The organism is Pseudomonas sp. 10S5 (genome assembly GCF_035019745.1).
Lineage (GTDB): Bacteria > Pseudomonadota > Gammaproteobacteria > Pseudomonadales > Pseudomonadaceae > Aquipseudomonas.
Genome location: NZ_JASJVL010000020.1, coordinates 1 through 57,671 on the forward strand (window position 1 = coordinate 1; position 57,671 = coordinate 57,671).

The 57,671-nt window shown below is 55.5% G+C and carries 50 protein-coding genes and 1 pseudogene (1 of these 51 running past the window's edge); 28 read left to right on the forward strand and 23 right to left on the reverse strand.

The features are described 5' to 3' along the window. Window positions 1-479: 479 nt before the first annotated feature. From QN378_RS19320 to QN378_RS19340, 5 genes are all read right to left on the reverse strand, one after another. A complete protein-coding gene (locus QN378_RS19320) occupies window positions 480-2,369 on the reverse strand; it encodes an acyltransferase family protein (RefSeq protein WP_323551021.1) in 1,890 nt (629 codons plus the stop codon). A gap of 45 nt (window positions 2,370-2,414) precedes the next feature. Next, a complete protein-coding gene (locus QN378_RS19325; protein ID WP_323551019.1) occupies window positions 2,415-3,716 on the reverse strand; it encodes a hypothetical protein in 1,302 nt (433 codons plus the stop codon). Window positions 3,717-3,728: 12 nt separating this feature from the next. Continuing rightward, window positions 3,729-5,039 (reverse strand): hypothetical protein, encoded by a 1,311-nt coding sequence (locus QN378_RS19330; protein ID WP_322206061.1) that lies wholly within the window; start codon window positions 5,037-5,039, stop codon window positions 3,729-3,731. A 398-nt stretch (window positions 5,040-5,437) separates the two neighbouring features. Continuing rightward, window positions 5,438-7,057, reverse strand: coding sequence for a glucan biosynthesis protein D (locus QN378_RS19335; protein ID WP_322206973.1), 1,620 nt, complete (start codon window positions 7,055-7,057; stop codon window positions 5,438-5,440). Between the two features lie 274 nt (window positions 7,058-7,331). Next, on the reverse strand, window positions 7,332-7,721 hold the full coding sequence (locus QN378_RS19340) for a hypothetical protein (RefSeq protein WP_323551018.1): 390 nt from the start codon (window positions 7,719-7,721) through the stop codon (window positions 7,332-7,334). 289 nt (window positions 7,722-8,010) lie between these two features. On the opposite strand from QN378_RS19340, the gene QN378_RS19345 reads away from it, so the two are divergent. From QN378_RS19345 to cfaB, 6 genes are all read left to right on the forward strand, one after another. Further along, complete coding sequence (locus QN378_RS19345) at window positions 8,011-9,144, forward strand: acyltransferase (RefSeq protein ID WP_323567418.1); 1,134 nt, start codon at window positions 8,011-8,013, stop codon at window positions 9,142-9,144. A gap of 150 nt (window positions 9,145-9,294) precedes the next feature. Then, entirely contained in the window at window positions 9,295-11,292 is a 1,998-nt protein-coding gene (locus tag QN378_RS19350) for a protease modulator HflK (RefSeq protein ID WP_322206064.1), read from the forward strand. Next, window positions 11,289-12,320 (forward strand): protease modulator HflC, encoded by a 1,032-nt coding sequence (locus QN378_RS19355; RefSeq protein ID WP_322206065.1) that lies wholly within the window; start codon window positions 11,289-11,291, stop codon window positions 12,318-12,320. The genes QN378_RS19350 and QN378_RS19355 overlap by 4 nt, the downstream gene beginning before the upstream one ends. Beyond that, window positions 12,317-13,375 (forward strand): protease modulator HflK, encoded by a 1,059-nt coding sequence (locus QN378_RS19360; protein WP_322206066.1) that lies wholly within the window; start codon window positions 12,317-12,319, stop codon window positions 13,373-13,375. Before QN378_RS19355 ends, QN378_RS19360 begins: the two co-directional genes overlap by 4 nt. Next, a complete protein-coding gene (locus QN378_RS19365) occupies window positions 13,372-15,312 on the forward strand; it encodes a heavy metal translocating P-type ATPase (RefSeq protein ID WP_322206067.1) in 1,941 nt (646 codons plus the stop codon). Before QN378_RS19360 ends, QN378_RS19365 begins: the two co-directional genes overlap by 4 nt. Before the next feature lie 173 nt (window positions 15,313-15,485). Then, window positions 15,486-16,670 carry a C17 cyclopropane fatty acid synthase CfaB gene (cfaB, locus tag QN378_RS19370; RefSeq protein ID WP_322206068.1) on the forward strand — a complete coding sequence of 395 codons (1,185 nt, stop codon included), beginning with the start codon at window positions 15,486-15,488 and terminating at the stop codon, window positions 16,668-16,670. Window positions 16,671-16,713: 43 nt separating this feature from the next. On the opposite strand, the gene cls is transcribed toward cfaB, so the two are convergent. Next, window positions 16,714-18,153, reverse strand: coding sequence for a cardiolipin synthase (gene cls, locus QN378_RS19375; protein WP_322206069.1), 1,440 nt, complete (start codon window positions 18,151-18,153; stop codon window positions 16,714-16,716). A gap of 158 nt (window positions 18,154-18,311) precedes the next feature. Between cls and QN378_RS19380 the strand changes: the two genes are divergently transcribed. Further along, window positions 18,312-18,833 carry a DUF3617 domain-containing protein gene (locus QN378_RS19380; RefSeq protein WP_322206070.1) on the forward strand — a complete coding sequence of 174 codons (522 nt, stop codon included), beginning with the start codon at window positions 18,312-18,314 and terminating at the stop codon, window positions 18,831-18,833. Window positions 18,834-19,004: 171 nt separating this feature from the next. Here the strand turns inward: QN378_RS19380 and folE2 are convergent, their stop codons facing one another. Then, entirely contained in the window at window positions 19,005-19,901 is an 897-nt protein-coding gene (gene folE2, locus QN378_RS19385) for a GTP cyclohydrolase FolE2 (RefSeq protein WP_323548762.1), read from the reverse strand. 102 nt (window positions 19,902-20,003) lie between these two features. On the opposite strand from folE2, the gene QN378_RS19390 reads away from it, so the two are divergent. Continuing rightward, complete coding sequence (locus tag QN378_RS19390) at window positions 20,004-21,233, forward strand: N-acetylmuramoyl-L-alanine amidase (protein ID WP_322206072.1); 1,230 nt, start codon at window positions 20,004-20,006, stop codon at window positions 21,231-21,233. Window positions 21,234-21,242: 9 nt separating this feature from the next. Here QN378_RS19390 and QN378_RS19395 read toward each other — a convergent pair whose 3' ends face one another. Next, complete coding sequence (locus QN378_RS19395) at window positions 21,243-21,632, reverse strand: glutamine synthetase (RefSeq protein ID WP_322206073.1); 390 nt, start codon at window positions 21,630-21,632, stop codon at window positions 21,243-21,245. Window positions 21,633-21,735: 103 nt separating this feature from the next. On the opposite strand from QN378_RS19395, the gene zigA reads away from it, so the two are divergent. After that, window positions 21,736-22,944, forward strand: a complete 1,209-nt coding sequence (gene zigA / locus QN378_RS19400) for a zinc metallochaperone GTPase ZigA (protein WP_322206074.1) — start codon at window positions 21,736-21,738, stop codon at window positions 22,942-22,944. A 19-nt stretch (window positions 22,945-22,963) separates the two neighbouring features. Here the strand turns inward: zigA and QN378_RS19405 are convergent, their stop codons facing one another. Next, window positions 22,964-23,317 carry an NADH:ubiquinone oxidoreductase gene (locus tag QN378_RS19405; protein WP_322206075.1) on the reverse strand — a complete coding sequence of 118 codons (354 nt, stop codon included), beginning with the start codon at window positions 23,315-23,317 and terminating at the stop codon, window positions 22,964-22,966. Window positions 23,318-23,356: 39 nt separating this feature from the next. On the opposite strand from QN378_RS19405, the gene QN378_RS19410 reads away from it, so the two are divergent. After that, window positions 23,357-24,319, forward strand: coding sequence for a CobW-like GTP-binding protein (locus QN378_RS19410; RefSeq protein WP_322206076.1), 963 nt, complete (start codon window positions 23,357-23,359; stop codon window positions 24,317-24,319). A 5-nt stretch (window positions 24,320-24,324) separates the two neighbouring features. Here the strand turns inward: QN378_RS19410 and QN378_RS19415 are convergent, their stop codons facing one another. The 5 genes from QN378_RS19415 to uvrD all read right to left on the reverse strand — a co-directional run bounded on the left by QN378_RS19415 (window position 24,325) and on the right by uvrD (window position 29,281). After that, window positions 24,325-24,717 carry a DUF3301 domain-containing protein gene (locus QN378_RS19415; protein WP_322206077.1) on the reverse strand — a complete coding sequence of 131 codons (393 nt, stop codon included), beginning with the start codon at window positions 24,715-24,717 and terminating at the stop codon, window positions 24,325-24,327. A 105-nt stretch (window positions 24,718-24,822) separates the two neighbouring features. Continuing rightward, window positions 24,823-25,308, reverse strand: a complete 486-nt coding sequence (locus QN378_RS19420) for an acyl-CoA thioesterase (RefSeq protein ID WP_322206078.1) — start codon at window positions 25,306-25,308, stop codon at window positions 24,823-24,825. Window positions 25,309-25,502: 194 nt separating this feature from the next. Continuing rightward, window positions 25,503-25,910 carry an SMI1/KNR4 family protein gene (locus QN378_RS19425; protein ID WP_322206079.1) on the reverse strand — a complete coding sequence of 136 codons (408 nt, stop codon included), beginning with the start codon at window positions 25,908-25,910 and terminating at the stop codon, window positions 25,503-25,505. Window positions 25,911-26,069: 159 nt separating this feature from the next. After that, on the reverse strand, window positions 26,070-26,921 hold the full coding sequence (locus tag QN378_RS19430) for a Tim44 domain-containing protein (protein ID WP_322206080.1): 852 nt from the start codon (window positions 26,919-26,921) through the stop codon (window positions 26,070-26,072). A gap of 176 nt (window positions 26,922-27,097) precedes the next feature. Continuing rightward, on the reverse strand, window positions 27,098-29,281 hold the full coding sequence (gene uvrD, locus QN378_RS19435) for a DNA helicase II (protein WP_322206081.1): 2,184 nt from the start codon (window positions 29,279-29,281) through the stop codon (window positions 27,098-27,100). A gap of 247 nt (window positions 29,282-29,528) precedes the next feature. Here uvrD and QN378_RS19440 point away from each other — a divergent pair. The 4 genes and pseudogenes from QN378_RS19440 (at window position 29,529) to QN378_RS23675 (ending at window position 33,883) form a co-directional block, all read left to right on the forward strand. Beyond that, a pseudogene (locus QN378_RS19440) lies at window positions 29,529-32,052 on the forward strand (putative bifunctional diguanylate cyclase/phosphodiesterase). Window positions 32,053-32,158: 106 nt separating this feature from the next. Then, window positions 32,159-32,461, forward strand: a complete 303-nt coding sequence (locus QN378_RS19445; protein ID WP_322206083.1) for a DUF2845 domain-containing protein — start codon at window positions 32,159-32,161, stop codon at window positions 32,459-32,461. Window positions 32,462-32,627: 166 nt separating this feature from the next. Continuing rightward, window positions 32,628-33,494 (forward strand): transcriptional regulator HexR, encoded by an 867-nt coding sequence (gene hexR / locus QN378_RS19450; protein ID WP_323548765.1) that lies wholly within the window; start codon window positions 32,628-32,630, stop codon window positions 33,492-33,494. 143 nt (window positions 33,495-33,637) lie between these two features. Beyond that, complete coding sequence (locus QN378_RS23675) at window positions 33,638-33,883, forward strand: PA3496 family putative envelope integrity protein (RefSeq protein ID WP_369124715.1); 246 nt, start codon at window positions 33,638-33,640, stop codon at window positions 33,881-33,883. Here QN378_RS23675 and QN378_RS19460 read toward each other — a convergent pair. Then, on the reverse strand, window positions 33,822-34,787 hold the full coding sequence (locus QN378_RS19460) for a LysR family transcriptional regulator (RefSeq protein ID WP_322206085.1): 966 nt from the start codon (window positions 34,785-34,787) through the stop codon (window positions 33,822-33,824). The genes QN378_RS23675 and QN378_RS19460 overlap by 62 nt on opposite strands. A 206-nt stretch (window positions 34,788-34,993) precedes the next feature. Between QN378_RS19460 and QN378_RS19465 the strand changes: the two genes are divergently transcribed. Together QN378_RS19465 and oadA are read left to right on the forward strand one after the other, a co-directional pair. Then, window positions 34,994-36,409 (forward strand): acetyl-CoA carboxylase biotin carboxylase subunit, encoded by a 1,416-nt coding sequence (locus QN378_RS19465; RefSeq protein WP_297837925.1) that lies wholly within the window; start codon window positions 34,994-34,996, stop codon window positions 36,407-36,409. Between the two features lie 102 nt (window positions 36,410-36,511). Next, complete coding sequence (gene oadA, locus QN378_RS19470; protein WP_322206086.1) at window positions 36,512-38,320, forward strand: sodium-extruding oxaloacetate decarboxylase subunit alpha; 1,809 nt, start codon at window positions 36,512-36,514, stop codon at window positions 38,318-38,320. Window positions 38,321-38,491: 171 nt separating this feature from the next. On the opposite strand, the gene QN378_RS19475 is transcribed toward oadA, so the two are convergent. Genes QN378_RS19475 through QN378_RS19485 form a run of 3 tightly spaced genes read right to left on the reverse strand, consistent with a single transcriptional unit; the run spans window position 38,492 to window position 40,261 of the window. Then, complete coding sequence (locus QN378_RS19475; RefSeq protein ID WP_322206087.1) at window positions 38,492-39,166, reverse strand: GNAT family protein; 675 nt, start codon at window positions 39,164-39,166, stop codon at window positions 38,492-38,494. 15 nt (window positions 39,167-39,181) lie between these two features. Further along, complete coding sequence (locus tag QN378_RS19480) at window positions 39,182-39,628, reverse strand: GNAT family N-acetyltransferase (protein WP_322206088.1); 447 nt, start codon at window positions 39,626-39,628, stop codon at window positions 39,182-39,184. Between the two features lie 9 nt (window positions 39,629-39,637). Continuing rightward, on the reverse strand, window positions 39,638-40,261 hold the full coding sequence (locus QN378_RS19485) for an FMN-binding negative transcriptional regulator (RefSeq protein ID WP_322206089.1): 624 nt from the start codon (window positions 40,259-40,261) through the stop codon (window positions 39,638-39,640). Window positions 40,262-40,349: 88 nt separating this feature from the next. Between QN378_RS19485 and QN378_RS19490 the strand changes: the two genes are divergently transcribed. Together QN378_RS19490 and QN378_RS19495 are read left to right on the forward strand one after the other, a co-directional pair. Beyond that, entirely contained in the window at window positions 40,350-41,876 is a 1,527-nt protein-coding gene (locus QN378_RS19490) for a PLP-dependent aminotransferase family protein (protein ID WP_322206090.1), read from the forward strand. Between the two features lie 44 nt (window positions 41,877-41,920). Continuing rightward, entirely contained in the window at window positions 41,921-43,132 is a 1,212-nt protein-coding gene (locus QN378_RS19495; protein WP_323548768.1) for a YeeE/YedE family protein, read from the forward strand. Window positions 43,133-43,236: 104 nt separating this feature from the next. Here QN378_RS19495 and tkt read toward each other — a convergent pair whose 3' ends face one another. After that, the gene (gene tkt / locus QN378_RS19500) at window positions 43,237-45,321 is read right to left on the reverse strand and encodes a transketolase (RefSeq protein WP_322206092.1); all 2,085 of its coding nucleotides are present in this window, start codon (window positions 45,319-45,321) and stop codon (window positions 43,237-43,239) included. Between tkt and QN378_RS19505 the strand changes: the two genes are divergently transcribed. Together QN378_RS19505 and QN378_RS19510 are read left to right on the forward strand one after the other, a co-directional pair. Further along, the gene (locus QN378_RS19505; protein ID WP_322207008.1) at window positions 45,260-45,397 is read left to right on the forward strand and encodes a hypothetical protein; all 138 of its coding nucleotides are present in this window, start codon (window positions 45,260-45,262) and stop codon (window positions 45,395-45,397) included. The two genes, tkt and QN378_RS19505, sit on opposite strands and share 62 nt — an antisense overlap. 92 nt (window positions 45,398-45,489) lie before the next feature. Further along, window positions 45,490-46,377: a bestrophin family protein gene (locus QN378_RS19510; protein WP_322206093.1), complete on the forward strand. Its 888-nt coding sequence runs from the start codon at window positions 45,490-45,492 to the stop codon at window positions 46,375-46,377. 65 nt (window positions 46,378-46,442) lie between these two features. Here QN378_RS19510 and QN378_RS19515 read toward each other — a convergent pair whose 3' ends face one another. Continuing rightward, the gene (locus QN378_RS19515) at window positions 46,443-47,450 is read right to left on the reverse strand and encodes an asparaginase (protein ID WP_322206094.1); all 1,008 of its coding nucleotides are present in this window, start codon (window positions 47,448-47,450) and stop codon (window positions 46,443-46,445) included. A gap of 236 nt (window positions 47,451-47,686) precedes the next feature. Continuing rightward, window positions 47,687-49,111 (reverse strand): aspartate ammonia-lyase, encoded by a 1,425-nt coding sequence (aspA, locus tag QN378_RS19520; protein ID WP_322206095.1) that lies wholly within the window; start codon window positions 49,109-49,111, stop codon window positions 47,687-47,689. 184 nt (window positions 49,112-49,295) lie between these two features. On the opposite strand from aspA, the gene QN378_RS19525 reads away from it, so the two are divergent. The 6 genes from QN378_RS19525 (at window position 49,296) to QN378_RS19550 (ending at window position 53,808) form a co-directional block, all read left to right on the forward strand. Then, window positions 49,296-50,216, forward strand: coding sequence for a LysR substrate-binding domain-containing protein (locus QN378_RS19525; protein WP_322206097.1), 921 nt, complete (start codon window positions 49,296-49,298; stop codon window positions 50,214-50,216). Between the two features lie 185 nt (window positions 50,217-50,401). Continuing rightward, complete coding sequence (locus QN378_RS19530) at window positions 50,402-50,959, forward strand: hypothetical protein (RefSeq protein WP_322206098.1); 558 nt, start codon at window positions 50,402-50,404, stop codon at window positions 50,957-50,959. 240 nt (window positions 50,960-51,199) lie between these two features. Further along, window positions 51,200-51,691 (forward strand): 5-(carboxyamino)imidazole ribonucleotide mutase, encoded by a 492-nt coding sequence (gene purE / locus QN378_RS19535; protein ID WP_322206099.1) that lies wholly within the window; start codon window positions 51,200-51,202, stop codon window positions 51,689-51,691. A 9-nt stretch (window positions 51,692-51,700) separates the two neighbouring features. Then, window positions 51,701-52,783, forward strand: coding sequence for a 5-(carboxyamino)imidazole ribonucleotide synthase (locus QN378_RS19540; RefSeq protein WP_322206100.1), 1,083 nt, complete (start codon window positions 51,701-51,703; stop codon window positions 52,781-52,783). A gap of 158 nt (window positions 52,784-52,941) precedes the next feature. Further along, complete coding sequence (locus QN378_RS19545) at window positions 52,942-53,187, forward strand: GlsB/YeaQ/YmgE family stress response membrane protein (protein WP_322206101.1); 246 nt, start codon at window positions 52,942-52,944, stop codon at window positions 53,185-53,187. Window positions 53,188-53,274: 87 nt separating this feature from the next. After that, window positions 53,275-53,808, forward strand: coding sequence for a DUF3299 domain-containing protein (locus QN378_RS19550; protein ID WP_322206102.1), 534 nt, complete (start codon window positions 53,275-53,277; stop codon window positions 53,806-53,808). An 8-nt stretch (window positions 53,809-53,816) separates the two neighbouring features. Here QN378_RS19550 and QN378_RS19555 read toward each other — a convergent pair whose 3' ends face one another. Together QN378_RS19555 and QN378_RS19560 are read right to left on the reverse strand one after the other, a co-directional pair. After that, window positions 53,817-54,716, reverse strand: coding sequence for a D-hexose-6-phosphate mutarotase (locus tag QN378_RS19555; protein ID WP_322206103.1), 900 nt, complete (start codon window positions 54,714-54,716; stop codon window positions 53,817-53,819). Window positions 54,717-54,798: 82 nt separating this feature from the next. Beyond that, window positions 54,799-55,200 (reverse strand): acyl-CoA thioesterase, encoded by a 402-nt coding sequence (locus QN378_RS19560; RefSeq protein WP_297839195.1) that lies wholly within the window; start codon window positions 55,198-55,200, stop codon window positions 54,799-54,801. Between the two features lie 430 nt (window positions 55,201-55,630). Between QN378_RS19560 and QN378_RS19565 the strand changes: the two genes are divergently transcribed. Together QN378_RS19565 and QN378_RS19570 are read left to right on the forward strand one after the other, a co-directional pair. Continuing rightward, window positions 55,631-56,920, forward strand: a complete 1,290-nt coding sequence (locus tag QN378_RS19565; RefSeq protein WP_322206104.1) for an MFS transporter — start codon at window positions 55,631-55,633, stop codon at window positions 56,918-56,920. 439 nt (window positions 56,921-57,359) lie between these two features. Further along, window positions 57,360-57,671 carry the beginning of a phosphate ABC transporter substrate-binding protein PstS family protein gene (locus QN378_RS19570; RefSeq protein ID WP_322206105.1) on the forward strand. It continues 690 nt past the right edge of the window, so the window shows 312 of its 1,002 coding nt (coding positions 1-312); the start codon lies at window positions 57,360-57,362; the stop codon falls past the right edge of the window.

The following is a 57,671-nucleotide window of genomic DNA, read 5'->3' on the forward strand; positions in this document are numbered from 1 at the left end:
GTTGCGTTTTGGGCGGGGTGGATCGGGGGTGATTTTTGTCATCTGATACATCTCCAGTGTTTAGTGGAGCTGCCAGACATTGCGACTAAACAATGGGTGGCAGCTGTGCACAGGTTAGTCGACCGGAACACTGGAGACCCGGCGCACCCGAGGGCGCCCTGCGCACAGCCACCATAAAGCTCAGGCGATAAAAAAGCGCCTGGCTAAAAGTGACGCTTGTGCGCCAGTGTGTGGGCGGGCGACTAAACCCGGCCGCTGATTTTGCAGCGACCCACGAAGGTTAGCGTCGGCCCCGAGCAAGCGCAACCGCCAGACTATGCCTTCAGGCGTTTCCGGGTGAATAAGTCTCTGTCCTACGCGGCTAAAGGATTTGTCTTACCGTACTCTGGTGACCCTAATTCCGAGCACAAAAAAGCCCGCTCAGATCATTCAATCTGGGCGGGCTTAGGTGGCGAGGGATGCCAGCGGTGTGTCAGATCTCAATTCAGTTTCTCAATCTCCGGCATCACAAAATTCTTAACGATATAAATCGAGCCCTTTTCACTCAGGTGCCCGGAGTCGATTTGCAGCAGTGAGTTGTCTCCCTGCAGCCGCACCAGGCAAGAGTCTGCGACGCATAATTTGTCGATCAGCGAGACGAAGTCGACGGCGTTGTGGTCGATGGAGCTTTGGGTGGCGCGGTCGGCGATCATGACGCTGCGGTCGAGGGCGGCGTCGGTGATGTGGGAGTCGTTGGCGCCCCAGTGGCGGTTGGCGATAACGCTGGGCAGGGACGGGCTCCATTGCGGCAGCGGGCCCATGAGGACCACGTGTTTGACGCCGTAGCTTTTGAGCCGTGCGGCGATTAGGTCCCAGTGGGTTTTGTCGTGTTCGTCTTTTTGCGCGATGACCACGATGTCGGGTTTGTCGGCCTTGATGCTTTCCAGTGCGGTTCTGTTGGAGTAGTTGCAGGTGATGCGCGGCGGTGTTTGCAGGCCGGTGTCATCGGTCAGGCTCGGTTTGCACGCGGCCGAGGTGACTTGGTAGAACGGCGTTTCTTTGGGCAGCAGGGTTCGTAGTCCCAGCGACAGTGCTTGAGCGTGGGAATCGCCCCACAGGAAGACGCCGCCTTCGCCGTGTTTTTGCGTGCAGGACGGGTCAATCGCTTTTTGTCCGCGCTGGGTGAAGGCGGAGAACGCGTCGCACTTGAGCCAGTAGGTTTCGTAGAGGTTGTTTTGCCGGTCGGCGTAGTCCTGAACGAAACGTGCCTTGTCCGAGATACTGATGGCGCGTAACGGTGTAACAGCGCCTTGGGTCGCTTTGACCGCCGCGCCTGCGGCGAATACCAGCACTATCAAGCTGCCGACGGTTGCGAACTTCCAGGGGCGTTCTGGCTTTTTCGCTGTTGAGCTTTTTTCGATAAGCGTAAACGAAGCCAGGCCCAAGGCGAATGAGGTGGCGATTCCGAGCAGCGCACTACGGGTGTCGTTCAAGTACCCGGCGTAGCTCATGAACACCACCACCGGCCAGTGCCACAGGTACAGGGAGTAGGAAAGCTTGCCGGTCCATTGTGAGAAGGGGTTGTTGGTCATGAGCGAATCTTGCCGCGCCGAGACGATCACCAATAAGGTGCCCATCACCGGCAGCAGCGCCAGGTAGCCCGGCCAGACGTCTTTTTCGGACAACACGAAAAAGCTCACCAGCATCAGGCCTACACCCACCGCTTCCAAGACCCGTTGCGGCAGGCCTTTGAGTTTGATCGGGAACAAACAGGCAACGCCGCCTGCCAATAATTCCCAGGCGCGGGCGGGCAGTAAATAGAACGCCGGCTCCGGCCATTTGAACGACACGTACACGCAAGCGAGAAAGCCCAGAATGCTCCCGGCCAAGACGATCCAGCGCAGCACATTCAACGTGACTAGCCTGCTCAGCAACAGCAGGACAATCGGGTAGATCATGTAAAACTGCCACTCCACCGAAAGGGACCAGGTGTGCAGCAGCCATTTTTCGTGGGCGCTAGCGGCAAAGTAACCCGCTTCAGACCAGTACACGAAGTTGGAAAATAACCCCAGGCTACTGGCGACGTGTTTGCCCAGTTCGCTGTATTCCAGGGGCAGCAGGTAGAACCAACCGAATGCCAGCAATGCAAAGCACATCGCCGCCAGTGCGGGGATAATTCGCCGGGCGCGGGATGTGTAGAAGGTGATCAGGCCGAAGCCGTTTTTTTGCAAACCCCGGAAAATGATGCCGGTGATCAGGTAGCCGGAAATCACGAAAAAAATATCAACGCCCGCATAGCCGCCGGGCAGCCAAGCCGGGTTGAAGTGGAACAGGATGACGGCGATCACCGCGATCGCGCGTAGTCCATTGATGTCTTTTCGAAAGTCCATGGCGATTCGGTTCCAGAAACGGGCTGCAAGCTCAGCAAGTGATACTCAGCGTTCAACCATCCCGTCGGGGGCGTTCAGGCTGATGATTTTCGGAAAGTTGGTCAGGGTCACGGAGGCAGCACAGCGCTCGCCGTTGCAGGTCCACGATGAATCTGTGTCGATCTGCCCTTTGGTTGCGTGCGCGGTGTCGATGAGTTGCAGCTTGCCGGTAAGTTTGGCCTTGCTGACTACGTGTTGTTCTTGAGCTCGACCGCCCGCCCAGGCGACCACGATGTGGTCTGCACCTTTGTTGAAATACAGCAGGTATACGTCGTTGACCATGGTGCTGGGGTCAGGGTCATAGGTGTAATCGCGAACGAAGGGGCTGATGGCCTTGAGCACTTCGTAGCCGGGTTTGGGGTCCAGATTGTGTTCGAGCAGACCGAAGTTGTGTTCCTGATCGGTCTTGTCCAAGCCATCGTTGGCCAGGTCGTACCACCACATGCCCTTTAGGCTCGGGATGGTCCGGGCCAGAAAAAATGTCCGCGCTATGTAGGATGCAACCGTTTCTGGGGTGTTGCCGCAATCGCCGGTGTGGGTCGGCCAACTGACTTCGGTCAGGTAGATCGGAATTTCTTTACCGGCTTTTTCGTTCACATGCCGGACGTAATCGCGTACCCAGTTGGTCCAGGCTTCTGGAGTGTTTTGCCCCTTGCCAGCGCAGTGCACGTAGGGGTGAATCGACAGGCCATCGATTTGGTCCAATATTCCGGCATCGATCAGCCGGTCGGCGAAACCAAAGTTCATTCCTTCAGGTGTTACGGAGCCCGCGAGGATTTTCGCGTTAGGATCGTTCTTGCGAATCAGCGGTACCGTTTCTTTGACCAGGGTGGCGTAGTCGGTGGAAAGTTTCGGATCTTTGGGGCCTTCTAGATCCCACTCGTTCCAGATCTCCCAGTAATCGACTTTGCCCTGCAACTGGCGGGTCACGTAATCGACGTATTTCAGATAAGCCTTTTTGATCTCTGGCGTGCGTGGCTTGAGGTTGCCGTGGAAGAGGGTGCTGTAATCTAAAATCGTCAATGTCGTCAGTTTTTTTGCTTTGGCGGTGGTCAGGTAGGTGCGCCATGGCGGCACGATGCGATATTGATTGGGCGACGGTTCGGCCGTTGACCAATACGCATCGTCCTTGAGGGCCGTGATGCCCGCATTCGAGACCATTTGCAGGGCTTTCACCGGAGACGCTTCGTAGTTCATCAAATGTGTGCCCACGCCAACTATAAACGCATCGGCGGCTTGGGACGCGGCGCAGAACAGGGTCATGGAAAGGAGCAACCCATAGGCGGATATGTTGGTTTTCAATCGCATATCAATACGCTCTCATCGCAGTTCCGGAAGCTCGGAAAGTTCACCCAAACCGTGGGCTTTAGTCGTCACAGTGCTGGTAGCGGCTGAGCTGTAAAGCACTCGCCCGATGGCCACGCCCATAAACAGGTTGGAGAGGGTGATCTCGAACATGTCAGTGGTCCAACTGGTCAGGCAGATGCAGATGCTGATAGCGAGTAGGGCGTTGTCCAGACGTGAAGTTTTATCGCGCAGCATAAAAAACAATGGAATTTGCATGGCATACAGCGCGAGGCCGACAAAGCCAAACGTTGCCCAGAGATACATGGCGCTGCTGTCCGATCCGGTCAATATTTGTGCGCCGGGCACCGGGAATAACACTTGGCTGCTGCCGAACATGCCCAGACCCGCGCCGGTCAAACTCCAGCCTTGCCAATACAAGTACTGGGCAACGTGTGGCCAGGTGTTGATCAGGCGGTCGTAAAGCGAGGTCAGGGAACGGTCGCCGCTGGTGATGTTGTTGGGATCGAAATCAAAAGCCACGCCAATGATGGGCAGCAGGAACCCAATCGCAACTAAACCGACAAACAGGGTGGCGCTGGTCCAGCGTAAGCGGCTTAACGCCATGACCCCCAGCGTCAGGGCGAAGGCCGCGGCCGGTGCTTTACTAGTAGTCAGCACGATGGCGTAAAAACCCACGGCGGCGATGATGCAGAACAGAATGCGCGAGCGGGTAAACATCGCCAGATAAAGACTGAAGATCGCAATCACGATCGACAGCGCGTTGGATACCCGAGTAAAACCCGCGAGCCGGTCAAACTCATCGTCAGCCCAAGCGGTGTTGCCCACCAGCTCAGTGTTACCCACCAGGTAGCTGTAACCTTTCCACGGGACCGTGGTGTATTTGTCCAGTAACAGCCCTATTAAAGACAGAATCAGGCACACGCCAATTACCCAGCCCAATAGTCGTTTGCGATGAAGTATGTGTTCGCTGCACACCGCGCCGAACAGCAACGGGCTGAAGCCGAACAGGCTGAAGGCAACGTTGGTAAAGCTGGCGCCGTGCAGCATGGCCAGTGCGCAGGATACCAATAGCATTAGCAAGCCCACCCAGAGCACGCGGGAGGCTTTGTAGGTCAGCAACTGAGCCGCGAACAGTATCAGGCAGGCAATTTTTGGCAGGTACAGCAGTGGCGAAATACCCACTTGGTCGAAGTAATAGCGCATCGCACCGGCCAATGTTTCAGACACGATCAGGCTGATGGCGACCCAAATAATCAAGGTGGATTTGTTGAATGTCAGAATCGACGGACGTTCAGTAGGGCCGAGAGCGGGTGTCGACATCATGGTGGTTTGCCCTCTCAGGAGCTTAGAAAAATAATGGCGTGACGTGAGGCTAAGCGGTGCGGTAGATAAAAACGCAGGCATAGCTACCGCCCATCGAAAGGCCGGAGTGGGGCGGTCGACTGGTTAAAGCGGGCGTTATTGCGCAGCGGATAGCGGTATATCAACGTCACTTTAAAGCGCTGTCAAATCAATTCGTCAAATTTTTAGCGGTTGCTGTTTTTATAAGCACTAGATGCTCATTAAGTAATTGATATGCCTAGATAGATAAAAAATTGACGCGATTTAAATGTACGTTATTAAACGCTTAATTGGGTGCTTCTATGGCTCGTTTAATTTACAGATCTGTAAAAACGGCTGACGCTTTAACGTGCGTCAACCGTTCAACCCCATAACGCTAATCAGTTATAGCGGCGTTTATCGGGGGCCGGCGGGAAATACTGGTAGAGCCAGGTTTCGCTTAGGGTTCTGTCGTGGGTCCGAATGAACAGGCGTAATTCGACAGGGGCCACCGAGTCGCTGTTGGGGTACCAATCAAACGTCACTCGATAGCCCTTGATGTCTGGAATCACCAACACGTTGAAGTCTTTCACTTCACCGCCCGACACGGTAACCACCGGTTCGATGCGGGTGCCTTCGGGCAATCGGTCCAGGCCACCCCCGGTGAAATCGACCGCAAATCGGCGCGCCCAGACTTCCGGGTAATGCTCGCCCGGCGCCCAGCCTTCGATGAAACCGCCCATCCCGGATCGGGTGGCACGCACCTGTGCCAGTGGCGTGCTGACCGGGGGCAGGGCGCTCCAGTAGAGTTTGTAGCCAAAGTTAAGGGACGAACCCGCCGTCACAGGGGCTTTGGGCGTCCAGAACGCGACGATGTTATCCAGGGTTTCCCCCGTGGTCGGGATTTCCAGCAGGTCGATCGAACCCTCGCCCCACGGGGTAGTGGGCTCGACCCACAGGCTTGGTCGTTGGTTGTACCAATCGACGGTGTCCTGATAGCTGGAAAACTCGTGATCGGTCTGTACCAGGCCAAATCCCTTGGGGTCTTTATCGGCGAATGCGTTGAATTGCAACGTTGCGGGGTTGTTCAGCGGTCGGCAGATCCACTCACCGTTGCCGCGCCACATGGCCAGGCGGTCAGAGTCGTGGATCTCGGGGTGAAGAGTGTCGCACATGTGCCGTTCGTGAGTGCCGCAACTGAACATGCTGGTCATGGCCGCAATGCCCAATTGCTCGATGTCTTTGCGGGCGTTGATGTGGGCGTCGATGGCCATGACCACTTGGTTGGCCTGACAGTCGATATCGAAACGGTAAGCGCCGGTCGCGCTGGGGGAGTCGAGCAAGGCGTACACAACGAATCGAGTACTGTCCTTGGTCGGCGTCTCAAGCCAGAACCTGGTGAAATTGGGAAATTCTTCCTTGCGTTTGGCGTAGGTGTCGATGGCCAAGCCACGGGCGGATAGGCCGTATTGCCCAGAGCTGTCCACGGCGCGGAAGTAGCTGGCGCCGAGAAACGACAGAATGTCATGGGTCGCGATTTCCGGAGCCTTGAACAACTTGAACCCGGCGAAGCCCAAGTCACCCTTGAGCTGGGATTTATCGACGCCGCTTTTGTCGTAGTTGAACATTTGCGGCCGGAAGTGAACCTCCCGCGACTCATTGGTCTGGGGATCGACGCTGTACATGCGGATCGGCTGTTTGAAGCCCATGCCGACATGGAAAAACTGCACGTCCAGTTGACCTTTGTTGTCGCCCCACAAAGAGTGCGCCGGGTCGTATTGGATGGCATTGAATTGTTGGGGCGTCATCGTCCCCAGGGTCGGCGGCAATTGTTCATTGGTGTCAACGAACGGCGTGCTGGCCAGTTGTTTGGCGGTGGTTTGCAGGATTGTGAAATCGAAATGCTCGACGTCGCCATCAGCCGTGGCTGCGAAGGCCCGCGCTGCAAGCAGTCCCGTTGCGGGTAAGCCTGTGTAGGCCGCGAGAGCAAGTGATGCTTTCAGAAGATTCCTGCGATTCATAACGATGGAGCCTCTAGGGAATGCTGTGACGCCCTGCACTTGTGCGTGCAGACGCATACAACTACCCCCACTAGATAACAAAGTGGACAACCTGTTCGCTACCGGGGGTAAAAAAATAGTAGAGGTGTATAAAAAAGAAGGGGTAGGAACCGATTTTTTGCAGCGAGCTGGTTCGCAGTGCATCGCGAGGCCACCCGCGATGCTGACTGGCCAATTAAAAGTGCTCGGTGAAACCTTACGGCAGCCCCGTATTGTCAGCTGAAGTGGGGTAGCGTCAACCGCCGGAACCTTTTTGCGGCGAGGGGTCGCAGAGGTACGTAGTCGATGGGAATTTGGCGTCTGAATTGAAATTGATACGCGCGCCTCTGACAGTCACAGCACGTGCGTCGGCTTTGATGAACAGCGTTTGGCCGCTTTTAAAGGTAAGCCGGTGGATTTGTTTATCGTGCTCGTGGCTTATTTCATGACGGACTAGATCCAGTAAATTGCTTAACCCTAAAAACGATCCAGGCTCATTAATGGTCAGACAGCTTGTGTTACCGGTGTCTGAAGTACATTTGGGGATACGGAAATCCCAATGTTTTTTCATATTGGAGGCCGTCGTATATCGGATGAGCTGAAGAATATAATCATTGAAACTTGTTACGGCAAGTCGCTTATTCATTGAATTTGTAACCGTAGCTTAGAGCCAGGATTCAACTTCTTTAAGTAACGGCTTTTAAATACATAGGAGATTTCCGATTTTATTGTAAGACGCGCCACATATATAAAATTGACGTCATTTTTTCTACGTATTCTAAAAGCAGTAAAATATAAATCTATTTATCTCCCTCTACTTTGCACTCAATGATGGACTGCTCTAGGATTTCTCCGACCTATGGCCGTCAGGCTCAAATACAGCCCACTCAGTAGTTCCACTAAACGGAAAATTCATTAAAGGAAGGAACGCCCTTATGGCCCAAGACAAACGATTTCATGCACTTGATAGTTTCAGGGGCGTGTGTGCCCTCGCCGTTGTTGTTTACCATCTGCACCTTGTGGGCAGCATCACCGAGCTTCAATTTTTCAGTAACGCAGACCTGTTCGTCGAGTTTTTCTTTGTCCTGAGCGGTTTTGTCATCACCCACGCCTATGGCTCAGGCGCCCGTATCGATTTTCGAAAATTTTTTATACTGAGAACTTTTCGACTACTTCCATTACATGTGTTTATGTTGGGTGTGTTCATAGTGTTCGAATTTCTAAAGCTTCTGGCGTCGCATAAAGGTTTTACGTTCAACAAAGAACCGTTTACCGGGCAGTATTCATTATCGCAAGTTCTGCCCAATTTTTTCCTGATACAAGCGTGGACTCCGCTAACGGAAAACCTATCCTTTAATTATCCCTCCTGGAGTATCAGTATTGAATACTACATGTACATGATATTTGCCGCGGTTGCGTTTTTTTGCGCGGGCTATAAAAAATTTGTCTGGTGCGCCCTCTCCGTGGGCGCTTTCGTACTGCTATATAACAATGCCGGTGTCTTGACTGAATTTGCTTATAAAGGGCTGTCGTGTTTTTTTGCGGGGGCGTTGTCGTACAGTGCGTTTGATCTGATAAAAGAACGGGTTCGAATCAACTATTGGATGTATTCACTTCTTGAAGTTGTTTCGCTGTTGCTGATTGTCGTGACCCTCAATTCGGACCTGACTCAGAAAACCATCGTCTGCAGCCTTTTATTTTGCTGGACAGTCACGTTATTTGCCTTTGACGCGGGCGTGATATCGAAGCTGCTAAAAACCAGAATGTTCAGCTTTCTCGGCCGCCTCTCTTACTCGATCTACCTCACGCATGTCGTTGTACTCAGCGGCCTGATTCTGGTTTTTTTGGTCTTGGAGAAAAAGACCGGGTTAACGTTGGCGCCGATGATGGGGGATGTCAGGTACATTGATTCCGGCAGTATCCTGGTCAATAACCTGTTGGTGGCCTTGATACTCCTTTGCGTTATCGCGATTTCATACGTGACCTATACGGTCATTGAGGTTAACGGTCAGAAAGTGGGCCGTTATCTGATAACCGCAAGGTTGAAAAAAGTACCCGCCACTGTTTAGCGCTTTTAAAACAGGCTCAGTTCGTCCTTAGGAGCAACGCTGTAAGATTCGAAATATTTTGAACAAAAATTTCACGCCCTTTGTTATATCATAACGCTAGCTGGGCCGAGCCCATGTGCGTCTCCATTATGAGTAAGGTCTGGGGTGTCAATGCGGGTTGATCTGGATGGTGAAAGCGTGGGGCTTGATAGCTTGCCGCGCTTTCAAAGGGCTGCGTTCCATGCCCTTCGGTTGCAGCGGTTTGGTTACGGGTTGGCGGCATTGGGCTTATTCAGCTTCGTACTGGCTATGTTCGCGATGCTTTTTTCGCCTGCCACGCTCTGGTCTGCGGTTCTGATTAATAACGCTGCCGCGTTGTGGGTGTTGGTGGCTGGTTTGCAGTCTGCGTATTGGATCGCCCGTTGGCGTGCACAAACGCTGGCTGCTGCAAACCTTTCATCGGTGATCGAACCGTTGCCGATTGACGCACAGTCCAATCCAGAAGAACCCGCCGGATGGTATGAGCGCCTGTCGAGTCGCATCAACGGCAGCAGCGTATCGCTTCTGGCGCAGGTGGGGCTGCCGACGATATGGTTGGGCGGTTGGGCGTTGCTGGCTATTTTGACGGTGAAATGGACCTGGAACCTGAGCCTCGTCGGATCAAGTGTCGGCCCCATTGGCAATATCGTCGGCACCGTTGCACTTTTGATCGCTTTCGGATTACTGGTGCTGGAACGCCAATTGGCCCACGAATTACCGGCTGAGTGGCCTGAAGCGGCACAACTGGCGCAACTGACTCGAGTCGCTATTGCCTGCTTGTTGCTCAGTGCAATATGCCTGTTTTTTTCCACGCCTTCCCGCATCTGGCCTGCCCGACTTGCCGTATTGACCGGTCTACTGCCTGTTCTGGTAGCGTTTGAACTATTGCTCCGCGGGGTCATGTCGCTGTTCAGCCCGCGCAACGAGCGGATTGAGCCGAGACTCTTGGCCAGTAGTTTTGTCGCCGGCCTGCTGCGTTGGCCGCCGCAGCCTTTGTTGGCGCTTGAGAACGAACTGCACAACCGTTTCGGCATCGATCTGCGCCAGATATGGGCATTTACCTACATGCGGCGGGCCTTTTTGCCGGTGCTGGCGGTGGTATTGGGGCTGGGCTGGTTGCTAAGTGGTGTACATGAAATTCCGATGCAGGGGCGAGGTATTTACGAGCGTTTCGGCAAGCCAGTGCAAGTTTTCGGTCCGGGCTTACACACCGGTTTGCCATGGCCTTTTGGGCGCGTGTTGGCGGTAGAAAACGGCGTTGTGCATGAGTTGGCGACCAGCGTTTCGGAGTCAAACGCGGTCGAGCAGGTTCTTGAGCCTGCCGAAGGCCCGGCGCCACTTAGTGCTAATCGTCTGTGGGACGCCAGCCATATCAACGAGAAGTCCCAAGTCATCGCTAGTAGCGCAGGCGACAAGCCTGCCTCCCAAAAGCAGAGCTTTCAAATCGTCAATATGGACGTGCGGTTTGTCTATCGAATCGGCTTGACCGATCAGGCCGCAATGGCTGCGACTTACAACAGTGCTGACGTTCCAACGCTGATTCGTAGCACCGCGAGCCGGATATTGGTCCACGATTTTGCGTCGCGGACGTTGGATGAACTGCTCGGCGAGCAAAGGGCCGCACTGTCTTCGGACATCGGTGACGCTGTGCAAGCGGACCTGAAGAAGCTCGACAGTGGCGTAGAAATTTTAGCGACAGTCGTCGAGTCAATTCATCCACCCGCGGGGGCTGCTAACGCCTACCATGCGGTGCAAGCGGCGCAGATCGGCGCTCAAGCGTTAATTTCTCGGGAGCGGGGCGCAGCCAGCGAGCAATCGAACTTGGCCGAACTGAACGCCAGCTTAGCGAAAGACAACGCCTCTGCGGCGGCGCGTGAGGTTCTGGCCACGGCTCAAGGCGCAGACCTTCGCTTCAGCGCCGAGCGTCATGCTTATGACCAGGCTGGCAAAGCGTTTTTACTGGAGCAGTACCTGACGCAGCTAAGCCATGGTTTGGCCCACGCCAAATTACTGATCCTTGATCACCGGCTCGGCGGCGACACCGCCCCGACCATCGATTTGCGTACTTTCACGTTACCGGCAGACCCATCGGCGCCGAGTAAAGCCGCCCATTCAGGAGTCGTCCCTTGAGTCTGTTTCATTCACACGATCATCACGATCACTCGGACGATGACCACGGTCACGCCGGACATCACCACGGCCATCAGCATGGCGATACGTCCACTCCTGCGGCTTTCCCTTGGCGCCGAACCGCGCTCGCCGTTTTACTAATTGCCTTTGCAGTAGCGGCGGCTAGCCTGGTGCAAGTGCGTTCGGGCGAAGCGACGGTGATTACCCGCTTCGGCAATCCTTCTCGCGTACTTCTTAATCCGGGCTTGAACTGGCGTTGGCCAGCACCGTTCGAGGCCACGATTCCGGTTGATCTGCGGTTGCGCACTACATCCAGCGGTCTGCAAGACGTGGGTACACGTGATGGCCTGAGGATTGTCGTGCAAGCCTACGTCGCCTGGCAGGTGCAGGACGATCCAGACAATGTGCAGCGCTTCATGCGCGCCGTACAGAATCAGCCAGATGAAGCAGCGCGGCAAATCCGTACCTTTGTTGGTTCGGCGCTGGAAACCACGGCGGCCAGTTTTGACCTGTCCAGCTTGATCAATACCGATGCCAATCAAGTAAAAATCACTGAGTTTGAAACTCAGCTGCGCCACCAAATCGAACAGCAATTGCTCTCCACCTATGGCGTGCGCGTCTTACAGGTCGGCGTCGAGCGTCTGACCTTGCCGTCGGTGACGCTGAACGCAACCGTGGACCGCATGCGCGCCGAACGTGAAACTATCGCGACTGAACGTACGGCTGTAGGTAAACGCGAGGCGGCGCAGATCCGGTCGGCGGCGGAGCGTGATGCACGTATCGTAGAAGCCGACGCGACGGTCAAAGCAGCGGATATCGAAGCGCAATCGCGGGTAGAGGCTGCACAAATTTATGGCAAGGCCTATGCCGGATCGCCTCAGCTTTATAACTTGCTGCGGTCCCTGGATACATTGGGCACGATGGTTACGCCTGGGACTAAACTGATTCTGCGCACTGACGCAGCTCCGTTCCGCGTATTGGTTGACGGACCGCCAACGCTGGACGGTAAAAGCGGATCGCAACCATGAGTGAAGTCGTCACTGAGCGGCCTCCGGTCAATAGTCCTTGGTTGCAGGCGAGCCGTTTGGCTTTTCTCGGTTTGTACGGCGTGACCTTGCTGGCTGCACTGGGGTGGGCGTTGTCCAACGTTCGCCAGATTGATCCGCAGAACCGTGCAGTAGTTCTGCGTCTCGGAGCACTGGAGCGTATTCAAAGCGCCGGTTTACTCACCGCGTGGCCGCAACCGTTCGAACAAGTCGTGTTATTGCCGTCGGCGGATCGAGTGATTGAGCGTCGAGTCGAAACATTGCTGCGCTCAAAGCCTGCCTTGGACGCTGACCGAATCTCAAGCTTCGCTGCGCCAATGAGCGATGCGTTGGCGGGCTCAGGGTATTTGCTGACCGGCGATGCTGGCGTGGTGCAGCTCGATGTGACGGTGTACTACAAAGTCACCGACCCGTATGCCTTTGTCCTGCAGGGCGAACATGTTTTGCCTGCGCTGGACCGTCTGGTCAATCGCAGCACGGTGGCGCTCACCGCCGCGCGAGATCTGGACACAATCTTAGTGGCACGTCCAGAGATGGTCAGCCCGGACAGCAAGTCTGCCGAACGTCGTGAGCGCCTGCGCGGCGATCTGGTCCGAGGCATCAATCAGCGCCTGGCGGAGTTAGCGGCCACAGGCTTAGGAATAGGTATCGAAATCGCTCGAGTGGACGTGCAGTCAAGCCTGCCGGCTTCGGCTGTGAATGCATTTAACGCAGTGCTGACCGCCAGCCAACTCGCGGATCAGGCGGTGGCTAATGCCCGCACCGAAGCGGAAAAACTCACGCAAACTGCCACACAGCAAGCCGACCGCACCGTGCAAGTGGCGCATGCCCAAGCGTCTGAGCGCTTGGCTAAAGCCCAGGCGGATACGGCGACGGTGACTAGTTTGGCGCAGTCGGTTCGTGACAAAAGTGATCCAGGACTGTTGATGCGGATCTATCGCGAGCGCGTGCCAAAAATTCTTGGCCAGGCCGGTTCCGTGACCACGGTCGACCCCCATGACGATTCCCACCTGATTATTCAGGGAGCAGAAAAATGAGTGCCCACGCTGCGACGACTGAACCTGAGTCAACCCAAGCCCCGGTCAGCATGCTCAGCAATGCCGAGCAACGAAGTGCGGCTCGGCAATTGACCTTGGCGATGCTCGCTTTGGGTTTGTTGGGGCTGGGGCTTGCCTGGAGATTTTTCGTACCGGGGCAGACGGGTGTTAGTCAGCTGCTGCTGGGCGCTGCGTCTTTACTGGTCGCGGTGCCAGTGGTCAGCGCTGGTTGGCACAGCCTGCGTTACCCCAGCCTGCATGGCATCACCGATCAACTGATTGCGCTGGCGATGCTTGGCGCATGGGCCACCGGCGATTTAATGACCGCCGCTTTATTGCCGATCATCATGATCTTTGGCCATGTGCTGGAAGAGCGTAGCGTCATCGGTTCCCAGGAAGCCATTCAAGCCTTGGGACGGTTGACCCGAAGCCATGCGCGCCTGATAGAAGCGGATGGCACGGTGCGCGAGGTAGATAACTCGGTGCTGGTTGCGGGTGATTTAGTGGAAGTTCGCGCCGGTGACCGGGTGCCAGCCGACGGCGTGGTGCGCTCTGGACAAGCGAGCCTCGATACGGCCCCGATTACCGGTGAGTCGGTGCCACTGGAAGCGCGAGTTGGCATCGAAGTCTTCGGCGGCGCGATCAATCTCGATGGCCTGTTGCGCATCGAAGTGACGCGCATCGGCAACGAATCGACCTTGGGCAAAGTCATTGCCCTGATGCAAAGCGCCGAACGCTCCAAGCCGCCGATTACTCGACTGCTGGAACGCTACGCGGGAAGCTACATGGTGCTGGTGTTGATGATTGCGGCGGTGACTTGGTTTATCACCAATGATGCACAAGCGATGCTGGCGGTGCTAGTTGCGGCCTGTCCATGCGCGCTGGTGTTATCGGCGCCTGCGACGGCCATTGCCGGAATCGCGGTGGCGGCACGTCACGGTATTTTGATTCGCAGTTCGGCGTTTCTCGAAGAGCTGGCTGACTTGACGTCATTGGTCGTCGATAAAACGGGGACATTGACCTACGGCACCCTTAGGCTGCAATCGATTCAAACGGTGTTGACGCAGCAGGCTACATTGTTGCCGCTGGCGGCGAGCCTCGGTTCGGCCAGCAGTCATCCTGTAAGCCGCGCATTAGCTGGCTTGGTGGAAAAAGATCAATTATTGGTACTCACCGACATTCATGAGCGACAAGGGCTTGGCGTTGTCGCTAAAACCGAACACGGCCTTGCGGCGCTCGGGCGCCCGGAGTTGTTTGAACAACTGGATATCAGCACCTCGCCGGTCCCGAATCACGATGGCCCGATTGCAGGGATTGCAGTAGATGGTGTGTTCCTGGCTTGGCTGTTACTGGCTGACAGCCTAAAGCCCGAGGCACGACAGGCGCTTGCTGAGTTACGTCAGTTGGGGTTGGGCCGTCAATTGCTGCTAACCGGTGACCGCCAAAGTGTGGCCGACAGCCTGGCGCTTGAGGTCGGTATCAGCGACATCGAAGCCCAGGCGCTGCCCGAAGACAAGCTCAACCGGGTGATGGGCGAAATCAGCAGCGGCTTTCGGCCAATGGTGGTGGGCGACGGCATCAATGACTCGTTGGCGCTAAAAGCTGGAGTGGTGGGCGTGGCTATGGGGGCGGGTGGTGCAGATATCGCACTGGCCTCAGCGGACATCGTTTTGATCGGCAGCGACCTCCGTCGATTGGGCACCTGTGTGCGATTAAGCCGCCAGTGCCGTCGGACATTGCATGTCAATGTGATCATCGGTTTAGGATGGACCTTGGCCATTGTCGCGATGGCAGCTTTCGGTCTTCTTGGCGCTGCTGGTGCGATGATCGCAGCGTTGCTGCACAACCTCAGCACGTTGCTGGTCCTCGGAAATGCTGGCCGCTTGCTACGTTTTCAGGAGCCGCTACTAAAGTTGGAGACTAAGCCAGAGGCCTGACAGCATGGGCCTCTTACTAAGAATGTTGTGCTAGACAGATCTGTTAAGTATAAAAATTTGCTTGAGCTTTTTAGAACTCCGTTACAAATTAGCAGTCATTCTTGGTGGGGGTGTTCCATCGCCGGCTGTTTGGACTACCCTTTTCCTGAGTTTCTGGATAGAGGGTTTACTCAATGCTCGCGCAACTTCCAACAGCCTTGCAGAATCTTCATCTGCCGCTACGGCTGAAACTGTGGGATGGCCATGAACTTGATCTAGGCCCGATGCCCAGTGTCACCATCGTGGTGAAAGACCCGCAACTGGTGTCTCAATTCACGCATCCTAGCCTTGATTTACTGGGTAGTGCCTTCGTTGAGGGCCGGTTGGAGCTTGAAGGGTCCATTAGCGAAGTAGTGCGTGTCTGCGACGAGCTGACCCAGGCATTGGTTGATGATGACAGTCCTTATTTGCCGGTTCGCTCTGAACATGACAAAGCTACCGACGCCGCTTCGATCTCTTACCATTACGACCTTTCCAACGAGTTCTACCAGCTCTGGCTTGATCAGGAGATGGTCTATTCGTGCGCGTATTTCAAGACCGGCAAAGAAACTCTGGAGCAAGCGCAGCAGGACAAGTTTCATCACTTGTGTCGTAAGCTCCGGTTGCAGCCGGGGGAATATTTATTGGACGTAGGCTGTGGCTGGGGCGGATTAGCGAGGTTTGCTGCCCGCGAATACGGTGTGAAAGTGTTCGGTATTACCTTGAGCCAGGAGCAATTGGCGTTAGCTCAGGAGCGAGTGTTGGCAGAAGGCTTGGAAAATCAGGTTGAGTTGGTGTTGCTTGATTACCGTGATCTGCCGCAAGACGGCCGCTTCGACAAAGTCGTCAGCGTGGGTATGTTCGAGCACGTGGGTCACGCGAATTTGGAGCTGTACGCAAAGCGTCTGTTCGGTGCTGTCCGTGAAGGTGGATTGGTGATGAACCATGGCATCACGGCCAAGCACACCGACGGTCGTCCAGTAGGGAGGGGGGCGGGTGAGTTCATTGAACGCTACGTTTTTCCTAACGGTGAGTTGCCCCATGTGTCGATGATCAGTGCGTTTATCAGCGAGACGGGTTTGGAGATCGTTGACGTTGAAAGCCTGCGGCTGCATTACGCACGGACTCTCGAACACTGGAGCGAGCGGCTTGAAGCGCGGCTCGATGAGGCGTCGGAAATGGTGCCGGAGCAGACCCTGCGCATTTGGCGCCTTTACTTGGCGGGCTGTGCGTATGCGTTTGCACGGGGCTGGATTAACCTTCATCAGATACTGGCGGTTAAACCGTTTGCCCATGGCGGCCACGGCCTGCCCTGGACCCGAGAAGATATTTACGTATAAGAGCAGCAACGGGGTCTTTGGACCCCGTTTCGCGTTTTACCGTTTAGAGAATCGGTGAGACCAGGCGCGCAACACGCATACCGAGTTGCTGAAAGCGGTGGGTTTCTTTGCTTTCTTCGAGTGCGATTTCCCGGGCCAGAGCGAAGTCGGCGTTGAGCATGACCTCAACCTGGCTAGCAAAATCGCTGTCAACGGTTAGCAGCATCAATTCAAAATTAAGCCTGAACGAACGGTTGTCCATGTTGGCGCTGCCGATGGCGCTGATTTCACTGTCAACCAACACCACCTTTTGATGCATAAATCCCGGTTCATAGCGGAAGATGCGCACGCCCGCGCGTACCGCTTCGAAGGCAAACAGGCTAGAGGCGGCATAGACGACGTAGTGATCGGGACGTGACGGTAGCAATATTCGCACATCTACCCCACGCAGGACCGCCAATCGCAGCGCCGCGAATACGGCTTCATCGGGAATGAAATAAGGGCTGGTTATCCACACGCGTGTTTGAGCCGCGTAAATGGCTTCAACAAAAAACAATGAACAGGTTTCCTGTGCGTCCGCCGGACCGCTGGCCAGTAACTGGCATAGCACGCCATCTTCGGGGTAGGTCTCAGGCAGGATCAGCTGGGGTAACTGGCGGGTAGCCCAGAACCAATCTTCAGCAAACGATTCCTGTAAACATGTCACCACCGGACCGACAATCGAAACATGGGTGTCGCGCCACGGGGACAGCGGCGGTTGTTTGCCTAAGTATTCGTCTCCGACGTTATGACCTCCGACGAAGCCGCGTGCGCCGTCCACCACTACAATTTTGCGGTGATTACGGAAGTTGATCTGGAAGCGGTTTAGCCAACCGCTGCGAGTAGCAAACGCTTTGATTTGTACACCGCCATTGCGCAGTGTTTCGCTGTAGCTTGCGGGCAGTGAGTGGCTGCCTACGCGGTCATAAAGAACGTAAATGGCGACCCCTTCCGCTGCCTTTTCCAGCAGCAGCGTTTGCAGGCGTCGACCAAGGTCGTCGTCGTGGATGATAAAAAATTGAATCAATACCGCTTTTTTGGCGCCGCGTATAGCGTCGAAAATAGCTGTGAAGGTTGCTTCACCGTTGATCAGTAACGCCACTTCATTATTTGCCAGGCAAGGCATTCGTCCCAGCCGTGGCATAGCCCGCAACGAGGCATATGCCCCTGAGCGCCTCGCCGTTACGGCTTCTTCAATCCATGGCCGCCAGTTTAGAGTGCCAATGGCTGTACGCATTTCCCGGTTGGCTTGACGCCGCGCTTTGATATAGCCGTCGAACGTGCTGCGCCCGAACACCAAATAGGGAATGAGGGTGACGTAGGGAATGAAAATAAGTGGCATGGCCCATGCGATAGAACCTTGCGCAGTGCGTACAGTCAGCAGTGCGTGGATGGCAGCGATGAGGCCGAGCAAATGGGTGAAACCGATCAAATAGCCGACGAAAGACGGAATGTAAAAATCCATGCGTAACCCTGATCCTGTTTTTTTTAAGTCTCTAACAGACCACAGCACGTGGTGATTGTCGCGATTTTATTCTGGTTGCAACTGGCAGGCGCTTGCATCGTCTAACACTCATTGTCAGGCTGGCGCTTAACCGGTCGCTTTCATTGAGGAATTTGCAGATGAATAAATGTTTTTTGGTTTTGCTGTTTTGCCTGGGTTCGCCGCTGGCTCAGGCTCAGATGCTGCAACCGGGATTGTGGGAGCTGACCACCAGCAATATGCAGGTGGATGGGCAGCCATTACCCGATCTGCAATTGATGTTGAATCAACTGAAAAGCCTGGCGCCGGATCAACAAGCGATGATGGAACAGGCGTTGCAGAAGCACGGTGTGAACCTTGCCGGTAAAGGCGCGCAGGTTTGCTTGACTCAAGACCAAGTCAAGTCGGACAACATCCCGCTGACAGACCCGAAGTCTGGTTGCAATCAGCAGATCACCGATCGAAACGGCAAGACTTGGAAATTTCGCTTTAACTGCCCTAAAGCTCAAGGCACTGGTGTGGCGACATTCCAGAGCGACCGTGAATTCAGCACCTCCGTTGTCGGGACGTTCAACGCTACCGGTGTGCAACAAAATGGCAGTATGGACACCAAGGCCGTCTGGCTTGGGCCTCAATGCGGGGTGATTAAGCCGAGGACTTGAGGTTGGGACGATGCCTTGCGCCAGTTTGGAGTGCTCGCAGCGGTTAACGACGTAATTTACGCCTTAGATGTGATCACCGCCGCCCGTATAGAACCAAGGCAACGCGCACGGGGGAAATCATCAGCCCAAGGTGGAAGTGGGCGCGCTTGGGCGGTGACTCCCTGAGAAGCGCTATGCGGTATTCCGCTGCCAACTGCTCTTGGCAACAGCGTCGTGAGCATGAAGACTTTCAGCATGACTTACCTTCAAATTAAACGCTGTTACGGCGGGGGCTTTTTTCAGCGCTAGCGTAAGTCTTCGCGCCGCATCCTCACAAAACATCAGGTTCTGGCCATTTGCCAACGCAAAGGCTTGTTCGTCGACGCGTTTAACTGCAGTTTGCACGGCAGTGCCAAGAGCGGCTTCTACTCGATCTATAAGTTCCTCCAGCGCAAACTCACTGGTAGATGGCTCTAGGTTCACACGCATAAGAGCACTGCTGCGCTGGCTATGCGGCGTGGCGACGATGCCTTGTGAGGTTCCGAGCCACGACAACAATTCAGCATGATCCAGCGGCTTATCGGAGAAGTCAGCGACGAATTGCTGCTGAATCAACTGTCTGGCCAAAGCCGCTGAACATGGGCATGTTGAGGAATAACTGATTTCAAACTCAAGTTCCACGTGGAACACATGATTTTCTATACGGGCACAAATTTCGAATGGGTAAGATTTCCAACCCGAAAGCGCACTGATTAGCGCCGGTCGTTGAATCAGCAGTTCAGTCCTGATACGTATGAACGCACTGTTTGATAGCCCTTTATGTGAATGCAAAAAATGCATCAACAGCCGATGCAGCAGCGCTGGAGTAAGTTCTTCGTTTTCTAGAGTATCGAGTGCGAGATAAAGCCGTGACATATGTATGCCGCGTGTTTGATGAGCATCAAGACTCACCCCGGCATCAGCTTTGGCGCTAAGGCGTTGGCCTTTTAATTTGATAGGCAGCGCAATGCCGCACATGCCCACCCAGTCTAGTGGAAAGGCTTGATCCAGAGCTTGCGCGGCAATATCCGGCATGGTCAACGCGTTCATTAAAGGTCCGCCGTCACAAAAAAAGTCATGTTATATTATAACGGTTAACTCAACGATGCCTTTTTGAGCCTGGATGCTCTCCCTATTTCTACGGTAGACCCCATGCTCCGACGTAAAATGTTGCTCAACCTACTAGTGGCCAGTGCGGCCTTGGCGTTACCGTTGAGTGCATCTGCTGCTCAAATTCGTAATGCACGCTTATGGCGAACAGGCGACAAACTTCGCTTGGTGTTCGATCTCAGTGGTCCAGTCAGGTATAAGACCTTCACCTTGAGCGCGCCGGAGCGTCTTATCATCGACCTTAGGGGTGCGCAACTGACCGGGGACTTTAGCCAATTGGCGCTGACGGATACCCCCATTAGATCAATTCGTTCAGGGCATTTTGGTCAAGGCGACACGCGCATCGTGTTGGATCTGAATACTCCGGTCCAGCTAAGTAGTTTTTTGCTAGGCCCGGAGGGTTCGCAGGGTCACCGGCTGGTGTTGGACCTTGGCAGCGCCGTCCACGTCCCTCTCCAGATAGCGGCTGTGGGCGCAATTACGCCGCCCGAACAGCCGTCGCCACTGCGAGGCAAGGGCCATCTTAAGCGCAACATCATAGTGGTGGTCGATCCGGGTCATGGTGGAAAAGACCCGGGAGCCGTTGGCTCTAAAGGCCAACGAGAAAAAGACGTTGTGCTGTCCATCGCTCAATTGCTCGCCAAGCGCCTAAAGCGCGAGAAAGGGTTTGATGTGCACCTGGTGCGCAACGACGACTTCTTCGTACCGCTGCGTAAGCGGGTAGAGATTGCTCACAAATTCAATGCTGACATGTTCATTTCAGTGCATGCCGACGCTGCGCCACGACTCACTGCATCGGGCGCCTCGGTGTATGCGCTTTCAGAAGGCGGTGCCACCTCTGCCACAGCGCGTTTTATGGCCCAGCGCGAAAACGGCGCCGATCTGATCGGTGCAAGGAGTCTGCTTGACCTCAAAGACAAAGACCCGATGCTGGCCGGGGTCATTCTCGACATGTCGATGAACGCAACGATCGCCGCCAGTCTGCAACTGGGGCGCACGGTGCTTGGCAGTTTGGCTGACATCACATCGTTGCACCAGAAGCGCGTGGAACAGGCAGGTTTCGCAGTGCTCAAATCGCCGGATGTACCCTCGATTCTAGTCGAAACCGGCTTCATCTCTAACGTCCGCGATAGTCAGAGATTAGTCACGGCGCGCCATCAACAGGCAGTCGCCAATGGCCTTTTTGAGGGATTACAGCGCTATTTCAAACATAATCCGCCCATTGACTCTTACATGGCGTGGCAACAAGCACACAAGCAAGGGGAGGTATGAGATCGGGCGTTATCGGCAACCGCCCATGCGATTGCAAGTGAATTTGCTGCGTTTACCGTCAGAGCTGGAGACCCGGGTGATGGTCGTCCAGCCTACGCGCTGGCTGTAACCAATCCAGGTGTCGCCGTTGGACGCCAAACCGGTGAAGAACGTCAGCATGCCGTATCGACTATTGGTTTGTGCCCACAGGCGATTGCCCTGGACTTCAAATCCGCGGACGTAGGACGTCGAACCCGCCGTCGCGACGCTGTAGTGATTGCCAAGCGCATCGCTGCACGCGATCAGATTCGCGCTCTGGGAGCACCGGGTCGTTTGCGACTGCATCTGGGTCGGGGCAGCATGGGACGGGGCACTTACTAGCAGCATGACGGTCATCAAAGTAATTAAAAGGTGATTCATCCACGCGGCCTTTGTTTAACAGATTAACAATTCTGTATTGTTATACTATAACATTCGTCAGCCGGCGCTCGCTTGGTGGCTTGTGCCCGATGAGGAATATCTGATGCCCAACCGTTTACCCGTTACCGTACTCTCTGGATTTCTAGGCGCCGGTAAAAGTACATTGCTCAATTACATTTTGCGCAATCGCGAGAATCTCAAAGTCGCTGTAATCGTCAACGACATGAGTGAAATCAATATCGATGGCGGTGAGGTTCAACGCGATGTCAGCTTGAATCGCGCAGAAGAAAAACTGATTGAGATGAGTAACGGTTGCATCTGCTGCACCTTACGCGAAGATCTGCTTGAGGAGGTCAGTCGGTTGGCGCAGGACGGTCGTTTTGATTACCTGTTGATAGAATCCACCGGAATCTCTGAGCCACTGCCGGTGGCAGAAACGTTCACCTTTCGCGATGAGCAAGGTAAAAGCCTGGCCGACATGGCGCGGTTGGACACCATGGTGACGGTGGTAGACGGCATGAATTTTCTTCTCGATTACCAGGCATCTGAAAGCCTGGCGACCCGTGGCGAGACCTTGGGCGAAGATGATGAGCGCTCGATTACTGATTTGCTGATTGAGCAGGTCGAATTCGCCGACGTGATTTTGATCAGCAAGATTGACCTGATCAGCAGCAGCGAACGCCAGGAGTTGATCGCGATTCTGCATCGACTCAACGCTCAAGCAGAGGTTATCCCTATGGTCATGGGCGAAATTCCGTTAAAAAAAATCCTCAACACCGGGCGGTTCGATTTCGAGCGGGCTTCGCTTGCGCCGGGTTGGCTTAAGGAAATGCGCGGCGAGCACATACCGGAAACTGAAGAATACGGCATCGCCTCGACTGTTTACCGCGCACGTCGGCCGTTTCATCCTCAGCGTTTTTACGACTTCATTGACCGTGAATGGATCAACGGAAAATTGCTGCGCTCCAAAGGCTTTTTCTGGCTCGCGAGCAAACACCAGGAAGCCGGGAGCTGGTCGCAAGCCGGCGGGTTGATGCGCCATGGTTTTGCCGGGCGCTGGTGGCGGTTTGTGCCAAAACAACAATGGCCGCAGGATCAGGAGAGTGAGGCGACGATCATGCAAAACTGGGTCGAAAAAACCGGTGATTGCCGTCAGGAGTTAGTATTTATCGGACAGCACATCAACTTTGCCAGGCTCGTAAACGAATTGGACAGCTGCTTGCTGACCGATGCGGAGATGGCTCTGGGTGCCGAGCAATGGCGTCTGTTTACCGACCCTTTCGGCCCATGGCATGAAGAGGATGCCGCTTGAGGGTGATAGCACCAGCGGGTTACGGCGTTAGCCACTGCCCCTGACTTTGCCCTTCACAAAAAGGCTTGAGGTAGTGCGCATCAGTGGCCACGCCGTAATAGTGAATATTTTGGCGATAGGGCATATTGGCGACTTGAGCATTGCTGCATACGCCGAAGGCGCCAGCGGGGCATTGTTCGACAAAGGCGACGTTGACTTTCTGCCCGGCAAATTGCGGTTGGCAAAAGCCGTCGTGAAACATCTTCATCGGAATGGTGCGGTTCTCTTGGCAAACTTTGACGTCGAGCCGTTCGGCTTGGGTGTGAACCACGCAGGCTTCAGCCCACGCCTTACTCGTCATCAGTAATAGTGTCGCCATCCAGATCACGCGCATCGTTTACCCCGTATCTTCACTCTAAAGAAATCGGCCATCATGTTGCAGAACATCCCAACCCACGTCATCGCCGGTCCTTTAGGCGCAGGCAAAACGAGCCTCATCAAACAGTTACTGGAGCAAAAACCGGCCGGTGAGCGTTGGGCGATCTTGATCAATGAGTTCGGTCAGATCGGCTTGGATGCTGCGCTGTTGACCACGGCCGCCGATGGTATCGCACTTGGCGAGGTCGCTGGCGGTTGCCTGTGTTGTGTTAACGGCGCACCTTTTCAAATCGGCTTGGGTCGTTTGCTAAAGAAGTCGCGACCGGACCGACTGTTGATTGAGCCTTCAGGGCTGGGGCATCCGGCGCAGTTAATGGAACAACTGCGTGAGCCGCCGTGGGAAGGCGTATTGGCGCTTCAACCTGGCGTGATGGTGCTCGATGCTGCCGCCATGGCGGCGGGTCAGCCTTTGCCGGATACCCAGCGAGCGGCGTTGGACGGCGCGGGTGTGCTGGTCATGAATAAATCCGCAGGTTTGGGTTCAAGGGAACGCGACACATTGGCGGGCCTGTTGCCCCACGGGCGGTTGTTCTGGACGGATCAAGGCGTCCTGCCGCTGGCTAATTTGCCCGGTGTCGATGCACACGCTTACGGGGCTGCGGGTAACTTCACCGCACCCAAAGGGTTAGCACAACTTCCGGCTGTATGGACTGACCCGCGTCAGCCTATTTGCCTGAGCCAAGGTCAGCCAGAAGGTTGGAGCATTGGTTGGCGTTGGCACCCAAGCCAACAGTTTGAATTGATGCAAGTGCAGCAGTGGCTTAATAGTCAGGCATGGCGGCGAGCCAAGCTGGTTGTCCACAGCAACGCAGGTTGGTTATCGGGAAATGCACTGGACGGCGCTGCAGTCCACTGGCAAAACAGCGAATGGCGTCGAGACTCGCGCCTGGAGCTGATTTTCAATGATCCTCAGGACGAGGCGGCGCTGCAAGCGGGGCTGGCTGGCTGCCTTATCTAGCCGCGTTACAACTTGCGCTTTATGTGGTTTTCACGCCATTCGCTCATTTCAATCACGATGGCGCTTGGCGGTGGGGTTTTGATCTCAAAAGGATAGGGCGCCAGCTCAATTTGCGCGGTATGTGCGCCGAACATCGTAATCGTGCCGGGGTGACGCTGCTCGCCAGTCACGGTGAATTCAAAGTTATACACACGAGCCAGACGCTTTCGGCCATTTGCGTCGCGTGCAAACGTGAGACGCCGCAATGCCACGTTTCCATCCAACAATTCGATGTCAAGTTTGGCGCAGTGCTGCTTGACTCGCGCCAACGCGCGCTCACGCAAACCATGGGAATGCCAGAGCCACGCGGCGCAGGTTGCCAACACCATCAAGACAAAAAGGTTACCCAGCGTCAGCATGAAAGTGTGCTCCACCAAAGGACGCCCAGCTTAACTGGGTCTGACGATTTTCGGCCATACCGCTCGACTTAAATTTCGTTCAATCGGATTCCCGTTCATCTACTGTTAAGGCGCTTCTTCCTTAATTTCCTGATAACGAATTTCAAGCTCTTGACGCAGTTGACGTCGTTGTTTGGCCTGAACGTAGCGGCGCTTGTCTTCGCTGTTGGCAGGTTCAAGTGGTGGCACCTTGGTCGGTTTACGTTGATCGTCGACCGCTACCATGGTGAAGAAGCAGCTGTTGGTGTGCCGAACCGAACGTTCACGGATGTTTTCGGTGACAACTTTGATTCCGACTTCCATCGAGGTATTGCCGGTGTAGTTGACCGACGCCAAGAAGGTCACCAGTTCGCCCACGTGAATAGGCTCACGAAAAATGACCTGATCCACCGACAAGGTCACTACATAACGCCCGGCGTAACGGCTGGCGCAGGCGTAAGCGACTTCATCGAGGTATTTAAGCAGTGTGCCCCCGTGGACGTTACCGGAAAAATTGGCCATGTCCGGGGTCATCAATACAGTCATCGACAGTTGGGCGTTTCCGGGTTCCATAGCGTACTCACGGATGGGGTGTTTCAGAAGTGCGCCTGATGGTGGCGCTCACGTTCTTAAGTCATGTGTATACAGCACTACTCTGGACGGCGGCGAGGTGGCCGCCGTCACGTAAGTTTGCGTATAAATTTCTACTGAGTTACACCCAGCCGATGCCGTCCTGGCATTGCGCCGCAACGGCATTCTGATGTGGTTCAGCTTTCCAGCCAAACGTCCCGGGCCCAGTGCCAGACTGACTCCCAGCTTTCTTCAGTGACCAGCTCTTCATCAGCGGACCACTGCACCACGGTGCCGTCCTCTTCCACGCAATAATAATCGTCGCCGTCCTGACAAATCGGGATCAACTCGCGGGGAACGCCAATGTCCCAAGCGGTTGCGCATACTTCTGGCAGATAGGTGTGCGACTGCGGATCCATAACGGTGACCGGTTCCAGGCTGCCATAAACTACGTCGCTTACCGTCAGCAAAAATTCCTTGAAAACGAAAGGAATATTGATAAACAGCTGTTCTTCGATTTCTACCAGAACATCGTCGTCAGGCAATTCGAGGGGCACCGGTACCCGTTCGTTCTTTTCACGCAGCTCTTCAATGACTTCTTCCACGACCTGGATCCTCTAAACTGTTGGCGCGGGTTATACAGTAGCGCAAAGCATTTCTCAAAATAACTACCCGAACGGATAACACGAAACCCCGGCCAAAGACCGGGGTTTCGTATTTCCTAGGATCGCTATTTGCGGCGGCTATACAAGTATGGACGCGGATTAGCCGTTTTGGCGGATACCAGCCACTAGCCATGGCTGGTTGTCGCCTTGCGGACGCTCCATGTTCCAGCTTTCGCTAAAGACTTCACCTTGATCGAATCGCGAAGTCTTGGACAGACCGGAGAAGGTCAGTGTCGCAACAGTTTTATCAGAGCGATCATCCAGTCCATCGAGTTGCACAGTCAGGTTGTCGATGTAGGTCGACTGGAAGCCGTCGCCCAGGTTGGCACGTTCCTGTTTCAGGAACTGCAACATCTGTGGCGTAACGAACTCCGCAATCTTGTCCATCTCGTTGGCGTCCCAGTGCTGTTGCAGCGACTGGAAGTGGCCGCGAGCGGCTTCTAGGAAGCGTGATTCGTTGAACCAAGCGGGCGCGTGGATCACTGGAGCGGGCGCAGCACTTGCAGACGATCCGCCGAACATCGGAGCCTGGGCCGGTTGCTCGATGGTTTCACGCTGAAACGGCGTTTGACCTGCTGCGGCCATGTCTGGTTGCTTGCGACGACGCGCGGCGATGAACCGGAAAATCACGAAACCGATGATGGCCATGATCAGGATGTCGAAAAACTGCATTCCGTGGAAACCGCCGCCCATGAACATTGAGGCCAGCAGGCCACCTGCTGCAAGGCCGGCCAACGGACCCAGCCAGCGCGACGCGCCGCCTGCGGGACGGGCAGCGGCGGCTGCACCTGCAGCACCCGGTGCGGCAGATGGAGAGGAGGAAGGCGCTTGACGCATTTGATGGCTTGGCGCGGAACCGAAAGACTTGCCGCCACCGAAGCGCGCGTTGGCGTCGAGGCTCATTGTGAGCCCGATGCACAACACCATTACGATGCTTAGAAAACGTTGCATAAGGGATTCCCATTTGTGGATTGCACGCGCGCCATGTTGCACATGAGCCATGACGATAGCTAGCGACTAAATGTTTCGGGCTTTTACCTTGACTTGGTGACGTCCGATTCTATCAAGTCTGTAAGACATTTTTCCGGGTGGGGGCTTTCAGGATCGCCCAGGACTTCTGCCAGATCTCAAATCGCTTCAAGTTTCGCATAACCCATCATCAACCATTTACTGCCCTCTTCGAAATTCACTTGGACTCGAGCCTGAGCCCCCGCGCCTTCGAAGTTCAGAATCACGCCTTCGCCGAACACCGAATGCTGCACTCGCTGACCCAGACTAAACGCAGTGTCTGGAATGCCGGTGCCATTGAAAAGGCTGCTGGTGCCCATCTTTTGCACGCCGCCGAACGGTCGGCTGACGCTGTTGGACAACCGTACTTCCTGAATCAACGTCGGCGGGATCTCGCGAACGAAGCGCGACACTTTGTTGTAGGTTTCGGTGCCATACAAACGACGGGTTTCCGCGTAGGTCATCACTAACTGCTGCATGGCGCGAGTGATGCCGACGTAAGCCAGCCGGCGTTCTTCTTCCAGCCGGCCAGGTTCTTCCAGGCTCATCTTGTGCGGGAATAGGCCTTCTTCCATGCCCACCAGGAACACGTAAGGAAACTCCAGGCCCTTGGCGCTGTGCAAGGTCATCAGTTGCACGCTGTCTTCGTGTTCTTCCGCTTGGGTATCACCCGCTTCCAACGACGCATGGCCGAGGAAAGCCGCCAGCGGCGACAGGTCGGCGTCTTCTTCAGCATTTTCGAAGTTGCGTGCGGCGCTGACCAATTCCTCAAGGTTTTCCACCCGAGCCTGGCCTTTTTCGCCTTTCTCTTCCTTGTGGTAGTTGATCAGTCCAGATTGCTCGATCACCGTTTGAGTCATGAGGTGCAACGGCATCTCCATGACTTTCGCGGCCAGATTTTCTATCAGTTCCACGAACCCACCCAGCGCCCCGGCTGCGCGACCGGTAAGGCCCTTGTTGGCGATCAGTTGGCGCATGGCCTCCCACATCGACACATCAGCGTGGCGAGCATGCTCACGAATGGCTTCGACGGTTTTTTCGCCGATACCCCGTGCCGGAACGTTGATCACCCGCTCAAGCGCAGCATCATTGCCGCGTCCGTCGAGCAAGCGCAGGTACGCCATGGCGTTCTTGATTTCGGCACGCTCAAAGAAGCGCTGGCCGCCATAGATTCGGTAAGGGATTCGTTCGCGCAGCAACGCCTCTTCAAGCACTCGCGATTGGGCATTGGAGCGGTAAAGAATGGCGATGTCGCTGCGCATCAGGCCGGTCTTCAGGGCGCTTTCGATGGTTTCGACCACGTAGCGCGCTTCGTCGTGCTCGTTGAACGCGGCGTACAGATTAATCAGCTCGCCGTCGCCACCGTCAGTCCATAGCTCTTTGCCCAAGCGCCCGCTGTTGTTGACAATCAACGCGTTGGCCGCTTTCAGGATGCTCGCGGTGGAACGGTAGTTCTGTTCCAAACGGATGGTTTCGGTGTCAGGAAAATCTGACGAGTACTCGTGGATGTTTTCAATTTTGGCGCCGCGCCAGCCGTAAATCGACTGATCATCGTCGCCAACTACCATCAAGCTGTCGCCACCCTGGGCCAACAATCGCAGCCAGGCGTACTGCACGGCGTTGGTGTCTTGGAATTCGTCGACCAACACATGGCGGAAACGACGTTGGTAATGGGCTAGCAGGCCAGGATTATCTCGCCACAAGTCCAGGGCTCGCAGCAGCAGCTCGGAGAAGTCAATGACCCCGGCGCGCTGGCAGGCGACTTCATAGGCTTCATAAATAGCCTTCATGGTGGTCAGAAAAAGATCACCCACAGCCTGAATATGTTTCGGACGCAGGCCTTCGTCTTTCTGTCCGTTGATGAACCATTGCGCTTGGCGGACCGGCCAGCGTTGTTCATCCAGGCCCATCTCGCGCATCACGCGTTTGACCAGCCGTTGCTGGTCATCACTGTCGAGAATCTGGAAGTTCTGGTTTAAACCTGCTTCTTGCCAATGCGCCCGCAACAAGCGGTGCGCCAAGCCGTGGAAAGTACCAACCCACATGCCCGCCGGACTAATGTCCATCAGTTGCTCGATGCGGTGACGCATCTCGGCAGCGGCTTTGTTGGTGAACGTCACCGACAAAATCGAGTGGGATGAGGCTTGCTCCACTTGGATCAGCCAAGCGATTCGGTGCACCAGCACACGGGTTTTACCGGAACCAGCGCCGGCAATGACTAACTGACGACCCACGGAGGCCGCTACGGCCTGACGTTGGGCATCGTTGAGGGAGTTCAGCAGAAGGGAGAGATCATCGCGCATCGGCGCATTCTAGGGTGCTGGGCTATGTCGGGCAAACCAAGCTTTGCATTAGCCGATAAAAGCGATGCCGGAGATGACCGGTTGGTCAGGCCTGGAAGCGGGCTGGGCCGTGCCTGAGCCGTGTGTAATAGGGTGTTCAAACCAAGCAGCGCATGGATTATATGATCATCGACAGTTTGGTGTAGAGGGCGCCTTGTGTATGCTCCGTTCATGTTTAAGGCTCAAACCATTAATAAGAACACCGCCTATGACTTCTAGCATCAGCTCGTCGGGTGCCGCTGTTGCGACCTGGCGAGTGATTCGCGAGCGATTTGCGCTACAGATTGCCGTTGATCGCACGCGTTTGCTCTATCAGGGGTCGCTATTGCCGACCCTATTTATGTTGCTCAACGGTTTGGTCTGCAGCGGGTTGTTGTGGAGTCCCAAGCGTTATCTGATGATCAGCATTTGGCTGGGTTGGCTGACGACGTTAGTGGGCTTGCGCGTCATCCAGGTTGCCGCGTTTAACGCTGCGTCGCCACTGCGTCAGGCGCAGAATGTTCCTGTTGGGAACCTCGATCAGCGGCCTGACACTGGCTAGCACTACCCTCGCTCTGACGCCCGCTGACAGTTTCTTGCAGCAAGCTTGGGTATTCGGCTTGATTGGCGCGGCGACATTGTCGGCCAGTGTCGCCTATGCCGTCAGTATGTCTGCGTTCCTGACCTTTACTCTGTCATGCATGGTGCCGTCGATCGCCTATCTGTTTTTGTGGGGCGACGTGCAACTGCGCGGCTGGGCATGGCTCGGTCTGATTTTGCTGGTGGCAATAATTGTGGTGGCGGTGCAGATCAACCGCTTGGTCCGTCGAGGCTTGCTGAGGCGATTCCAGAATCAGGCTTTGATCGAGCGTTTGCAGCAAGCCCATTCTCAGAGCGAGCAGCTTAATCAAGAATTGGCGTATGAAATCGAGCAGAGGCGCAGAGCTGAAGGGGCACTACGTGAGGCTCAGGCCGAGCTCGAAGCAAGAGTCGCTCAGCGCAGCCTCGAACTGTGCGTGGCCAATGAGGCCCTGAGCAATAGTGAGGTTAGCGCCAGCAAGCACCTTGAAGAACACCGCCGCTTAGCGGCCACCGTTTTCGAGGCCGCCAGCGAAGGCATTGTAATCCTCAACCCGGATTACATTATCGTCACCGCCAACCAGGCTTTTAGCCGGGTTACCGGCTACCTGCCGGAAGACATTTTGGGCCATAACGTCACCGAGCTGGCATGCAGTCGGGATGCAAAACGTCACTTTTCAGCGATACATCAGTCGTTGGGACACACCGATAGCTGGCAAGGCGAACTGGCCGAAACCCGAAAAAGTGGTGAGTTATATCCACAGTGGCTCCAACTCAATGTGGTACGCGACACTCGCGGAAAGGTCAGTCACATCGTGGGGTTTTTCGCCGACCTGTCGGCGCGGCGTGAATCCGAGGAGCGTATGCGCTACCTCAGTCATTACGACGAACTGACAGGTCTGGCCAATCGTTCGCTGTTCAAAGAGCGCCTGCGCGAAGCTAACCTGCGCATGCGCCAAGGGGGCAGGGGGCTGGCGCTGCTGCACATCGATTTGGACCGCTTCAAGCTGCTCAATGACAGCTTGGGTCATGAGGTTGCCGACCAACTATTGCGTCAAGTTGCCCGGCGCTTGAGCAGCGCTATGCCCGAGGCCGACACCATTGCGCGATTGTCGGGCGATGAATTTGCCGTGCTATTCGATGCTTATGGCAATTTATCCAGTCTGGCGCGGGTGACCAGCCGACTATTGGCTAAGCTGCGCATGCCGCTGACGGTTGATGGGCAAGAGTTAGTGATCAGCGCTTCTGTTGGAATTAGTTTGTTGCCTGATTCTGCCAGGGAGATTTCGGCACTTGTCAGTCAAGCGAACATGGCCATGCAACACGCCAAACACTTGGGCGGTGATAATTTCCAGTTCTACACTGACAGCTTGCAGGCCAGCACCTTGGAGCGTTTGCAGCTAGAGAATCAGTTGCGCAAAGCCATTGATGAAAAACAGCTTCAGGTGTTCTATCAACCCAAACTCTGTCTCGCGACGGGCCGTCTGAACGCCGCTGAGGCATTGGTGCGCTGGCGGCACCCTACGCTTGGCATGGTGCCGCCGGCGGACTTCATCGGGCTGGCTGAAGAGACCGGACTGATCGGACCGATTGGCGAGTTCGTCTTGCGCCAGGCCTGCCGGCAAGCATGCGAATGGCAGCGGCAGGGGTTTGAGCCGATTCGGGTATCGGTCAACCTTTCGGTCCATCAATTGCGTCAGGGCAAATTGGTCAGCCTGGTTCGCCAGGTATTGGAAGAGACGGGGCTTGCGCCGCAATACCTCGAGCTGGAACTGACAGAAAGCCAGCTCCTTGACAGCGTCGAGCACATTATCGCGACCTTTCATCAGCTAAAAGGTCTGGGCGTAAAACTGGCCATTGACGACTTCGGCACCGGTTATTCGTCATTGAGCTACTTGAAGCGTTTCCCGGTGGATTACGTGAAAATCGACCAAACGTTTATCCGAGGTCTGGGCGAAGGCACCCAAGACGCCGCGATTACCCACGCCATCATTGCGATGGCCCACAGCCTGGATTTGAAAGTCGTCGCTGAAGGCGTGGAAAACCGAGAGCAGCTGGCGTTTCTCAAGGCTCATGGGTGTGATGAAGTGCAGGGCTATTTGATTAGTCGGCCAGTGGAAGCCAATGCTGTAGGGCAGTTACTGCGTGAGTATTTGCCTGATACGTGGATGTGAGCACCGACTCAAAGAGCGAAGTTGTGCGCGAGGCGGCTGATGCGGTGTGTCAGTTATGCGTCTTCGCCAACAAGTTGGCTACAGGGGGATTGAGGGGAAAGGTTGGGTGAAATTGAATATATGGATGATCGGTGTAGCGCTGATGTTGGCTGCAAGCGGCAACGACCAAGCATCGATGCGCTGTGCAAGCGGCTTGATTGATGAGGGCGACACTATCAGCGCCGTAGTCAGTAGGTGCGGGCAGCCTGCCAATCGCCGGGTTTCGGCGCCTGCAGTGAATGCCGATGGTGTCCAGGCTTACAAATCAGTGACCGTCGAGGACTGGGTGTATGGGCCAGCCAATGGTTTGTATCAATACCTGCGCTTCATTGACGGGAAGTTAGTAAGCATTCGCAGTGCCCGGAAATAAGAAGAAGGTTTGTCTTTGAGGGGGCATCGGATATTTCTTATTTTGAGTGCATCATTTTCGACATATCTTGCGCCCCGGCTCGTTTAGCTGTGCGGCCCGCAGGTCATGTAGTATAACTACAAGAAAGCTACATCCCGGCCCAGCCGTCATCATTGAGTCCTCCCCTTTGAATCTGTTGCAACACATCGGCCAGTCACGCCATTTGCTACGCAAGTCGGAACTTAAGGTTGCCGACCATGTGCTGCTTGACCCTGCAGCCGTGATGCACAGCTCCATGGCTGACCTTGCGCACAGCGTTGGCATCAGTGAGCCAACCATTGTGCGTTTCTGTCGTGCCATTGGTTGCACCGGATTCCAAGACCTGAAGCTCAAACTGGCGCAGAGCCTGGCCGCAGGTGCCAGCTTCGGTCAGTTCGCCATTCATGAAGACGATTCGGTTGCCGATTACAGTCTGAAAATTTTCGACACCACGCTGCACACGCTGATGGAGGTGCGGGAAAATCTCGACCCTCATGCGTTGCAGTCGGCGGTGACGGCCATGGCGTTGGCGCAGCGGGTCGAGTTTTATGGCTTCGGCGCTTCTGGCGCCGTGGCGGCGGACGCTCAGCACAAATTTTTTCGACTGTTACTGACCGCTGCCGCCTATTCCGATCCGCACATGCAGGCCATGTCAGCCGTGACGCTCAAACCAACCGACGTCGCGATTTGTATTTCCCAGTCGGGCCGCTCCAAGGATTTGCTGATCACCGCTAATCTTGTCCGCGAAAGCGGTGCCACGTTGATCACCTTGTGTCCAAGCCAAACGCCGCTGGCAGAGTTGGCCACTATCAACCTGGCCATCGACGTTCATGAAGACACTGAAATTTATACGCCGTTAACCTCTCGAATTGCGCACTTAGTCGTCATTGATGTACTGGCGATGGGTGTTGCCATGGCCCGAGGACCGAGTTTGGTTAACCACCTGAAAAGCGTTAAACGCAGCCTGCGTAGCCTCCGCTTATCACCAAAATCAGTCAAAAACCTCGACGACTGAAGGACCGCTTTCGCGAATGAATCTAATGCGTTAATGGCAGAAACACCGTCAAAAATCATTCATCACTCTGTCATCTGATCGCCGCGTAATCGTCATTGCCCGCGTTCATGCTCAAGCTCCCGCAACGTAATGGGAGACAGGACATGCCTCGGCACTACGATGAAGCACAGCAGCACGCCATCACCGCGACCGCTGTACACACCTCGAAAAACACCCGTCGACAGCAAGAAGATCAGCGCCGGATGGAGTTCCGACGCGCCATCGAAAGCTATTCCGAGCAGCGACAGTTGGCCCAGGAGCTTTCTGATTATTTCGACGTGGGCCCAGTCACAAGTGTGTGGCAGCAGAGCGCGGTAGATTCCCGTCGAAACGTTCAACAAGTCGGCTGATTTGCACGCGTTCGGCGCGGATGAACGCAAGGAAGGCATGTGCAACCGGCGACAGCGGCTTGTCTTTGGCTTGCACCACGCACCAGCTGCGGTAAAGCGGCAACTCGGCCACCGGCAGCTCGCGCAGCATGCCAGTGGCCAGTTCCAGGCTTAGTGCGTGGCGTGTCAGCATCGCCAGCCCCAGCCCCGCCACCACGCTTTCACGCTGAGCTTCGTTCGAAGCGACTTCCAGCGTATGACTAAAATGAACGCGCTTTTCTTTGAAGTATTCCTCACACGCTTTGCGTGTGCCTGAGCCGGGTTCACGGATCACCAGTGGGTACGGTTCCAAATCCTTGAGCGTCAGCGTTTGAATAGTGCACAACGGATGGTCCGGCGGCGCCACAGCGACGATCGGATTGTTGAGAAAGGGCATGAATTCCAGGCCCATGTCCTGCGGCACCATCGACATCACTACCAAGTCATCCCGGTTGTCCGACAACCTCCTGATAGCCTGCGCCCGATTGACCACCGTCAAGTTAAACATGACGTCTGGATATTGCCGTTTGAACGCGGCGAACAGATGCGGGACAAAATACTTGGCGCTGGATTCGATGGCTAATTTGAGCTGGCCCTGCAACGAACCCTGCATATCCGTCAGTTGCATATCGAGGTTTTCCAGCCGCCCAAAAATGTCGCGACTGGCAGTCTTGAGTGCTTCCGCAGCCTCCGTCAGATAGAGCTTTTTACCTACGTATTCAAACAGGGGCTGGCCGATAAGCTCCTCAAGTTGACGAATCTGTAGGCTAACGGCTGGTTGAGTGAGCGCCATTTCTTCAGCCGCCCGGCTATAGGATTTCAGATCGCACACTTCATTAAAAATACGAAGTTGACGTAATGTTATACGCATCAATGACTTACGCATATTTTTCACCTTTTATAAACGTCGATTAAAACGACTATAAGGTTTTACTTATATACACCCCAACTTTTACTGATTTTTATTAATCTTGCTTACGGCTTAGGGTAGCTCTCGTAATGCGACTGCATCGCAGTAAGCGGGTCATACGCCGAACGGCCTAGCCGGTTCGTCTGTTCTAACGGTCGAGGCTTATCTGTCGAGGAATGCCAGTGATAACAAAAATTCTGATCGCTAACCGCGGTGAAATTGCTGTCCGGATCGTGCGTGCTTGCGCCGAGATGGGCATTCGCTCGGTTGCGGTCTATTCCGACGCCGACCGTCATGCGCTGCACGTCAAACGCGCTGACGAAGCCCATAGCATCGGCGCTGAACCGCTCGCGGGCTATTTGAACCCGCGAAAGCTGGTGAATTTGGCTGTGGAAACCGGTTGTGATGCGTTACATCCCGGTTATGGTTTTCTTTCGGAAAACGCTGAACTGGCGGATATCTGCGTCGAGCGTGGAATCAAATTCATTGGTCCTTCAGCTGAAGTCATTCGCCGCATGGGTGACAAAACCGAAGCGCGGCGGAGCATGATCAAGGCCGGCGTACCGGTGACGCCGGGCACCGAAGGCAACGTTGCAGACATCGCTGAAGCATTAGTCGAAGGCGAACGCCTCGGTTATCCGGTCATGCTAAAGGCAACCTCCGGCGGTGGCGGTCGCGGCATTCGTCGTTGCAACAGCCCTGAGGAATTAGAGCAGGCGTTTCCACGGGTAATCTCGGAGGCCACTAAAGCTTTTGGTTCGGCGGAAGTCTTTCTCGAAAAATGTATCGTCAATCCCAAGCATATTGAAGCCCAGATACTGGGCGACAGTTTCGGCAACGTTGTTCATCTGTTCGAGCGAGATTGCTCGATTCAGCGCCGTAATCAAAAGTTGATTGAAATCGCTCCCAGCCCCCAGCTGACCCCTGAACAGCGCGCTTACATCGGCGACCTGTCAGTGCGCGCGGCCAAGGCGGTAGGCTACGAGAACGCCGGCACCGTGGAGTTCTTGCTCGCCGAGGGCGAGGTGTACTTCATGGAGATGAACACTCGGGTGCAGGTGGAACACACCATCACCGAAGAAATTACCGGCATCGACATTGTTCGTGAACAGATTCGCATAGCCTCCGGCTTGCCACTTTCAGTCAAGCAAGAAGACATCATTCACCGTGGTTTCGCCTTGCAATTTCGGATCAACGCCGAAGACCCTAAAAACAACTTCCTGCCGAGCTTCGGCAAGATCACCCGTTATTACGCACCCGGCGGCCCTGGTGTGCGCACCGACACGGCGATCTACACCGGCTACACCATTCCGCCGTTCTACGACTCGATGTGCCTGAAGCTGATCGTCTGGGCGTTGACCTGGGAAGAGGCGATGGACCGAGGCCTGCGCGCACTGGACGACATGCGCCTGCAAGGGGTCAAGACCACGGCGGCGTACTACCAGGAGATTTTGCGTAATCCGGAATTCCGTAGCGGCCAGTTCAACACCAGCTTCGTTGAAGCCCATCCGGAACTGACCAACTACTCGATCAAGCGCAAACCCGAAGAGTTGGCCTTGGCCATCGCCGCCGCCATTGCCGCCCACGCAGGCCTATGAATAAGTTAGTGAATAGCTTCAAGCGCCAAGCTGCAGGCAAAAGCCAATCACGCTTTTTCTTGTCGCTTGAAACTTGCAGCTTGTCGCTACAGGAGCTTTCGAATGTCTAAAAAAATCTTTGTCACCGACACCATCCTGCGTGACGCTCATCAGTCGCTGTTGGCTACGCGCATGCGCACTGAAGACATGCTGCCAATCTGTGAAAAGCTCGACAAGGTTGGCTATTGGTCGCTGGAAGTCTGGGGCGGCGCGACCTTCGATGCCTGCATACGGTTTCTGAAAGAAGACCCGTGGGAGCGCCTGCGCCAGTTGCGTGCGGCGTTGCCTAACACGCGTTTGCAAATGCTGTTGCGCGGCCAGAACCTGTTGGGCTATCGGCACTACAGTGATGACGTGGTGCGTGCTTTCGTGGCCAAGGCTGCAGTCAACGGCATCGACGTGTTCCGTATTTTCGATGCGATGAACGACGTTAGAAATCTGCGCGTGTCGATTGAAGCGGTCAAAGCGGCTGGCAAACATGCTCAGGGCACGCTCGCGTACACCACCAGTCCAGTGCACACCATCGACGCATTTGTGGCGCAGGCTAAACAGATGGAAGCCATGGGTTGCGACTCGGTAGCGATCAAGGACATGGCTGGCCTGTTGACGCCGTATGCCACTGGCGAACTGGTCCGGGCGCTGAAGGCTGAGCAATCGCTGCCGGTGTTCATCCATTCCCATGATACGGCTGGCCTGGCCGCGATGTGTCAGCTTAAAGCGATTGAAAACGGCGCCGATCACATTGATACCGCCATTTCTAGCTTCGCCTGGGGCACGAGCCATCCTGGGACTGAATCGATGGTGGCTGCGCTCAAGGGCAGCGAATTCGATACCGGTTTGAATTTGGAGTTGCTGCAGGAAATTGGTCTGTACTTCTACGCAGTGCGTAAAAAATACCACCAGTTCGAGAGCGAATTCACCGCTGTCGACACCCGTGTGCAGGTCAACCAAGTGCCGGGTGGGATGATTTCAAACTTGGCTAATCAGCTTAAAGAGCAGGGTGCGCTAAACCGCATGGCCGAAGTGATGGCCGAAATTCCTCGGGTCCGTAAAGACCTCGGCTACCCACCGTTGGTAACCCCGACTTCTCAGATCGTCGGTACTCAGGCGTTTTTTAACGTGCTGGCCGGTGAGCGCTACAAAACCATCACCAACGAAGTGAAGCTGTACCTGCAAGGTGGTTACGGTAAAGCGCCGGGCATTGTGGACGAAAAGCTGCGTCGTCAGGCCATTGGTAATGAAGAACTCATCGACGTTCGCCCAGCGGATTTGCTCAAGCCGGAAATGGTCAAGCTGCGGGCGGAAATCGGTTCGGTGGCCACGTCTGAAGAAGATGTGTTGACCTATGCGATGTTCCCGGACATCGGGCGCAAATTCCTCGAAGAGCGCGCAGCGGGTACGTTAAAACCCGAAGAGTTGTTGCCGATCCCCGAAGCGGGCGGCGTCAGTAAAACCGGCGGAGAGGGTGTACCGACTGAGTTCGTGATCGACGTACACGGTGAAAGCTACCGCGTCGATATCACCGGTGTCGGCGTCAAAGCCGGCGGCAAACGCCACTTCTATCTGACAATCGATGGCATGCCGGAAGAGGTGGTTTTCGAACCGCTGAACGAGTTTGTGGGTGGCGGCATCGGCAAACGGGCGCAAGCCACTGCGCCAGGCCATGTGAGCACCACCATGCCGGGCAACATCGTCGATGTATTGGTCAAAGAAGGCGCTGTGGTCAAAGTCGGTCAGGCCTTGCTGATCACTGAAGCAATGAAGATGGAGACCGAAGTACAGGCTCCCATCGCGGGCAAAGTCACAGCAATCCATGTCGCCAAAGGTGATCGCGTCAACCCTGGCGAAATTCTGGTGGAAATCGAGGGCTGATTCGATACCCGCTTAACTGTTTACTCTGGGGGGAGCACTTGTGGCTCCCCTTTTTTTATGCGCAATGGTGAGTGCTTCCCTGTAGAGCCAACGTGTTGGCGAAGCGATTTACCTGATAAACCGCTGTATACGCATCGCCCACACGTTGGCTCCTTCAGATATGTGCGGATTTTATAGGGCTCGGAAGCTTTCCAGTATTCGAATCTGTTGCCCGTCCTTGAAGTTATCCACAGCCAACCACCCTTCAAACACCTGCTGCAACGTTGGCCATTGCGTGTCGATTATCGAATACCACGTGGTGTCCCGATTGACCCCTTTAACCACCATGTGCTGACGGAACGTGCCTTCGAAGGTAAAGCCGAAGCGTTCAGCGGCGCGTTTGGAGCGTTGGTTGCTGTCGTTACACTTCCATTCCAGACGTCGATTACCCAACACAAAAGATTCTTTGGCCAGCAGGTAAATGACCTCGGAGCCCTTGGCGGTGCGCTGCATGGCGCCGCCAAACATCACGTGACCAATTTCGATGCGGCCATGATCAGGGACGATCGACATCAGGCTCAGGCAGCCATCCACGACGCCGGTCTCGCGGTCTATCACGGCGTAAAACCAGGGGTCGTTCCCGGCTGCGAGGCGACTCAACCAAGCATCAAAATCAACGCGTTGATTGAACGGACCATAGGGCAAATAATCCCAAAGCTTCGGGTCAGAGTTCGGGCCCTGTAAGGCGACCCACAAACCGTCGCCATGACGCGCAACGTCCAGCTTCTCAAGACGTATCAAGCGTCCTTCGATAGGTTTGGCATTGGGCAGTTTGGCCGGTTGCCAGTGCAGTTCAGTGGTCGGCATGAGCAAATTCCAGGGCTAGAGCGGTTTACGAAATTGAATGAAACCGGGGCGTTCGGCGATGCGTTCATACAGCTGAATGGCGGTGGCATTGGTTTCGTGGGTCAGCCAATGAACCTTGTCGCAGTTATTTTCACTGGCCGTGGCGTAAACATATTCGATCAACTGCCTACCAACCCCGGAACCGCGCTGTTCCGGAATTACCAACAGATCTTGCAGGTAACAGGCGTTCTTAATGCTCCAGTTAGAGCGATGGTAGATGAAGTGAACCATGCCAACCGCTTTGTCACCGCTCCAGGCGAGGGCAGCGTTAGTGGGTTCGCTCCGGTCTAGAACCCGCTGCCAGGTGACGTCACTGACGCTGTCGGGCAGTTCAGTCTTATAGAAGGTCAAATAGGTTTTCCACAGCGCACGCCATGCGGCGTGGTCTTCCTGCGTGACGGGACGAATCTGTATCTCGGTCATCAATGGCTCCTAGCGCATCAGTCGGGCGAGTTCATTGTCATTGGGCACGGCACTGGCGGCGAGGCCGTCACGGACACCCGCAATATCCGCAGCGTTGCGGTTCTGGTTGAGCTTGCGCTTTCCTTCGAGCCGGCTGATTGGCACGACAAACCCGACGATGGCGCTGAGCATTTTGTCGATGTACGCCTTTGGCGCGTCCTCCACGGCCCAAGGCGTGGCGCGTCCGGCTTCATGCTTGTCGGTCAAAGTGCTGACCAGATCAAGCAGTCGACTCGCGTCGTGAAACACTTCGGGCGTGCCATAAGCGTGAATCACCAAAAAATTCCAGGTCGGCACCACTTGGCCATGTTCGGCCTTGCTCGGATAGAACGATGGGCTGACGTAAGCATCCGGGCCGGTAAAAATCAGCAGGGCTTCGGCGCCGCTCTCCAGCTCCTTCCACTGTGGATTGGCTTTGGCCAAATGCCCGTGCAGGGTGCCATTCGGGCCTTGGTCGGGGTTGAGCAACAACGGCACATGGTTGGCCAGCAATCCCAGCGCGCCGTGGGTAACTAGAACGGCCAAGCGCGTGCTTTCAATCTGCTGGTGAATGATTGCGAGGTCGTCTTCTTTAAACGCGCTGGGTAGGTACATGAGTTTTTCCTTGGCTGACGGTTAAATCTTAGGCAGGCTATTGGTTGGTTGTAAGAGCCATTAACGATCAATTTCGTAGGGCCAATTCATGACGTTCAGCACCTCTTCTTTTCCATTCGATGCTGCCGGTATCGAACTTGATCGCAGCCGCGGATTGAGCCGCCAGCTTTATCAAACCCTACGCCAACGGATTCTCGACGGCAGTTTGAGCAGCGGCACGCGATTGCCAGCCAGCCGTGATCTGGCAGCGTCGTTATCGATTTCCCGAAACAGCGTCATGCGCGCCTACGACCAGCTTTATGCAGAGGGTTTTACCGAGGGGCGCATTGGCGACGGCACTTACGTCGCGCAACTGCCCTCACCGTCGTTCGCAACAAAGAAATCAATTAAGTTATCCACAAAAGTGTCCACAGGGTTACCCACAGCGTTATCCACAGTTTCGACGACCCATCAAATTATCCACAGCACAGCACTTAATTTGCTTCAGCAACACCATTTGCCCCTGCCACGAGGTGATGTCCCACGGGCGTTTCGGGTAGGCGTGCCGGCCTTTGACCTATTTCCATTCGGAGTTTGGGCCAAGTTACACGCTGCTTTTTGGCGCAAGCCGGACTTGGGGCGATTGGGTTATGGAGAGCCAGCGGGGGACTGGCGCTTGCGCGAACTGATCTCGGCCTATTTGCGCAGTTCCCGAGGTTTGCATTGCAGCCCTGGGCAAATAGTAATCACCAGCGGCGCGCAGCAAGCGATTAGCCTTTGTGCACAACTGTTGGTGGAGGTGGGCGACACGGTGGCGGTGGAAAATCCAGGTTATCGCGCTGCGGCCCACGCATTCGCCATCGCCGGGGCGCAGTTGCACGGCATCGGTGTGGACAACGAAGGCATGCGTTGCTCCGAGCTGCTGCATAGCGACTGCACGCTGGCTTACGTTACACCTTCGCATCAATACCCTACGGGCGTGACCATGAGTCTGGCGCGGCGTCTTGAAATTCTTGCCTGGGCTGAGCGGACTCAAGGCTGGATTGTCGAGGACGATTACGACGGCGAGTACCGTTACAGTGGCGCACCGTTGGCACCCTTGGCGGCGCTGGATCAGAGCGGACGGGTGTTGTACGTCGGCACCTTTGGCAAAATCGCTTTTCCGGCCCTGCGCCTGGGCTACCTGGTGCTGCCGCTGGGGTTGGTCGAAGCGTTCAGTCAGCGCCGTGCCGTGGACATGCGTCACTCGGAAGTCGGTACCCAAGCGGTCATGGCTGAATTCATCGCTGCCGGGCATTTTCAGCGACACATCCGCCGCATGCGCCGTGCTGCGCTGAGTCGCCGCGATGCGCTGTTGGCGGGCTGGCCACAAGAGGTCAGCGGCTGTGGCGCAATGCCAAAAGTCGTTGCTGGACTCCACGTCGCGGTGCCGGTCGCCACGCTGGCCCGTGAGCGAGAGTTGATAGACAAGGCTGCAAGCGTCGGCGTTGAAATCAATCCGTTGAGCGATTACTGGTTGCCCACGTCCGCTGGTGCTCTGGACAACCGGGCAGGCATGGTCCTGGGTTTTGCCGCCGTGTCTGAGCCAAGCATTCACCAGGCGCTAGCTAAGCTGCGCCAAGTTTGGGTGGATTAAGCGTTTATACTCGGCGCCATTGCCATCATTCACCGAGATCCGTTATGAGTCTTCCTCTTTCTGCGACGACTGCACGCAAGCCCGCCGCGCCGTTAATCGCTTTTGTTTTGTTGTTATTGGGCGCTGTGTTTTTGCAAAACAGCGTGGGTCCGCGCCAGATGTCGTTGCTGGTAGTCGGCGCGGTGTTGGGTCTAACTCTGTACCACGCTGCGTTTGGTTTCACCTCGGCGTGGCGGGTGTTTATCAGTGATCGCCGAGGCGCCGGTTTGCGCGCGCAGATGGTGATGCTGGCGGTAGCGGTGGTGCTGTTCTTCCCCGCGCTGGGCGCGGGCAGTTTGTTTGGTCAGCCAGTAGTCGGTCTAGTGGCGCCTGCCGGTATTTCCGTGGTATTCGGGGCGTTCATTTTCGGGATTGGCATGCAACTGGGTGGCGGGTGTGCATCGGGCACCTTGTTCACCGCCGGTGGCGGTAATGCGCGGATGCTAGTGACGCTGCTGTTTTTCATTGTCGGTTCGTTGATCGCTACGCAACACGTGGATTGGTGGTTTTCACTGCCGTCGTTTCCGGCGATTTCCATCGTTAAAAGGTTCGGGGTTTATCCCGCGTTGGTGATGAGCCTGGCGCTGTTCGCGATTATTGCGGCGGTGACCGTGCGCCTGGAAAAGCGCCGTCATGGTCAGCTTGAGGAAGGCGTCACCAGCGAGCACATCGGCCTGCGCCGTTTTCTGCGCGGGCCTTGGCCATTGGTATGGGGCGCGATCGGTTTGGCATTGCTCAACTTCGCGACCTTGGCACTCGCCGGTCGGCCATGGGGAATCACCTCGGCTTTCGCGTTGTGGGGCGCCAAAGTCGCCAGTGGTCTAGGCGTGGACGTTGGCAGTTGGGTGTTTTGGCAACTCCCGGGCAACGCCAAAGCCTTGGCTGCGCCGGTATGGGAAGACGTCACCAGTGTCATGGACATCGGCATTATGCTGGGTGCGCTGTTGGCAGCAGGGCTGGCCGGACGTTTCGCCCCCAACCTGAAAATCCCCGCCCGCTCATTGATCGCGGCAGTCATCGGCGGTCTGTTGTTGGGTTACGGCTCTCGCCTGGCCTACGGCTGCAACATCGGCGCCTACTTCAGCGGCATCGCCTCCGGCAGCTTGCACGGCTGGGTGTGGCTGGTGGCGGCGTTTATTGGGAATGGCGTCGGGGTGAAATTGCGGCCGTATTTCTTTGTCGGTGAGCGTCCGCAGGTGGCGTTGAGTGGGTGCTGAATAGGAACGGTAACTGCAGCGATTGTTTAGACAAAAAATGCAATTATTCTGGCTAAAGAATGAATTTAGCGCAGAAATAATTGCATTTATCTCTCGCCCGCAGGCTATTTCTCTAGCTGCGCCTTCGCCACCTTCACAATATTCTCCACGGTGAAGCCAAACTTGGCTTGCAACTTCTCAATAGGAGCCGAGGCACCGAAAGTGTTCATGACGATTTTTGCCCCGGTGTTGCCGACGTAGCGGTCCCAGCCCACAGGGCCTGCTTGTTCGACCACCACTCTGGCGGTGACGCTGGGTGGGAAAACGCTATCGCGGTAGGCCTGGTCCTGATCTTCGAACAATTCCCAGCTGGGCATTGAAACTACCCGCGCCGCAATACCTTCCGATTTGAGCTTCTCGTAAGCTTGAACGGTCATGCCCACTTCGCTGCCGGTGGCGATGAGGATGACAGTGGGCTGACCACTGTCGACATCTCCCAGCACGTAGGCGCCGCGAGCGGTGCCCTCAGCAGAGGCATAAATCGAGCGGTCCAGCGTCGGCAGGGGTTGGCGCGAGAGCACGATGCATGAAGGTCGACTGGTTTGCGCCAAGGCAACTTTCCAGGCCTGAACGGTTTCATTGGCATCGCCGGGACGTAACGTCAGCAGGCCCGGTGTCGAGCGCAGTTGGGTCAGTTGTTCAATGGGCTGATGGGTCGGACCGTCTTCGCCTACACCAATGGAGTCGTGGGTAAACACGAAAATCACCGGCAACTCCATGATGGATGCCAGGCGAATCGGCGGTTTCATGTAGTCGCTGAAAACCAGGAACGTCGAGGTGTAAGGGCGGATATACGACAGCGCCATGCCATTGGCAATGGAGCCCATGGCGTGTTCGCGAATGCCGAAGTGCAGGTTGCGTCCGCCATAGTTTTCGGCCGAGTAGCTGTCTGCGCCGTCAAACGTCAAGTTGGTCTTGGTAGAGGGCGACAAGTCGGCAGAGCCCCCCATCAGCCATGGAATTTTCGTAGCAAAGGCATTGAGAACCTTGCCGCCGGATGCGCGTGAGGCGATGCCCTTTGCGTCAGTTTCGAATTCTTCCAGCGCATCCTGCCAATCATCCGGCATCTCGCCGGCGCGCATCCGCCGCAATTGATCGGCCAATGTCGGGTCGCTTTTGCTGAGGTTGTCCAGGGTTTTTTCCCACGCTTCGTATTCCTCGCTGTTGCGCTCAATCAGGGAGTCACGTAAGCAATGCTGAGCCTCTTCGGGCACCAGAAAGCTGGAGTTTTCGTCCCAGCCGTAGAATTTTTTGGTCAGCCGAATTTCTTCCACGCCCAGGGGTTCGCCGTGGGCCGCAGCGGTGTTGTGTTTATGGGGTGCGCCGTAACCAATCACGCTGTCGACCACGATCAATGTGGGAGCGTCTTGGTTGTGCTTGAACGTTTCAAGGGCTTTGGCCAGCGCTACGGCATCGTTGGCGTCGGTAACGTGCAAGGTGTTCCAGCCGTAGCCTTTGAAGCGGGTCTGTACGTCTTCGTTGAACGACAGCTCGGTGTGGCCTTCGATGGTGATGGTGTTGTTGTCGTAGATCCAGCACAGGTTAGCGAGCTTGAGATGTCCGGCCATCGACGCCGCTTCTGAGCTCACGCCTTCCATCATGTCGCCATCGCCGCACACCACGTAAACGCTGTAATCAAACAGCTTTGCGTCGGGACGGTTGAAGCGCGTGCCCAGCCAGCGTTCAGCCATGGCCATGCCCACGCTGTTGGCACACCCTTGGCCAAGCGGGCCGGTGGTGGTTTCGACGCCTGTGGTCATGCGGTATTCCGGGTGACCGGGAGTTTTGGAGTCCATCTGGCGGAACTGTTTGATGTCGTCCAGGCTGACGGCCGGTTTGCCGGAAGGTTTGCCGTGCTCGTCGATTTCGATCACGCCCGCCAAGTGCAGAAGTGAATACAGCAGCATCGACGCGTGGCCGACCGACAGGACAAAACGGTCACGATTCGGCCAATCGGGGTGTTCGGGGTGATAACGCAAAAACTGATTCCAGACCGTGTACCCTACCGGCGCCAGGGCCATCGGAGTTCCAGGGTGGCCGGAGTTGGCTTTTTGTACGGCGTCCATGGCAAGCGTGCGAATGGTGTTAATGCACAGTTGGTCGCGCGTGGTGCGCTGTTCGATGGAGGAAGATGTTGAAGACGAGCCCATTGAATTTACCCTCGGTGACGTGCTGCTGAACATCCAGATAGGTGTTGAGCACGAAAAAGGCGAGTTTGTTCCATGAAATTTCAGAGCCGTCAGTGCCGAACCATTTGAGCAAAAAGCATTCGAACCCCAGGGGACAGCGCTCGTGTTGTCGTCGAACGAGGTAATCTCTTGCAGCAGGCAATCGTTGAGAAGTATCGATTTTTGGTCCGAACCCTGACTTATGTGGGTTGGTCGCTGGTTTGGCTGTTGGTCTGGGATGTCATCGTCACCGTCGACTTCATGCTTTACCTGGAGCGCAAGGTCACCTTGCCCTCGCTGCCACTGACGCTGCTGGGTTCTGCGCTAGTGGTGCTGACCAGCTTTCGCAATTCCAGCGCCTACAATCGTTGGTGGGAAGCCCGAACGTTATGGGGCGGTCTGGTTAATAACTCCCGCAGTTTCGCTCGGCAAGTGCTGACGTTGATTGATGACGATGGGGACATCAACCCGGTCAAAGCCGTGCTGCTCCGGCGGCATGTGGCTTACGTAAAATGCCTGTCGGCGCACTTGAAAGGCGAAAGCTGCGGCACGGAAGTGCAGGCGCTAATTTCCCCCGAGGAGTTCGATCGCCGCCTCGACACCAATAACTTTCCCAATGATCTGATCAATGCTTGCGCCGCACTACTGGCCAAAGAGTTTAAGTCCGGTCGCCTGGACAGCATTCGGCTGGCGCGTATTGAATCCACGCTGGTGGAAATTTCCAATTGTCAGGGCGGCATGGAGCGCATAGCCAACACACCGTTACCTTATCCATACGTAGCCTTCCCAAGGCTGTTCATCACCCTGTTTTGTTTGATCGTGCCTATAGGCCTGGTGGAAACCCTGGGTTGGTTCACGCCGCTGGCTTCCACGGTGGTGGGCTTCATGCTGCTGGCGATTGAGAAGATTGGAACTGACCTGCAAAGCCCCTTTCTCGCCAGCGAGCATGAAATTCAGATGACAGCGTTATGCACAAATATCGAGCGCAACTTGGACTCAATGCTGCGCAATGCGCGGGTTGATAGGGGGGGCGCGTGACCACAACTAACACACTCTTTCTGAAACTTGCGTGTTCCTTACCCGTTGGAGGCGAATAGGGACCATTAGGCACCCAGTTCGCCACACACATCCAGTTCAACCAACCGCCGTACTTCTGCGACCCCTAGCCCCGCACCCAGCAACGCATGCAGTTTGCCGAAAGCTGTTTCGCGGGTCATGCCGCCACCCGACAGAACGCCGACACCGCGCAGACGGCTGCCCGCTTCGTAAATCTCCAGCTCGACCCCGCCTTCCTGGCATTGGGTGATCGCTACCACGCAGATGCCGCGTAGATAAGCATTTTGCAGGCTGGCGAGAAATTCCGGGTTGTCGCTTGGACCGGTGCCGCTGCCAAAGCATTCGAGGATCAGTGCCTGGATGCCGCTGTCGAGTAGCGCGTCCAGATGCTGCGCGTTTATCCCTGGAAACAGCGGCAGCACGCCGACGTTGGCTACAGCTTTTGGTTGGCGATAATCCAGCGCTTTGGGCAGAGGCTGCGCGGACTTGCCACCCCGGTTGCGTTGCAACTCAGCAAATGGATGTCTCCCAAAGCTGCGAATCTTCGCGCAACGAGTCGGCGCCAGCAGCTCACCGTGGAAATATAACTGCACGCCGGACTTTATGCCCCTACCAAGGGCCAGCAGGGCGCCATTGAGGTTTTCCCAAGCATCGCTGTCTTCAACACCCGCCGGTAACATTGAGCCGGTGAATAGTACTGGCGCACTCAATCCAATCAGTTGGAAACACATCGCTGCCGCGCTGTAGGCCAAGGTATCTGTGCCGTGCAAGATCAGGACGGCATCGCAATTGTCGACGTTCACAGCTTCAATCACCGCTTCACGCAGACGCTGCCAATAAACGGGATTCATGTTGGCGCTGTCGATCAGTGGCTGCAATTCGCGAAACCTCCAGTTGGGCACCTGAAGATGGGGCTGCGCGGCCAGTTGCCCGGTCATCCTCGACTCGAATCCCGATGCCGGAGCTAACCCATTAGCGCTGGCCTGCATACCAATAGTGCCTCCGGTATAGAGCACCATGACCTGCCGAGCGGGTGACTGAGTGTCGCAATTCATTGGGTTCTCTCTGGATGCATAGAAGTCGCGGCATGGGCCAACACGTTGGCTCCGGCAGTGCTGGAATTGGCGCGATTTCGTAAGGTATGGCTTGTTCGGCGAAAAGTAAAAACAAGCAGGCGAAAAAAAGGGTCTGGAGAATGATCTTCAGACCCTCAAAAGGTGAGGAGTGTCTAGTCCCTCGACCTGGTGAACCTGGTGAACCTGGTGAACCTGGTGCGACGGGCCATTAAATGTCAGGCCTTTAATGGCACCAGTCGCGGGGCGATCATGTTTTCCGGGCGCAATATGTCGGCGAGCATGACGTCATCGAGCAAGCCTTCTTCGCGAACCAGCTCCAGCACACCACGGCCGCTTTCCAGCGCGATGCGGGCGATACGGGTTGCGTTTTCATAACCAATGTAGGGGTTCAAGGCGGTCACGAGGCCAATCGAGTGTTCCACCAATTCACGGCATCGCGCTTCGTTGGCTGTGATGCCGACGATGCAGTGCTCGCGCAGCATGTCCATGGCGCGTTGCAGCAAGCGAATGGTGTCGAAAATTTTGTAAGCGATCAGCGGTTCCATCACGTTCAATTGCAACTGGCCGCCTTCTGCTGCCATGGTTAGCGACAGGTCGTTGCCAATGATTTCAAAAGCCACTTGGTTAACCGCTTCCGGGATCACCGGGTTGACCTTGCCGGGCATGATCGAGCTGCCCGGCTGACGCGCTGGCAGGTTGATTTCGTTGATCCCGGTGCGTGGTCCGCTGGACAGCAAGCGCAAATCGTTACAAATCTTGGACAGCTTTACCGCAGTGCGCTTGAGCATCCCGGAAAACAGCACAAAGGCGCCCATGTCGGATGTGGCTTCAATCAAGTCGGCAGCCGGCACCAGTGGTTGGCCGCTGATGATTGCCAGGCGATCAACCGCCAATTGCTGGTAACGCGGGTCGGCGTTGATGCCGGTGCCAATGGCGGTGCCACCCAGGTTTACTTCGGTCAGCAGTTCCGGAGCCAAGGTGCGCAACCGATTCAGGTCTTCATTCAGGGTTGTCGCAAAGGCGCGAAATTCCTGGCCTAGAGTCATCGGCACTGCGTCCTGCAACTGGGTCCGGCCCATTTTCAGAACGTGGTTGAATTCTTTGCCTTTGGCCGCGAACGCCTGGATCAAGCTATCGAGGCTGGCGAGGAGTGAGTCGTGACCCAGCAACAGACCCAGGCGAATCGCCGTTGGGTAAGCATCGTTGGTCGACTGAGCCATGTTCACGTCATTGTTTGGGTGCAGGAACTGGTACTCGCCCTTGCTGTGGCCCATGGCCTCCAGCGCGATGTTGGCGATAACTTCGTTGGCATTCATGTTGGTTGAAGTGCCAGCGCCGCCTTGAATCATGTCCACCACGAACTGGTCGTGGAAATCGCCCCGAACCAACCGCGCGCAGGCTTCGCTGATGGCTGCGTGCTTAGCCGAATTCAAGTGGCCCAGCTCGTGGTTTGCGTCAGCGGCGGCTTGCTTGACCATGGCCAGCGCCACAACCAGCTTCGGGTAGTGCGAAATCGGCACGCCGGACAGGTGAAAGTTATTCACCGCCCGTAGCGTCTGTATGCCGAAGTAGGCATCAGCCGGTACTTCGAGAACGCCAAGCAGGTCTTTTTCGGTGCGCGATGATGCGGCGGAGGACATGATAGAGATAGTCTCGAAAGAGGCACGAAGAGTGCCGGAACGCTGCTGATGCTAGGCTTGTAGGCAATCCCGAGCAAATGCTGTTAAGCGCTGCCCTATGCGTAAACGGCATAATGTTCGCGTGACGTTAAGATCACAAATAGCGTACGTAGACGCATGTATGCGTTTTTTGGCAGGAGACACCATGAATCTTGAGAGCAAATGGCTAGAGGACTTTAGTGCCTTGGCCGCGACTCGCAGTTTTTCCCAGGCGGCCCAACGCCGCTTTGTGACCCAGCCCGCCTTCAGTCGCCGAATTCGAAGCCTTGAATCAGCCTTGGGCCTAACGTTAGTCAATCGCTCGCGCACGCCCATAGAACTCACGGCTGCCGGGCAACTGTTTCTGGTGACAGCCCGCACGGTTGTTGAACAACTCGGCGAAGTGTTGCGCCATTTGCATCATCTGGAAGGCGGCCAGGGCGAGGTCATGCAGGTCGCCGCTGCGCACTCCCTGGCATTGGGCTTCTTTCCGCGCTGGATCGCTCAGTTGCGTAACGAAGGTTTAAACATTGCTACACGGTTAGTGGCGACTAACGTTGGCGAAGCGGTGCATGCCTTGCGCGAGGGCGGCTGCGATCTGATGCTGGCGTTCTATGACCCAGACGCCGCGTTGCAGATGGATAATGAGATTTTTCCATCGCTGCATTTGGGCCACACCGAAATGCTACCGGTGTGCGCTGCGAATGCCGATGGCCAGCCGATGTTCGACCTGGAAGGCGATGCCAGCGTGCCGTTACTCGCCTACAGCGCCGGGGCGTTTCTCGGCCGCTCGGTAAATTTGTTGCTACGTCAGCGTAGCGTGCGTTTTACCACGGTCTACGAGACGGCCATGGCGGACAGCTTGAAAGGTATGGCGTTGGAAGGGCTGGGCATTGCCTGGGTGCCAGAATTGAGTGTCCATGCTGAGCTGGCGCGGGGTGAGCTAGTGGTCTGCGGTGGCGCCCAATGGCATGTACCGCTGGAAATCCGTCTGTACCGCTGCGCGTTGGTGCGTAAGGCCAATGTGCGTTTGTTGTGGCGCAAGCTGGAGACCGCGGCACAACTCGAATCGCCACGCGGCAGTTAACTCACTAACAGTGCAATGGCATAGGCGCGTTTCCTACACGTTAAATTTGCGGAGACGACTTTCCCTGGTGCAAGTGTCTGAATGTATTTAGATGATCCAGGCTGTAACTTTTAGGGAGAGGGTTAATGCCCTCGACCCTACGCCAGTCATGATGATAGGCGATTAAATTTAAAAGGACTTATATAATGTCAACCACCAAGCAGCCCATTTGGTTATTTGTTTTTTTCCACGATGATGTCGATGCCGCCACACAACGTATTGTTCCCCGCAACTACCTGAAAGACTGCATTATTGAAATCCAGAAAATCACCGGGCGTGAATGCATCATCGAGTACAAGCGTTCCATCGCTGGCGTGACCGACATCAACTACAAGGGCGACGCTAAAGCGGCGTTGGACAGTTGGTCCGCCAGTGTGGGGTCCTACGTTGTCCAGAATGGCCTCAGTTGGAGTAAAACCTACAGGTATCTACTGGTCACAATGCACAGTTTGGATGAGACGGTCCTGGGCGTAGCCCGGCATGGAGGAAATTGTTTAATCGCTTCCCTGGTGACGTATCAAACTATTGGCCATGAGTTAGGGCATAGTTTTAGTGCCACCCACGAAGATGCAGAGCTGGGTTACAATTCTTTTGGTATTCTCAGTGAATCCTTTTTATATCCGCATATGAGTACCGCCCGAGGCAATCTCTACCGATACAGCGCGAAGAATCGCGAACGCATCGCTAATTTTTTCAGTGAATAAGCGCAATAAATGGTCGGCTGCGTCAGATATTTGGTCGTCTACGATCTCAAAACCGCGGTTGTAAAACCACTGCGGACGGATGGTCACTAAGGGGGCTGTCTTCCCGTCGCTTTACGGTATACTGCGCGGCCTTTGGCCGGTTCGACCGGTCATTATTCGTACAACAAGCCACGCCGGCCCTCCCGCGTGGCTTGTTGTTTTTTGACGCGCTTGCGGGCGCCCAATAGAAGAGGCACGACGATGAGCGCACTGGTTGGCGTGATCATGGGCTCTAAGTCCGATTGGTCCACCCTTAGCCACACCGCCGATATGCTGGAAAAGCTAGGCATTCCTTACGAAGTCAAAGTGGTGTCAGCTCATCGGACCCCGGACCTACTGTTCCAGTACGCCGAGCAGGCCGAAGCGCGCGGCATTGAAGTCATCATTGCCGGTGCCGGTGGCGCTGCTCACTTGCCGGGCATGTGTGCAGCGAAGACTCATTTGCCCGTCTTGGGCGTTCCCGTGCAGTCGTCGATGCTGTCGGGTGTCGACTCCTTGCTGTCGATTGTCCAAATGCCTGCCGGGATCCCCGTGGCTACGTTGGCGATTGGCAAAGCCGGCGCAATCAACGCTGCGTTGCTGTCGGCCAGCATCCTTGGCGCCAAGCACCCCCAATTCCATACAGTGCTGAAAAAATTCCGCGCTGAGCAGACAGACAGTGTCCTGGATAATCCAGATCCGCGCGACGCCTGAGGTTTTTCCATGAAAATCGGTGTAATCGGTGGCGGCCAGTTGGGCCGCATGTTGGCTCTCGCGGGTACGCCGCTGGGAATGAACTTCGCTTTCCTTGACCCCGCCCCAGACGCTTGTGCGGCTGCGCTGGGCGAGCATTTGCGTGCCGATTATGGCGATCAGGATCACTTGCGTCAGTTGGCCGATGAAGTTGATCTGGTTACCTTTGAATTCGAAAGCGTTCCGGCAGAAACCGTGGCTTTCTTGTCGCAGTTCGTCCCGGTATACCCCAGCGCCGAAGCCCTGCGGATTGCCCGTGATCGCCTGTTCGAAAAGAGCATGTTCAAAGACCTCGGCATTCCGACCCCAGCGTTCGCCGATATCCAGTCGCAAACCGATCTGGATGCAGCAATCGCTGTTATCGGTCTGCCTGCGGTGTTAAAAACCCGTACTCTCGGTTATGACGGCAAGGGCCAAAAAGTCCTGCGCACTTCGGCAGACGTGCTCAACACCTTTGCTGAACTGGGCAGCGTAGCCTGCTTGCTGGAAGGTTTCGTACCCTTCACTGGCGAAGTGTCGCTAATCGCCGTGCGTGGTCGAGATGGCGAGACACGTTTTTACCCGTTGGTTCACAACACCCATGACAACGGCATTCTGCGCCTGTCGATTGCCAGCACGAACCATCCGTTGCAGACCTTGGCCGAAGATTACGCCGGTCGCGTGCTTAAGCAGCTCGATTACGTTGGTGTGTTAGCGTTCGAATATTTCGAGGTTGATGGTGGGCTGAAAGCCAACGAAATTGCACCGCGGGTTCACAACTCCGGGCATTGGACCACCGAAGGTGCCGAATGCAGTCAATTCGAAAATCACCTTCGAGCGGTGGCGGGTTTGCCGCTGGGTTCGACGGCCAAGATCGGTGAGAGCGCGATGCTCAATTTCATTGGTGAAGTGCCAGCCGTTGATAAGGTCATGGCCATTAACGATTGCCACCTTCACCACTATGGCAAGGCGTTCAAGGTCGGGCGTAAAGTCGGGCATGCAACCTTGCGTTGCGTTGATCGGGCGACCCTCGACCAGCAGATCAAGAAGGTTGAAGCACTGATCAAGGCCTGATCCCAGGCCTACTTCATTTATCGTTTAGCGTGCCAGACGCTACGATTGTTTGGCTTCCCCCGCTTCCCAAGGAACCAATAGCGCTCATTGCTCTCAGATGGCAGGATGCCGACGCCTTATCAGGCTCGGCATATCCAGTTCATACAGAGGGAAATGGCATGGGAATTATTGGAACCATCTTTATCGGCCTGATTGTTGGCCTATTGGCGCGATTCATTAAGCCAGGCGATGACAGCATGGGTTGGATCATGACCATTTTGCTGGGTATCGGTGGCTCGCTAGCGGCGACTTACGGTGGTCAGGCACTGGGCATCTATCAAGCGGGCCAAGGTGCTGGCTTCTTGGGTGCATTGGTGGGTGCGGTCATCCTGCTCGTTATTTATGGCATGCTCAAAAAAGACTGACAGTAATTCATCAGCCCTCTGCGCTAATGCAGCGTAGGGGGCTAGAATGTCCGGCATTATTTATTACGTTATGTTGCCGAGCCAATTATGCGTCGCCTGCTCCTAATCACAGTTTTGTTGTCTTGCGGGCTTGCTCACGCCGAATTGCCAGAAACCGATTGGCTCGAATTGATGCCGAAGTCGGATCAAAAAGCCCTCGAAGCCATGCCTGAAATCGACCATAACTCCCCGGAAGCTCAGGGAACGTTTGACAGCAAAGGCGGCTTGAAACAAAGCAAGGGTCTGCCCGCCGTGATGTATTCGGCCAAGACTGTGGCGGCCATGAACGGCAAGGATATTCGTATCGGTGGTTATCCCGTGCCGCTGGAGACGGATGCGAAAGGCCGCAGCACGCTGTTTTTCCTCGTTCCGTACCCAGGCGCTTGCATCCATGTGCCGCCACCGCCACCCAATCAACTGGTACTGGTGCGCTACCCCAAAGGTTTAAAACTCAACGATATCTACACGCCGCTATGGGTGGTGGGTACGTTGAAAGTCGAGAAGGTCAGTAATGACATGGCCGATGCGGCTTATGCGTTGGATGCTTTGAAGGTCCGCGTTGTAGTGGAAGCGGACCTATAGGCCGAACCTTAGAGGGGTTCGCTGCAGATGCTTACCGTCAATCGATGCGAAGCGTCGGGTGCAAGCGTTACGACATCACCCATGACGTTGGCAGTTTCTACACAGACCATATCTTGCCAGCCGTCATTGGCCATATCGCTGAAGCCTTTCGCACGCTCGGTCCAGGGGTTCCAGACCACCGTGGACCTCGAGCCTCGGGTGTTGACGACGATGCGACGATTCCAGCCTGGGTCAACCACGCTCAAATGATTCGGCGTATTGAGGTAGATGCGATCGGTTTCACTGGCGAAATGCAGGGCGCCCGACTGAATGGCCTCCTGCCACCCATGCGCAGTGTCGATATAACGCAGCCCGTCCAGACCGTCTACGCTGACATGGCGCACATCACTCACCGCGAAATAACTGTGCAGCGCTTGGCTTAGCGTGACGTCCTCAGGACCATTGTTGTGGCTGATAAGGCTGACGTGAAGCTGAGTGTCCAAGCGAATACTCAATTTAAGCGCGACGCTGTGGGGCCAGCCGGGCAATTGGCCTTCGGCTTCTGGCAGCACAAATTCTACTAATAGAGCTTCACCGTCATTACTGATTCCTAGCAGCTCCCAGTCTAAGGCACGAACTTCGCCATGGGCCTTTGCCGGTTCAGCGCTTTGACGCATGGCCTGCACGCTGTCGGGATTACGTTCAAAATTGCCAAACCACGGCCAGCAGATCGGAATCCCGGTACGAATCGGCTTGCCCTGTTTGAACGTAGCCTGTTTGTTCAACCAGATCAGCGGCTGCTCGCCCTCTATCTGATAACTCAGGATGTGTGCACCTTGCTGGGCGACAAGTAACTCGGCCCGGCCGTGACGGATGCGCCAGCAGTCCAGTTCATCGAGTTTGATGGTTTCAACGTTGGGCGTTGGCATGCGAGGGCTCTCACTTAAGGACAGTGATAAAAGTAGACCGTGTTGTGGCCAACGAGTTTACCTCGACATGCCTAACCCCGGATTAACGCCGTGCGGGCACCGAACGAGTGCGGCCGCTACCATCGATGGCAACGAACACAAATACCGCTTCGGTGACTTTGCGCCATTCACTGGACAAGGGATCATCGCTCCATACTTCGACCATCATTTGGATCGAGCTACGGCCAATTTCCAATGCCTGCGTATAGAACGACAGCTGCGCGCCGACGGCTACCGGAACTAGAAACGTCATGCGGTCAATGGCCACGGTAGCGACGCGGCCGCCAGCGACTTTGCTCGCCATGGCCGTGCCCGCCAAGTCCATCTGCGAGACCAGCCAGCCGCCAAAAATATCGCCGAAACCGTTGGTTTCACGGGGCAACGCCGTAATTTGCAACGCAAGGTCGCCTTGTGGAATCGGATCTTCTTGTTCGAGTTCGATCATGCCTAGGGTGCCTCTGACCCATGACTCTCATTATTTTTTGCCGCGGTGAAAAGACATTAAAAACGCAGATTGTGAACAGACTATGTCCACACGTTTTAGCGCGTCTTATAGGGAAACTCTGCGAAAACGGCTGTTTAAAGCAGCAGCGACTTCGCACAGCACCCCGCAGCTTGTCTTTAGCGGTCCGCGAGTATATCGGGCGATGCGTCACACGACGACCGTTCGGTTCTCATTTCGACAACGTAAACCTTCTTGCTGTGTGCTTTTTTAAGAGTTTGCTATCTTGCCGGACCTAGACAGCTTTGGATCGTCCTGTCTGTCAGGCAATTTTGATGCCTGCGTCAGAGTTTTCTTTAGCGTATGAGTGTGCAGTCCGTCAGGTATTGGCCAGCGTTGCTAATGCCCACCCATCTCAAGAGAAGTCCTTGTTATGTCCACCGTGCCTTCAAATACCGCGCAGGCCTCGCGCCAGTTGACTCGTAACGACTATAAAACCTTGTCGTTATCTGCATTGGGCGGTGCGTTGGAATTTTACGACTTCATCATTTTTGTATTTTTCGCCACTGTGGTTGGCAAATTATTTTTCCCGGCGGACATGCCGGAGTGGCTGCGGCTGATGCAAACCTTCGGTATTTTCGCCGCCGGTTACCTGGCCCGGCCGTTGGGCGGCATCGTCATGGCGCACTTTGGCGACCTTTTGGGGCGCAAGAAGATGTTCACCCTGAGCATTTTTCTGATGGCTGTGCCAACGCTGCTCATGGGTTTACTACCGACTTACGCGCAGATTGGCCTTCTGGCGCCAATGCTGCTGCTATTGATGCGGATTATTCAGGGTGCGGCGATTGGCGGCGAAGTGCCCGGTGCTTGGGTGTTTGTGTCCGAGCATGTGCCTGCGCGCAGCATCGGTTACGCCTGCGGAACCCTAACTGCTGGCCTAACGGCAGGTATCCTGCTGGGCTCACTGGTCGCAACGCTGATCAATAGTCTCTATAACGCGCAGGAAATGCTCGACTACGCATGGCGAATTCCATTCTTACTGGGCGGCGTGTTTGGTCTGCTGTCTGTCTACCTGCGCCGCTGGCTGCACGAAACCCCGGTGTTTGCCGAGCTTCAACTGCGCAAAGCGTTGGCAGAAGAAGTGCCGCTCAAGGCTGTGCTACGCGATCATCGTGGGCCGATTGTGCTGTCAATGCTGCTGACCTGGATGCTCTCGGCGGCCATCATCGTCGTGATTTTGATGACCCCAACCGTGCTGCAAACGGTTTATGGCTTCTCACCGGCGACCGCACTGAAAGCCAACAGCCTGGCAATCGTCTGCCTAAGCCTGGGCTGCGTCGGTGCGGGATGGCTGACGGATCGTTTCGGCGCAGGTTGGGTATTTATTTTCGGTTGCTTAGGTCTGCTGGTCAGCTCGTGGACTTTCTATCACACCCTTCAAGCCCACCCAGATGCGTTGTTTCCGATGTACGCGATAACTGGATTGTTCGTCGGCGTGGTCGGCGCTGTTCCGTTTGTTATGGTCCTTGCGTTTCCTGCTGTCGTGCGGTTTTCAGGGTTGTCGTTTTCTTACAACCTCGCTTACGCAATCTTCGGCGGCCTGACACCGATGGTCGTCACGCTAATGCTCAAGAACAGCCCAATGGGGCCGGCTTGGTATGTAGCGGCTCTGTGTGTGATGGGAATGTTGATTGGGGTGTATTTGTTGCGTAAGCGCGCCTAACTGGATTCGCTTTTGAAGCAGAGGCTGGGCTGGTCGCTAAAGGAGATCTTGAACGCGATCTTGGTGCGCGGCTTGAATAACTAGAGCTGCTGACTCGACTGCATTGGGCGATGTGCTTAGCCACACTTTAGGCGCAGTGACGATGGGAGATGTGGCGAGCAGATAAAAGATCGCCACGACCAAGGCTGCGATGAATTGGACGGCCTATTTTCCATTCAAGCAGCAGGCAAAAATGAATGTCTATTTGTTACGAAAAACCTTGCTGTTGCTGTCCATAAAACCGCTGAGCGCCAATCCCTTCAAAGCCTCCAGCTATTTGCCGCCAATATTAAATCTGCCGATGGTCAGTCATTTTTTTGTCATATTGCTTTCATAGAGTAGTCACCCGGCATTTAGATGAGGCCGATTTAGTACCTATAAAATTTTGCAGGAGCAAGGTATGACTTTTAAGCGATTGATGGCGGTTTTGACTTTCGTCGCCGCAGGCGTAGCCACTGCCCATGCCGTTGCAGCGGTTGACCCCTCAATTCCGGCTTACACCAAGACTTCCGGCGTTTCCGGTAACTTGTCCAGCGTTGGCTCCGATACCTTGGCTAACCTGATGACCTTGTGGGCTGAGGCCTACAAGAAAGAATACCCGAGCGTGAATATTCAGATTCAGGCCGCTGGTTCAGCAACTGCACCGCCTGCGTTGACTGAGGGCACCTCGAACCTGGGGCCGATGAGCCGCAAGATGAAAGACACCGAACTG

Excerpts from the sequence above, each read along its gene's own strand:
- QN378_RS19320 (WP_323551021.1), bottom strand. The coding sequence starts at position 2,369 with ATGGACTTTCGAAAAGACATCAATGGACTACGCGCGATCGCGGTGATC.
- QN378_RS19325 (WP_323551019.1), bottom strand. The coding sequence starts at position 3,716 with ATGCGATTGAAAACCAACATATCCGCCTATGGGTTGCTCCTTTCCATG.
- QN378_RS19330 (WP_322206061.1), bottom strand. The coding sequence starts at position 5,039 with ATGATGTCGACACCCGCTCTCGGCCCTACTGAACGTCCGTCGATTCTG.
- QN378_RS19335 (WP_322206973.1), bottom strand. The coding sequence starts at position 7,057 with ATGAATCGCAGGAATCTTCTGAAAGCATCACTTGCTCTCGCGGCCTAC.
- QN378_RS19340 (WP_323551018.1), bottom strand. The coding sequence starts at position 7,721 with ATGAATAAGCGACTTGCCGTAACAAGTTTCAATGATTATATTCTTCAG.
- QN378_RS19345 (WP_323567418.1), top strand. The coding sequence starts at position 8,011 with ATGGCCCAAGACAAACGATTTCATGCACTTGATAGTTTCAGGGGCGTG.
- QN378_RS19350 (WP_322206064.1), top strand. The coding sequence starts at position 9,295 with ATGCGGGTTGATCTGGATGGTGAAAGCGTGGGGCTTGATAGCTTGCCG.
- QN378_RS19360 (WP_322206066.1), top strand. The coding sequence starts at position 12,317 with ATGAGTGAAGTCGTCACTGAGCGGCCTCCGGTCAATAGTCCTTGGTTG.
- QN378_RS19365 (WP_322206067.1), top strand. The coding sequence starts at position 13,372 with ATGAGTGCCCACGCTGCGACGACTGAACCTGAGTCAACCCAAGCCCCG.
- cfaB (WP_322206068.1), top strand. The coding sequence starts at position 15,486 with ATGCTCGCGCAACTTCCAACAGCCTTGCAGAATCTTCATCTGCCGCTA.
- cls (WP_322206069.1), bottom strand. The coding sequence starts at position 18,153 with ATGGATTTTTACATTCCGTCTTTCGTCGGCTATTTGATCGGTTTCACC.
- QN378_RS19380 (WP_322206070.1), top strand. The coding sequence starts at position 18,312 with ATGAATAAATGTTTTTTGGTTTTGCTGTTTTGCCTGGGTTCGCCGCTG.
- folE2 (WP_323548762.1), bottom strand. The coding sequence starts at position 19,901 with ATGAACGCGTTGACCATGCCGGATATTGCCGCGCAAGCTCTGGATCAA.
- QN378_RS19390 (WP_322206072.1), top strand. The coding sequence starts at position 20,004 with ATGCTCCGACGTAAAATGTTGCTCAACCTACTAGTGGCCAGTGCGGCC.
- QN378_RS19395 (WP_322206073.1), bottom strand. The coding sequence starts at position 21,632 with ATGAATCACCTTTTAATTACTTTGATGACCGTCATGCTGCTAGTAAGT.
- zigA (WP_322206074.1), top strand. The coding sequence starts at position 21,736 with ATGCCCAACCGTTTACCCGTTACCGTACTCTCTGGATTTCTAGGCGCC.
- QN378_RS19405 (WP_322206075.1), bottom strand. The coding sequence starts at position 23,317 with ATGCGCGTGATCTGGATGGCGACACTATTACTGATGACGAGTAAGGCG.
- QN378_RS19410 (WP_322206076.1), top strand. The coding sequence starts at position 23,357 with ATGTTGCAGAACATCCCAACCCACGTCATCGCCGGTCCTTTAGGCGCA.
- QN378_RS19415 (WP_322206077.1), bottom strand. The coding sequence starts at position 24,717 with ATGCTGACGCTGGGTAACCTTTTTGTCTTGATGGTGTTGGCAACCTGC.
- QN378_RS19420 (WP_322206078.1), bottom strand. The coding sequence starts at position 25,308 with ATGGAACCCGGAAACGCCCAACTGTCGATGACTGTATTGATGACCCCG.
- QN378_RS19430 (WP_322206080.1), bottom strand. The coding sequence starts at position 26,921 with ATGCAACGTTTTCTAAGCATCGTAATGGTGTTGTGCATCGGGCTCACA.
- uvrD (WP_322206081.1), bottom strand. The coding sequence starts at position 29,281 with ATGCGCGATGATCTCTCCCTTCTGCTGAACTCCCTCAACGATGCCCAA.
- QN378_RS23675 (WP_369124715.1), top strand. The coding sequence starts at position 33,638 with ATGCCTCGGCACTACGATGAAGCACAGCAGCACGCCATCACCGCGACC.
- QN378_RS19460 (WP_322206085.1), bottom strand. The coding sequence starts at position 34,787 with ATGCGTAAGTCATTGATGCGTATAACATTACGTCAACTTCGTATTTTT.
- oadA (WP_322206086.1), top strand. The coding sequence starts at position 36,512 with ATGTCTAAAAAAATCTTTGTCACCGACACCATCCTGCGTGACGCTCAT.
- QN378_RS19475 (WP_322206087.1), bottom strand. The coding sequence starts at position 39,166 with ATGCCGACCACTGAACTGCACTGGCAACCGGCCAAACTGCCCAATGCC.
- QN378_RS19480 (WP_322206088.1), bottom strand. The coding sequence starts at position 39,628 with ATGACCGAGATACAGATTCGTCCCGTCACGCAGGAAGACCACGCCGCA.
- QN378_RS19485 (WP_322206089.1), bottom strand. The coding sequence starts at position 40,261 with ATGTACCTACCCAGCGCGTTTAAAGAAGACGACCTCGCAATCATTCAC.
- QN378_RS19490 (WP_322206090.1), top strand. The coding sequence starts at position 40,350 with ATGACGTTCAGCACCTCTTCTTTTCCATTCGATGCTGCCGGTATCGAA.
- QN378_RS19495 (WP_323548768.1), top strand. The coding sequence starts at position 41,921 with ATGAGTCTTCCTCTTTCTGCGACGACTGCACGCAAGCCCGCCGCGCCG.
- QN378_RS19505 (WP_322207008.1), top strand. The coding sequence starts at position 45,260 with ATGCACAGTTGGTCGCGCGTGGTGCGCTGTTCGATGGAGGAAGATGTT.
- tkt (WP_322206092.1), bottom strand. The coding sequence starts at position 45,321 with ATGGGCTCGTCTTCAACATCTTCCTCCATCGAACAGCGCACCACGCGC.
- QN378_RS19515 (WP_322206094.1), bottom strand. The coding sequence starts at position 47,450 with ATGAATTGCGACACTCAGTCACCCGCTCGGCAGGTCATGGTGCTCTAT.
- aspA (WP_322206095.1), bottom strand. The coding sequence starts at position 49,111 with ATGTCCTCCGCCGCATCATCGCGCACCGAAAAAGACCTGCTTGGCGTT.
- QN378_RS19525 (WP_322206097.1), top strand. The coding sequence starts at position 49,296 with ATGAATCTTGAGAGCAAATGGCTAGAGGACTTTAGTGCCTTGGCCGCG.
- QN378_RS19530 (WP_322206098.1), top strand. The coding sequence starts at position 50,402 with ATGTCAACCACCAAGCAGCCCATTTGGTTATTTGTTTTTTTCCACGAT.
- purE (WP_322206099.1), top strand. The coding sequence starts at position 51,200 with ATGAGCGCACTGGTTGGCGTGATCATGGGCTCTAAGTCCGATTGGTCC.
- QN378_RS19540 (WP_322206100.1), top strand. The coding sequence starts at position 51,701 with ATGAAAATCGGTGTAATCGGTGGCGGCCAGTTGGGCCGCATGTTGGCT.
- QN378_RS19545 (WP_322206101.1), top strand. The coding sequence starts at position 52,942 with ATGGGAATTATTGGAACCATCTTTATCGGCCTGATTGTTGGCCTATTG.
- QN378_RS19550 (WP_322206102.1), top strand. The coding sequence starts at position 53,275 with ATGCGTCGCCTGCTCCTAATCACAGTTTTGTTGTCTTGCGGGCTTGCT.
- QN378_RS19555 (WP_322206103.1), bottom strand. The coding sequence starts at position 54,716 with ATGCCAACGCCCAACGTTGAAACCATCAAACTCGATGAACTGGACTGC.
- QN378_RS19560 (WP_297839195.1), bottom strand. The coding sequence starts at position 55,200 with ATGATCGAACTCGAACAAGAAGATCCGATTCCACAAGGCGACCTTGCG.
- QN378_RS19565 (WP_322206104.1), top strand. The coding sequence starts at position 55,631 with ATGTCCACCGTGCCTTCAAATACCGCGCAGGCCTCGCGCCAGTTGACT.